Origin of the sequence: Kitasatospora sp. NPDC057904 (assembly GCF_042887925.1) — a bacterium.
Taxonomy (GTDB): domain Bacteria; phylum Actinomycetota; class Actinomycetes; order Streptomycetales; family Streptomycetaceae; genus Kitasatospora.
This window is the reverse complement of record NZ_JBHVOL010000003.1, coordinates 626,501-678,396: the sequence shown is the minus strand read 5'-3', so window position 1 is coordinate 678,396 and position 51,896 is coordinate 626,501. Positions and strand designations below refer to the sequence as shown.

The window sequence follows — 51,896 nt, the reverse complement described above, 5'->3', positions numbered from 1 at the left end:
ACTGATCCACCCCGAAGGGCTTCACCGTTCGACTTGCATGTGTTAAGCACGCCGCCAGCGTTCGTCCTGAGCCAGGATCAAACTCTCCGTGAATGTATACCGGCTATCCGGTGCACACTCGCGTTGAGCGGCACGGCAACCACCGGAATAGGGCGGTCCCGCGCACTGCGTCCTCGCTAGTGTTATTTCAAAAGGAATCTCCAACCCCGATCAAGTGACCGAGGCCGGGGATGTCAACATATCTGGCGTTGACTTTTGGCACGCTGTTGAGTTCTCAAGGAACGGACGCTTCCTTCGAGCCGCCTTCCAGCGGGCCCTCCGGGCGCTTCGTTCTTTCGTGTTTCCAGCTTATCAGATGTTTTCCGCTCCGTTTTCCGGAGTTTCATTCATCGGATTTGCTTTCCGCTTTCGTTGCCCCGGTCTCCCGCGGCGACTCCGGAACTGTACGGGGCCGGAGGCGCCCCGTGCAAATCGTCCCGCCCTGCTGTCGCAGGACGGGACGATCCGCTGGTGGAGCGCCGTCAGACGCGGCCCATCTCCTCGGCGATGGCCGCCGCGAAGGCGTCGATGTCGGCCTCGGTGGTGTCGAAGGCGCACATCCAGCGCACCTCGCCGGTGTGCTCGTTCCAGAAGTAGAAGCGGTACCGCTTCTGCAGCCGCTCGCTGACGTCCCGCGGGAGGATCGCGAAGACCGCGTTCGCCTGGACCGGGCGCACGATCTCGACGCCGTCGATCTTCCGGACGGCCGCCTCCAGGCGGCTGGCCATGGCGTTGGCGTGGCCGGCGTTGCGCAGGTAGAGGTCGCCGGAGAGCAGCGCCTCGAACTGCACGGAGACGAAGCGCATCTTCGACGCGAGCTGCATCGAGGTCTTGCGCAGGTACTTGATGTTGCGGACCCGCTCGGGGTTCAGCACCACGACGACCTCGCCCAACAGCAGGCCGTTCTTCGTGCCGCCGAACGACAGCACGTCGACGCCGACGTCCGTCGTGAAGGCGCGCAGCGGCAGGCCGAGCGATGCGGCGGCGTTGGCCAGGCGGGAGCCGTCGACGTGGACGAGCATGCCGAGCTGGTGGGCGTGCTCGGTGATCGCGCGGATCTCGTCGGCGGTGTAGAGGGTGCCGAGCTCGGTGCTCTGGGTGATGGAGACCGCGAGCGGCTGCGCGCGGTGCTCGTCGCCGAAGCCCCAGGCCTGCTGGTCGAGCAGTTCGGGGGTGAGCTTGCCGTCGGGGGTGGGGACGGTGAGCAGCTTGATGCCGCCCATCTTCTCCGGGGCGCCGCCCTCGTCCACGTTGATGTGGGCGGACTCGGCGCAGACGACCGCGCCCCAGCGCGGGAGCAGCGCCTGGAGGGCGACCACGTTGGCACCGGTGCCGTTGAAGACCGGGTAGGCCTCGGCCTTCTCGCCGAAGTGGCGGCGGAAGACGTCCTGCAGGTGCGCCGTGTAGTCGTCCTCGCCGTAGGCGACCTGGTGGCCACCGTTGGCGAGCGCTATCGCGGCGAGGACCTCGGGGTGCACGCCGGCGTAGTTGTCGCTGGCGAAGCCGCGGACGGCGGGGTCGTGCCGCCGTACCGCGTCCGTGCGGGTGGAGTCGTTCATCGGGCTGTCAGCCACAGGTGCTGTCCGTTCAGTTCTGCTGCGGGGCGGTCCCAGAGGCCCGCCAGGTGAGTGGCGAGGTCGGCCGTGTCGGTGAAGCCGGCGAACTTCGCGTCCGGCTTCTCGGCCCGCATCTCCGGGCTGACCAGCGCCTTGATCACCAGGATGGCAGCTGCGGCGGTGGGCTCGCCGTCGGCCGAGGTGGTCTCCTTCTTGAAGGAGTCGGCCATGGCGAGGGTCCACGCCTCGGTGGCGGCCTTGGCGGCCGCGTAGGCGGCGCCGCCGGCGGTGGGCTTGTGGGCCGCGGCGGCGGAGACCATCGCGTACCGGCCGGCGGGGCTGCGGACCAGCGCGGGCTGGAAGGCCAGCGAGGTGTGCTGGAGGGTCCGCACGACGGTGTCGTGCAGGAAGTCCCAGTCGTCGAGGCGGGTGTCGAAGAACGTCTTGCTGCCGCGCCAGCCGCCGACCAGGTGGAACAGGCCGTCGACGTGGCCGTGCTCCGCCTCCAGGTGGTCGGCCCAGTCGTGGACCTCCTGCGGGTCGAGCAGGTCGATCACCTGGCCGCTGACCTTCGCCCCGCGCACGGCGACGCGGGTGGCGTCGAGGGCGCTCTCCAGCCGGACCGGGTCGATGTCGGCACCGATCACGGTGGCACCGTCCGCGGTCAGGCGGCGCAGCACGGCCTGGCCGGCCGGGCCACTGGCTCCGGCGACGGCGATGACCTTGCCGGCCAGCGGGGCGTTGGGGGTGGTGGTCACGCGGCGACTCCCTTGGTTCCGTTGCCGGTGATGCCGGCGGTGGCGGCGATGACGCCGCCGAGCTTCTTGGACAGGGCCTCGTAGAACATGCTCAGCGGGAACTCGTCCGGGAGCACCGCGTCGCACAGCGCCTTGTTGAGCGCCTTGCCGTCGGTGATGTCGAGCGGCAGCGCGTCGGCCCCCTTCGCCCACGTGGAGGCCGGGTGCGGGGTGAGGTAGCGGGAGACGAGCTGGTAGGCGGCGATCCAGTGGGCCGGCTTGGGCCGGTCGATGCCGTCGCGGTACAGGGTCTCGATCTCGGCGCAGAGCTCGTTGGTGACCTGCGGGGCGCGGTCCCAGTCGATGGTGAGGCGGTTGTCCCGCCAGCGCAGCGCGTCGTTCTTGTGCAGGTAGGCGAAGAGCAGCTGGCCGCCCATGCCGTCGTAGTTGCGCACGCGGTCGCCGCTGACCGGGAAGCGGAACAGGCGGTCGAAGAGGATCGCGTACTGGACGTCGCGGGCGTGCTTGTTGCCCTCGGCCTCCAGCTGCACCGCCTCCTTGAAGGTGGTGAGGTCGCAGCGGAGCTCTTCGAGGCCGTACATCCAGAACGGGCTGCGCTGCTTGATCATGAAGGGGTCGAACGGCAGGTCACCGTGGCTGTGGGTGCGGTCGTGGACGAGGTCCCACAGGACGAAGGTCTCCTGCGCGCGCGCCTGGTCCTTGAGCAGGCCCTCGGCGTCGTCCGGGATCGCCAGGCCGAGCTGCTGGACGGCGCTGGTGGTGACGGCGCGGAAGCGGGCGGCCTCGCGGTCGCAGAAGATGCCGCCCCAGGTGAAACGTTCCGGCGCCTTGCGCACGGCGACCGTCTCGGGGAAGAGGACGGCGGAGTTGGTGTCGTACCCGGCCGTGAAGTCGGTGAAGGTAATCGGGACGAACATCGGGTTGTCGAAGCGCGTGCGCTCCAGCTCGGCCAGCCAGTCGGGCCACACGACGCGCAGCAGGACGGCTTCGAGGTTGCGGTCCGGGTTCCCGTTCTGCGTGTACATCGGGAAGACCACGAGGTGCTCGAGGCCGTCGACGCGCTGGTCGGCGGGCTGGAAGGCGAGCAGCGAGTCCAGGAAGTCGGGCTCCCGGTAGCCGGTGTCGGCCCACTTGGCCAGGTCCGCGTCGACGGCGGCCAGGTAGGCCTCGTCGTGCGGGAACAGCGGGGCCAGCTCGGCGACCGCGCTGCGGACCGTGGCGACCAGCGGATCGACCGTGTGCCGCTGGACGGCGGCCAGGTCGATCGAGCCGTCCTTGGACTGCAGCGGGCGAAGGGTCTCGACGGCCTCCTTCAGGCGCAGCCACGCCGGGTGGCCGGCGAGGGTCGAGACCGGGGCGTCGGCCGCCACAGCGAGCCTTGGCGAAAGATTCTGCATCGTGGACTCACTTCGACAGGAGGTTTTCGATGGAGACACCATAGATACGAAAGGTTCTCCTGTTCAAGGGGGCTCCGATCGGAGAACCTCCGGTGGTGGGGGGTTTCGGGGACGCCGCGACCGGATGTTCGGCATGTGGACGCCGCGGTGGATGTTCTGGACACGGGCGCCGTCGGGATGCGAACCTCCCGCCATGCTCCCGGCGGTGATCACGATGACCGAGCGGCACGACGGCCTGTTCCGGGTGCCCTCTCGTTGTCACGCCTGCCGTGGCACGCGCGGCTGTTGCTGTCGCCGCCGCTGCTGTCGTTGATCCGCCGATCCGCTCACTCGCCGATCCGCCGATCAGGCTCGGAGGGCGCCGCGGACGCGGGCCCGTACGCCGACCATGCCGCGTGTGTTCCGGCGCCGCCACCGGGGGAAGTGACCCGCCGGGTCCGCGGCCGCCTCCGGCCCCGGCCGCCGCATCTCCTGTCCTGCCCGGCCTTCCTTCCCTGGAGCCCTGCCATGACCGACCTCCGTCTCCGCCCCGGCTTCCGCAAGTCCGCCGCCCTCCCCGTCGCCGCGCTGCTGGCGGCCGCCGCCGCGCTGACCGCGTGCGCGCCGCAGGACGCCAAGACCGACGGGACCGCGGCCGCGGGCGCGGGCGCGTCGGGCACATCGGCCGGCTGCGCGCCGGGGGCGCTGGCGACCCGGACCGCCGGCACGCTGACGATCGGCACCGACAAGCCCGCGTACGACCCGTGGTTCTCCGAGGACAAGCCGGAGAACGGCAAGGGCTTCGAGTCCGCGGTCGCCTACGCGGTCGCCGACAAGCTCGGCTACCCCAAGGAGAAGGTGACCTGGGTGGTGGCCCCGTTCAACAAGGCCACCTCGCCCGGCCCGAAGGACTTCGACTTCGACGTCAACCAGGTGTCCATCAGCGCCGAGCGCAAGCAGGCGGTCGACTTCTCCTCCGGCTACTACGACGTCCGACAGGCCGTCATCGCGCTCAAGAACTCCAAGGCCGCGGGTGCGAAGAGCATCGCCGACCTCAAGGGCGCCAAGCTCGGCGCGCAGGTGGGCACGACCAGCCTCGACACCATCACCGACACCATCAAGCCGAGCACCCGGCCGGCCGTCTTCGACTCCAACGACCTGGCCAAGGCCGCGCTGAAGAACGGCCAGGTCGAGGCGCTCGTGGTCGACCTGCCGACGGCCTTCTACATCACCGGCGCCGAGGTGCCGGAGGCTCAGGTGGTGGGGCAGTTCGAGAGCGCGTCGCAGGGCGAGCAGTTCGGACTGGTGCTGGACAAGGGCTCCCGGCTCACCGGCTGCGTGTCGCAGGCCGTGGACGCGCTGCGGGCGGACGGGACGCTCGCGAAGCTGGAGAAGCAGTGGCTGTCCGACGCCGTCTCGGCACCGGTGCTGAAGTGAGCGGCGGCATCGAGGCCAGTGGCGGCGTCGAGGCCGGCGGCGGCGTCGGGGCCGACGGCGCGGCGGGCCGGGAGGCGGGCGCGCGGGACGACGGTGCGCCCGGCGGCGGGGAGGACGACGGCTACCGTCCGTCCGAGCGCCGGCTCGCCCGGGACGCCTACCGCCGCGGGCGGACCCGGCGTTCGGCCCTGATCGCGGGCTCGTCGACGCTGCTGACGGCCGTCGTGCTGTACCTGCTCATCGTCAACTCCCCCGGCTGGGAGGTGACTCGACGGACCTTCTTCAACCTCGACTACGCCCGGCAGGCGCTGCCCGAGGTCCTGACCGGGCTCCGGCTCAACCTGGAGCTGATGCTCGGCTGCGGCGTGCTGATCCTGGTGTTCGGCCTGCTGCTGGCGGTGCTCCGGACCCTGCGCGGTCCGGTGTTCCTGCCGGTCCGGCTGCTGGCCACCGCGTACGTGGACTTCTTCCTCGGGCTGCCGATGATCATCTGCCTGCTGGTGATGATCACCGGGGTACCGGCACTGCGCCTCACCGGGGTGACCACCGATCCGCTGCTGCTCGGCGGGGCGGCGCTGGTGCTGACGTACTCGGCGTACGTGTCCGAGGTGTTCCGCGCGGGGATCGAGTCGGTGCACCCGAGCCAGCGGGCCGCGGCGCGCTCGCTCGGGCTCACCAACGCGCAGGCGATGCGGTACGTCGTGCTGCCGCAGGCGGTGCGGCGGGTGGTGCCGCCGCTGATCAACAACCTGGTCAGCCTGCAGAAGGACACCGGGCTCGTCTCGATCGGCGGGGCGATCGACGCCGTCTACGCGGCGAAGATCATCGCGTCCCGGTCGTTCAACTACACGCCGTACCTGGTCGCGGGGCTGGTGTTCATCGTGCTGACCATTCCGCTCACGCGGTTCGCCGACTGGCTGACCGCGCGCATGAACCGTCGGCAGGTCCAGGGAGGTGCGGTGTGAGCGGGGCGAGCAGGGCGAGCAGGGCGAGCAGTACTAACAGTACGAGCAGGACGAGCGGTGTGGGCGGGGACCCGGTGGGCGCCGGAGCGGACGTGCTGCGGCTGGAGTCGGTGCGCAAGACCTTCGGCTCACAGGTGGTGCTGCGCGACGTCGACCTCGCCGTGCCCGAGCACTCGGTGACGGCGCTGATCGGGGCGTCCGGCTCGGGCAAGTCGACGCTGATGCGGTGCGTGAACCTGCTGGAGGGCGTCGACGACGGCGCGATCTTCCTGGACGGCGAGGACATCACCGACCCGCGGACGGACGAGGACGCCGTCCGGCGCCGGATCGGTGTCGTCTTCCAGGCCTACAACCTGTTCCCGCACATGACGGTGCTGGAGAACATCACGCTCGCGCCGCGCCGGGTGCACGGGCTCGGGCGGGCCGAGGCGGAGGCGAAGGCACTGGAGCTGCTGGACCGGCTCGGGCTGGCGGCCAAGGCGAAGGAGTACCCGGACCGGCTCTCCGGCGGGCAGCAGCAGCGCGTCGCCATCGTGCGGGCGCTGGCCACCGGGCCACGGCTGCTGCTGCTCGACGAGATCACGGCGGCGCTCGACCCGGTGCTCGTCGGGGAGGTGCTGTCGGTGGTGCGCGATCTGAAGGAACAGGGCATGACGATGGTCCTGTCGACGCACGAGATGGGGTTCGCGCGCGAGGTGGCCGACCAGGTCTGCTTCCTGGACGGCGGGGTGGTGCTCGAACAGGGGCCGCCGGAGCAGGTGTTCGGCGATCCGCGGGAGGAGCGGACCCGGCGGTTCCTCAGCCGGATCGTCGCCTCGGGGCGGCTTCAGGGCTGAGACGGGACGCGCGGGGGCGGGCTCCGGCAGGTGGATTCCGGCGGGGTGGCGGCGGCAGGGTGGCGGGGTCCGGCGAGATCTGGCGAGGTCTGGCTGGGGGGCTTGTTGAGGCAGGCATAGGGCGCTCGCAGGAACGCACTCCGCTGGTCACCACCGTGCGCCCCTGCACGCGCCCTGGCCTCCCGGGAGCGGCAGCGGTGATCGTGGACAGGACGAACGCCGCAGAGTACGGGTGGCGGCGAACAGCTGACAGGTTTCAGATGACAGATTTCGTTATCTGTTATCTGAAACCTGTCAGCTGTTCGCTGTTCGCCGTCCTCCCGTCACCCCAGGAGGCCGCCGTTGCACGGACCCACGCTGGTCAACTGGCTCCTCGCCCTCCTCACCGCCACCGCCGGGGCCTACTGCCTGACCCGCCTCCGGCATGCCCCGGGAGCCCCCGGCGCCCCGTACGCGCCGCACACCACCTGCGCACCGGCGCCCTCCACCACCCACCCGACGGGCGCCCGACGGCTTCTCGCCCGGGAAACCGACGCCGCCGAAGCGCTGATGGGGCTCGGCATGGCCGGAATGGCCGTCACCGGCGCCGCCGTCCCGGCGCCCGTCTGGGCCTGGCTGTTCGGCGTCCCCGCAGCCCTCTTCCTGCTCGCCGCCGCCGGCACCCCGGACCGCCGCGGACACCGGCTGCACCACGCGATCGGCGGCCTCGCCATGACCTACGCAGCCCTCGCCATGACCGCCTCCCCCGGCCATCACCACCACGCCCCGAGCACCGGCGCCCCGCTGCTCACCGGCGCGCTGCTGGTGTACTTCGGCGCCTACTCCCTCTGGGCCGGCACCCGGCTCCTGCACGCCCCCGGCGGAAGCGTCACCGTCGGAACGGCGGGCCTCCCGCAGGCCTGCCGGCTCACCATGGGCATCGGGATGTTCGCGATGCTCCTGACCATGTGACCTTGCCCGCCCCCGACGCCCACGCCCAACACCCACACCCAACGCCCGTCCCCGACACCCGTCCCCCACCCCACCCGCCACCCCAACCCCACCCCGCGCGCCCTGGCCGAGCCACACCCGGGACCAAGGTCCCCGGGCCCGCGTGGCGTTGGTCACTGGCCGCCCGAAAGCCGTTCCACCGGACGTCGCCAGCGCATAGGTTGGCGAGGAGCGCGTTGTCGCGCTCCGTGCGCACTCGGGGAGCCCATGCGATGACTGCCCTGATCGGCCTGCTGCTGCTCGGCCTGCTGCTCTCCACCGCCGTGCCCCGGCTGCTCGCCCGGGCACGCTGGGTGGAGCGCGAACCCGTGCTGGCGCTGCTGGCGTGGCAGTGCCTGGTCGTAGCCGTCCTGCTGTGCTGCGCGTTGAGCCTGGTCCTGGCCGCCTCGGCCGCGCTGCCCGAACTTCGCGCACTCGTGTTCGCCGGAGCGCCGCACGGGGTGGAGGCGGCGTACGGGCTCCAGGACGCCGAAGGCTGGGGCCGGCTCTGCGCGGCGGTGCTGGCCGCGGGCGGACTGCAGACGGTGCTGGCGGTCACCCGTGAGGTCCGTTCGGCGAAGGCTCTGCGCAACCACCGTCACGCTCAACTCTCCGACCGCGCTCCCGAGTTGCCGGAGGCCATCGCGGCCGCCCGCAGCCGCCGGGAGCGCCTGGTGGTGCTGGAGAACGTCCGGCCGGAGGCCTGGTCGCTGCCCGGCCCGAACTCCCGGCTGGTGGTCACCACGGGCGCCCTCCAACAGCTGACCGCACGGGAGTTGGCGGCCGTACTGAGCCACGAGCGCGGGCACGTCCGCGCCCGGCACGACTGGCTCGCGCAGGCCGCCCAGGCACTCGCGTCCGGGTTCCCGGGGGTCCGGGTGTTCAGCACCTTCCGGGACCAGGTCGGCGAGCTGGTCGAGCTGGCGGCCGACGACCGTGCGGCCCGTCGGCACGGACGGCACACCACCGCCCTCGCGCTGGCCGAACTCAACCTGGGCCGCGGGGTGTTCGGCTCCTGTCCGCCGGGCCTCGCGCAGTCCCCGAAGCGGGTGGACCGCCTGCTCGCGGGCCGCCCCCGGCTGTCCGTTCCGCACCGGCTCCAACTCACCGTCGCCGCGCTCGCCGCGCCCGTGGCCGTCGTGCTGCTGGCCGCCGCTCCGGGACTCGTCTCGCAGTTCTAGCCAGACGCCCCATCGCCCCGCCGGACCCTCAGGACCGCCGAAGAACCTGCCGAAGAACCTGCTGACGAACCTGCTGGGAAATCTGCTGACGAACCGTCAGCATCACGCCTCACACGGGCCAGTGACCTCATCGCCGAGCGTGCGCGCAAGCACGTCGCGGTGGAGCGGACGGGCCTGCCGGTAGCGCTCACGCCCCTCGTCCGTGAGGACGATCAGGATGCCGCGGCGGTCGTCCACGCACATCTCGCGCGTCACCAGTCCCGCCTTCTCTAGCCGGCCGATCAGACGGGACAGCGCGCTCTGGCTGAGGTGGACGACGTCGGCGAGCTCCTGGACCCGGAGCCGGTGGCTGCGGTCCACCGAGCAGCCCTCGACCAGGCGCTCCAGCACCTCGAACTCACTCATCCCGAGCCCGTGCTTCTCGCCCAGCTCGCGGTCGAGCGCACAGGAGGTCTCGGCGTGCCGGGCCAGCAGTTCGCGCCACTGCGCGACGAGACCGGCCTCCGCCGGGGAGTCGAGTTCAGCCACGGCGCCACCCTACCACCGCCACCGCAACTTATGCGTTTACATCTTATTCACTTGCATTGATTGCACGTGCATGTAGTCTCCTCCCCATGACCACCGCGACCGTCACGTCACCCGACGCACCGTCAACCGGCGGACAGGCCTGGACCCCCCGCCTCTGGGGCACCCTGTTCGTCCTCTGCGCCGCGATCTTCCTGGACGCCCTGGACGTCTCCATGGTGGGAGTGGCCCTCCCGTCCATCGGCTCCGAACTGCACCTCTCCACCTCGACCCTGCAATGGGTGGTCTCCGGCTACGTGCTCGGTTACGGCGGCCTGCTCCTGCTCGGCGGACGGGCGGCCGACCTGCTCGGCCGCCGCCGGGTGTTCCTCGTCGCCCTCGGCGTCTTCGGCGCCGCCTCCCTGCTCGGCGGACTGGTCGACGACGGCGGACTGCTGATCGCCGCCCGCTTCCTCAAGGGGACCGCCGCCGCGTTCACCGCCCCGGCCGGCCTGTCGATCATCACCACGACCTTCCCGGAGGGCCCCGCCCGCAACCGGGCGCTGTCCATCTACACCACCTGCGCCGCCAGCGGCTTCTCGCTCGGTCTCGTACTCAGCGGACTGCTCACCTCGGTCGGCTGGCGCTGGACGTTCCTGATGCCCGTCCCGGTCGCGCTGATCGCCCTGCTGCTCGCCGTCCGCCTGCTCCCCCGCCCGGTCGAGGAGCGCGCCAAGGGCGGGTACGACGTCCTCGGCGCGATCACCGGCACGCTCACCGTCCTGCTGCTCGTCTTCACCGTCACCGAGGCGCAGGGTGCCGGCTGGCTCAGCCTGCGCACACTCGGCTCGTTCGCCGTGGTCGCCGCCCTGGCGGCCGCCTTCCTGGTGACCGAGAGTCGCGCCGCCCACCCGCTGGTCCGGCTCGGCATCTTCCGCAACGGCGCGGTGGCCCGGGCCAACGTGATCGCCTTCACGATGACCGGCGCCTACGGCGGCTTCCAGTTCATCGTGACGCTCTACCTCCAGCACCTGCTCGGCTGGTCGGCGCTGGAGATGGCGCTCGGGCTGCTGCCGGCCGGCGCGTTCATCGCCCTGTCCGCGCCGTTCATGGGCCCGATCGTGGACCGCTTCGGCACCGGCCGGCTGCTGCCCATCGGCGTCCTGTCGCTGACCGCGGCGTTCGCACTGTTCCTGCGGCTGGACGAGCACAGCTCCTACCCCGCGCTGGTGCTGCCGTCGATGCTGCTGCTCGGCGTCGGCTTCGCGCTCGCCTTCCCCTCCGTGAACATCGCCGCCACCGACGGCGTCGCGGACGAGGAGCAGGGCCTGGCCTCGGGCCTGGTCAACACGGCGATCCAGGTCGGCACCGCCGTCGTGCTCGCCGGTGCGACCGCGATGATCACCGCCGGGAGCGCCGGCGGCGACAGCCCGCAGGCGCAGCTGGACGGCTACCGGCCGGCCCTGCTGTTCGTCACGGCGGTCGCGCTGCTCGGGTTCCTGATCGCCCTCGTGGGCGCGCTGCTGGAGCGCCGAAAGAAGTCAACTCCCGTGTCCGTCCCGGACTATGACTACACGTCACGGACCGTTGGGCCGACCGACCGGGCCGAGGTACTGGCCGAGCGCTGACCACTTCCGCCCGCGCCGCTTCCGCCCACGCCGAACCGCCCACGCGAGACCGCACCGGACCCGCACCAGACAACGGCGGACCGCACCACACCGCGCCGCGTCGAGCCGACGCGGACGTCCGCCCCCCAGGCACTGCCGCCGGCTCCACCAAACCCCCGTGTTGGTGGAGCCGGCCGTCTTCGTAACGGCCGCCCCCGCACCAGCCGTCCGTGCGCCGCTCGTCAACGCGGTTCCACGGATCGGCCGTCGACTCCCCCAGTATATTGGCCGGGAGCCAACGAACGTTCGGAGCTGTCACGATGGCACCCCGCGGGGATTCGGTCAATGAGGAAATGCGTCAGCGCTCGCGCCGGCGCATCATGCGGGCCACCGTCGAACTGGTCGACCAGCACGGATACGCCGGGACCACGCTGAGCGACATCGCCGAGCGCGCCGGACTCGCGCGCGGGCTGCTGTCGTACTACTTCGACGGCAAACGGCTGCTCATGCAGTCCGCCACGCACCGGATGATGCACCAGTCGCTCAGCAGCGCCCTGGCCGAACTCGCGCCGGACGCGACACCCGAGGCCCGGCTGGCCCGCGCCATCGACGCCGTCCTCGGCCTCGCCCTCGACCACCCGCGGGTGATGCGCTCCCACCTGGCGCTGATCCTCGACCCGGACACCGGCTCCTTCGTCCAGGACCCGGAGCAGCAGCAGCTCGGCGCGATCCTCCAGGGCCTGCTGCGGGAGTGGGGTGCGCCGGATCCGGCCGCCGAGCACGCGGTGCTGCGCAGCGCGCTCATGGGCGGGTGCATCGGCCTCCTGCTGCCGGGCGCGGAGGTGCCGCTGGCGCCGATCCGGGCCGACCTGTTCCGGCGCTACGACCTGCCGTGGGAGCTGGGCCGCCCGCCGCAGCCGCTGCCACAGCCGCTGCCGCTGCCGCTGCCGCTGCCGCTGCCGCCGGAACGCGAACGGCCGCCGGCCCGCGGCTGACGGCCGGTGGGCGGCGGCGGATGCTCCGGCGGCCGGTGCTCGCCGACGGCCGGTCCGGGCGGCGGGCAAGCACGGCTCGTGGTCCGGCCGTTCGGGCCCGGACGTCCAGGCCCCTCCGGGCGGAGGCTCAGCGTTCCTTCAGGATCGAGGCGAGCAGGTCTATGGTGCGCTCGGGCGTGAGGCTGTCCACGCAGAGGCGCTCCATGACCTGGATGTAGGCGTCCACGTCGTCCCGCTTGTCGAGGTAGAGCGCGCTGGTGAGCTGCTCCAGGTAGACGACGTCGGCGAGGTCCTGCTCCGGGAAGCGCAGGATCGTGAACGCGCCAGACTCGCCCGCGTGCGCGCCGAAGCGGAACGGCATGACCTGGATGACGACGTTGGCCTGCTCGGCGACGTCGATCAGGTACTGGACCTGGCCGCGCATCACCTTGGGCCCGCCGACCGGGCGGCGCAGCGCGGCCTCGTCGATGACGGCCCACAGGCGCGGGTTGTTGCCCTCGGTCAGCAGCTTCTGGCGGCGCAGGCGGAGGCTGACCCGCCGTTCGACCTCCTCCTCGCTGATGACCGGCCGACTCTGACCGAAAACCGCCCGCGCGTACTCCTCGGACTGCAGGAGTCCCGGGATGAACTGCACTTCGTACGTGCGGATCAGCTGCGCGGCCTCCTCCAGGCCGACGTAGGTCTGGAACCAGCCCGGCAGCACGTCGTTGAAGCTGTGCCACCAGCCGGACTTGTTGGCCTCGCGGACCAGGCCGAGCAGGGCCTCCCGCTCCAGGCCGTCGTCCACGCCGTAGAGGCTGAGCAGGTCGGCGACGTCGCGCTCCTTGAAGCTGACCCGGCCGAGCTCCATGCGGCTGATCTTGGACTCGGAGGCGCGGATCGCGTAGCCGGCGTCCTCGCGGGTGATGCCGCGCGCCTCACGCAGGCGTCGCAGCTGTGAGCCGAGGAGGATCCGGCGGACCATCGAGCCGCCGCCCGGCTGAACTGTGGTCATGCGGTCGAAACCTCCACCTAGGGCAAACAGCGCACAGTCTGCCATCAGTTGAGCGCTCACGGTGCCGATACTGACGGATGTTCCTATCAGTTCTGCACTCCACACACCAGGATGCACGTGCATCCGGCGCTTGCATATGCCAATAGTGCGACTGCACGTGAATCGACTCTTGCATCTGCAGTGAGCGCAGAGGACCATGGTGCACGTGCACCTGCACATCCCTGGCAATCCCGCGGGCTCCGCGTCGACCCCACGCGCGACTCCGTGCACCAGCCCGGCAGCGTCCCCCACGCCACCGGGCCTTCGTGTGCGCGCGCGCCTCGTCGAGGAGGGGGCCGTGCGGCCGAGCGAGTCGGAGGTGACCGGCATGACCCCGGCGGGTCCAGCCGTGTCCGCCCCCTTATGGGAGGAGCTCTTCATGGGCACCGGTACGGCTTTGGCGGTTGACCCCCACGTGGTCACCTGTACGCTCGCTCCTCGCTTCGAAGCCGTCAGAACCGCACGTGACTTCGCCCGGACCGCTCTGCAGCGCTGGGGGCTGATGGAGCTGTTCGACGACGTCGCGCTGGTCGCGTCGGAACTCGTGACCAACGCGCTGCGGCATGCGATCGGCGCACGGCCCGACCCGGTGGGCGGCGCCCTGGGCGAGTACGACTTTCCCACACAGCACGGTGGAGACGGCAGGCTGCCGATCCGAATAAGCCTCGTGCACCGCGCGCCGCAGATCGTCTGCGCGGTCAGCGACCCGAGCAGCACCGGCCCGATCGCCCGGGAGGCGGACTTCGTGGCCGAATCCGGCCGCGGGCTGCACCTGGTGGACTCGTTCAGCCACTCCTGGGGCTGGCACCCGCTGGGCGGGGGCAAGGTCGTCTGGGCGCTGTTCGAGGCCGACGCGCAGGCCGCGACCCCCGAACTCGGTGGCCGGCACCGGCGCTCCGCCTAGCGGCGGACGGGCACGCACCCCCGCAGCGCGGGCACGCGTCCCCGGATCGATGGACACCCCGGGAGGACCGAAACCCCGGGAAGAAGCGGTAGTTCGCCCTCGCCGGGCTCGCGCCGGAGACCTACCGGCCCCCCGCAGCGCACCCGCGACGACCAGTGCGCCCCCGACGGCCGACGGGCCGCCAGTGCGCGGGACAGCAGCGCACGGGACAGCGTTACGCGGGACAGCAGCGCACGGGACGGTGGAGAAGCCCGCGAAGAGGCACACCACCGAGCGCGTGACGAACCGCGCGGACGACCGCGGGGCCGAGCCTGCGGAGAAGACAAAGGCCGCCGTGGTGTCAGCACCCACGACGGCCCCCCGATGGCTCCTGGTGCGGAGCGGTGGCCGGACCGACGGACGTCCGGTGAAGCGGCCGGACGGCCCGGTGAACGGCCGGACGGACGTCCGGTCAGGCGGACAGGTGGTCGAACTCCCCGTCCTTGGCCCCCAACAGCATCGCGGCGATCTCGGCCCGCGTGTAGATGAGCGCCGGACCGTCCGGGAAGCGCGAGTTGCGCATCGCCACGTCGCCCCCCGGCAGCGCGGCGAACTCGACGCAGTTGCCCTGGGAGTTGCTGTGCAGGCTCTTCTGCCAGACCACTCCCTCCAGCTCGGTGGCGGCCATCCCGTTGTAGGGACCGTACGAGCCGCCCAGTTCCTGCGATTCGTGCGAGTCGTGCATAGAAGTCTCCCGAAGAGCCCCGGAGTTGCGGTCCAGCGCGGCGCCCCCGGCACCCGCCGAACGAACGGGCCGGCCCCGTACCAGCCCGGCACAACGCCTCACTTGACGCGATGATAGCCCTTGTGCACGTGCATCAGCACGAGACGGTGCAGGTGCACGAGGCCTTTCACCGGCCGACCTGAACTCTTCACGGACCCTTCTCCTGACGGTACGTAAACGGACATAGCCGACCGAACCGGCCCGCTTCCGATAACCGGCCGTGAGCGGCTCCCCGCTAAATGTTGATCTTCGAAAGCCGGGAGTCGCGCACTCGTGACCCTCCGTCAGACCGCCCGTCGACTGTGAGACATCTCACGCGCCACAGGTGCAACGTGACGCCCCACCGGACACGTCTCCAGGAGATACCGGCGGACGCGCGGGGGTTGGGCCAGGTATGTCCGGAATATGACCTAATGACCGCTCATCGACCCGCGCACGCGGGAGCTCCGCGCGCCGCGCACACCACGCTCGCGCGAAACCGGCACGGCAGCCGACTGCAGCCCTGACGGGCCGATGTCCTACGATCTCCGCCATGAGCACCGCAGCCATCCCGGGCGCGCCACTGCCCGTTCGCACTCCAGGCTCCCGTGCGCGGGGGCGCCACCGTCGCCCCGAGCGCCCCGAGATCCCGTCCGGCTCCCCGGCCCTGGTGCTCGCCGTGCCCGCGACCGCCGGGCCCGAGTCCCACTCGGTCGTCGAGGAGCTGCTCTCGATCGTCCGCAGCGAGCAGAACGGCGTCCAGACCGCGGTGGGCTACCTCCCCGGCGACGGCACCGAGGGCGCGGACGGCACCGAGCGCAGCATCGGCGAGCTGCTGGCGGCCGCCGCCGAGGCCGGCGTCCCGGCACCGATCCTGGTACCCCTGGTGCCCGGCCCGCACGACTTCCTGCCCGAACTCCACGCACTCGCCGCCGAGTACGGCGCGCACGTCACCGACGTGCTGGGCCCGCACCCGCTGCTGGCCGAGGCCGTCCACGTCCGCCTGTCCGAGGCCGGGCTGGCCCGCGCCGACCGCGCCCGCCTGTTCGCCATCGCGACCGCCGCGGACGGCGTCGTGCTGACCACCGTCGGCGGCGAGGACGCCGCGGCCGCCGCCGGCATCACCGGCGTGCTGCTGGCCGCCCGCCTGGCCGTCCCGGTCGTCCCCGCCGCGCTCGACGTGCCCGGCTCGGTCGCCGCCGCCGTCGCGCACCTCAAGGAGACCGGCTCGCAGCGCCCCGCGCTGGCCCCGCTGGTGATCGGCCCGGAGGCGGACTCCGAGCTGCTCGCCACGGCCGCCGAGGAGACCGGCTGCCCGTCCGCCGCGCCGCTCGGCGCCTACCAGACGGTCGGCCAGCTCATCGCCTCGCTGTACCTGGCCGCGCTGCCGGCGCCGTCCGCGGAGGCCCTGGCCGCCGCGCAGGCCCAGGCCGAGGCCGAGGCGGCGGAGGCCGCCTCCGAGGGCTCCCGCGCGGCCCACGCGGCCGGCGGGACGGCCTCCGGGGCGACCGGGGAGGCCGCCGGCGAGTAACCGCCGACAACGCGTACGGAAGGGCCCGGAGCGACCGCGCTCCGGGCCCTTTCGGCTTGCGGCGTAAGGGAATTAAGAGCCGAATGCGCGAGATGTCCGTTCTGTGATTGTTTGCGATCGGGTGACCGCCCGTCATGCGATTCCTGAGAGCCTGACAGTTGTGCACATCCGCAGGTTTATTGCGAGAAAACGATCATTTTCGATCTTGGAGAAGGAAATTCTTGGCGGCTTTCCATAATCCGTGATGCGCATCACAGGTATTTGCAGTTCGTACTTAAGTCTGCTTAACGTGCTCCCCGTTCGTGACCACACGGACCCAGCACATCCGCAACGCCGAGTCCTGCCGTCGGGTGCGCTGGAAGCGCGAAAACGCACCACGGCAGGAGCGGGGGACCCACAGGTAAGTCGCCCCGGACCGATCCACGGAACGGTCCTGGGCTAGGGGTGAAGCCGCGCCACAGCGCGGCCGGGCAACTCCGGCCCGAATCCGACAGCTCACCTCGCAGGCGTGGGAGAGGACCGCGTCTTCATGCTGCCCACCAACGGCACTCGCCTGTCCAGCCGCACCCGCCGCGTGATCGCCGCCCTCGGCGTCGCCGGCGTCGGCCTCACCATCCCCTGCCTCACCTCCGGCACCGCCTCCGCCGCCTCCGTCGCCACCTGGGACAAGGTCGCCCAGTGCGAGAGCAGCGGCGACTGGAGCATCAACACCGGCAACGGCTTCTACGGCGGCCTGCAGTTCACCTCCAGCACCTGGGCCGCCTTCGGCGGCACCTCGTACGCCCCGCAGGCCAACCAGGCCACCAAGGACCAGCAGATCGCCGTCGCCGAGAAGGTCCTCGCCTCGCAGGGCCCCGGCGCCTGGCCCGTGTGCTCCGTCCAGGCCGGCCTGACCGCGGGCGGCGCCCCGGCCGCCGTCGACACCTCCGCCGCCGCGAGCACCGCGAAGGCCGCCCCGGCCGCCCCGGCCGTCAAGCCGGCCCCGAAGCCCGCCGCCCCGGCGCAGGACCAGGCACAGGCCCCGGCCGCCGCCGACTCCGCCAAGGGCACCTGGACGCAGAAGCGCCAGGACTGGACCCAGGGCGGCACCACCCAGGCCGGTGCCTCGGACTACACCGTCGTGGCCGGCGACTGGCTGTCCACGATCGCCGACAAGCACAACGTCAAGGGCGGCTGGCAGCGCCTGTACGAGCTGAACCGCGGCACCCTGACCGACGGTCCGGACACCATCTACCCGGGCCAGCACCTGTCCTTCGGCGACTCCGCCCAGGCGCCGGCCGGCCAGTCCGGTGACTTCAACTGGTTCGACCGCTCGCAGAAGCCGGGCCAGTCCTCCGCCGGGAACGCCGTGACCGCCCAGCCGGCCGCCGAGGCCCAGACCCCGGCCGCCAAGCCGTCCTCGAAGCCCGCCGCCAAGCCCTCCGCCCAGGCGCAGACCCCGGCCCCGGCCGTCACCGGCTCGATGGCCGCCGCGGTCAGCTTCGCCAAGGCGCAGGTCGGCCAGGCGTACGTCTACGGCGGCACCGGCAACGGCGGCTGGGACTGCTCGGGCCTCACCCAGGCCGCGCTGCGCGCCGCGGGCATCTCCATCCCGCGCGTCGCCAACGACCAGGCCGCCGCGAGCACCCATGTCTCGCTGGACAGCCTGCAGCCGGGCGACCTGCTGTTCTGGTCCAACAACGGCCAGGACTCCGGCGTCTACCACGTCGCCATCTACATCGGCGGCGGCCAGTACGTCGAGGCCGCCAACCCGAGCTCGGGCGTCCGCCTGCAGACCATCGCCAACTGGGCGCCGGACTTCGCCGGCCGCGTCTGAGGATCCTTCCGGAACCGTCCCGCCGGGGACGGGTGACGGATCGCGGATGACAGCGAACAGATGACAGATAACAGATGACAGATTTCATCATCTGTTATCTGTCACCCGCCCACCGCCCCGGGGAGAGACTGGTCGCTCTCCCCGGGGCTTCGGCGTACCCGCCTCCGAAGTCCGTGCCGCCTCCCCCCGGCGCGCACCCGCGGCTCCGCGCATCGGAGCATTCGCGTGGTCAAACCCCGGCCCAGCGGGCATGCTGCTGCTCTGCACCCGAGGAGGAGTCACCCATGGCCCAGGTCACCGTCACGCTCGACGCGAACCTCGCGATCGACGCGATGATGCTCTCCGGCACCAAGAGTCCCCAGGACGCCGTCGAACTGATCCTGCGCGACTACCTGGCCCGCGGTCGCCGCACCGAGACCCGCACCGGCGACGCCGCCGACGGCCACCGCGTCACCGCCGACCGCCCGACCGTCCAGGAGGGCTGACCCCGGCCCGGCACGGCACTCGCGGCACAGCCCAGCACGGCGCAGCACAAGCCCAGCACAGCACAGCACAGCCCGGCACAGCACAGCACAAGCCCGGCACAGCCCGGCACGGCACGCCGAAGGGCCCCGGAGAGCAACCGCCCTCCGGGGCCCTTCACACGGCCGTCACCGGCCTCAGCGCGCGCAGGCCCCCGTGGAGCCGCGCATGACCAACTCCGGCTGGAACATGAACTCCCCGCGCTGGGCGGCGTTCCCGCCCACCTCCTCCAGCAGCGCGTCCACCGCCGCCGTCGCCATCGCCTCGACCGGCTGGCGGATCGTCGTCAGCGGCGGCTCGGTGAAGGCGATCAGCGGCGAGTCGTCGAAGCCGACCACCGACACGTCCTGCGGCACCGACAGCCCCCGCTGCCGCACCGCCCGGATCGCCCCGAGCGCCATCATGTCGCTGCCGCACACGATCGCCGTGCACCCCTTGTCCAGCAGCGCGCCCGCCGCCGCGTGCCCGCCCTCGACGCTGAACAGCGTGTGGTGGACCAGCTCCTCGGCCTCCTCCTGCGTCCGCCCGAGGACGGTGCGCATCGCGGCCGTGAAGCCCTCGATCTTGCGCAGCACCGGCACGTACCGCCTCTGGCCGACCGCCAGCCCGATCCGCTCGTGCCCCAGCTCGGCGAGGTGCTGGACGGCCATCCACATGGCGGCCCGGTCGTCCGGCGAGATGAACGGCGCGTCGATCCGCTCGCTGAAGCCGTTGATCAGGACGAACGGCACCCCGCGCCCGGCCAGCCGGGCGTAGCGGTCGTGGTCGGCGGTGGAGTCGGCGTGCAGACCGGAGACGAAGACGATGCCCGCCACCCCCCGGTCCACCAGCATCTCGACCAGTTCGTCCTCGGTGGACCCGCCGGGCGTCTGGGTGCACAGCACCGGCGTGAAGCCGTGCCGGCTGAGCACCTGCTCGATGACCTGCGCGAGCGCGGGGAAGATCGGGTTGCTGAGCTCCGGCGTGATCAGCCCGATCAGCCCGGCGCTGCGCTGGCGCAGGCGGGTCGGCCGCTCGTACCCGAGCACGTCGAGGGCCGCCAGCACGGTCTGCCGGGTGGCGGCGGAGACGTTCGCCTTGCCGTTGAGTACGCGGGAGACGGTGGCTTCGCTGACCCCCGCCTGCGCCGCGATGTCTGAAAGTCGCGCCGTAGTCACGGTCCCAGAGCCTATTGCAACCACGTCAGACCGCCCACCAGCCGGTGCTGTCCGGTGCGAGCACCGTCTCGCCGCCGTCCACGACCAGTTCCGCCGAGGCGAGCAGCAGCGTGCCCGGGGCGGGTATGCGCACCGGCTCGCCGCTCGCGTTGACCGTGCAGACGATGGAGCCGCGGCGGAAGGCGAGCGTGCCCTGCGGGGCGTCCAGCCACTCGACCCCGGTGCCCGCGCCCAGGTCGGGCTGCGCCCGGCGGACGGCGAGCGCGCTGCGGTAGAGCTCCAGGGTGGAGGTCGGGTCGCCGGTCTGCGCCTCGACGCTGAGTTCGGCCCACTGGGCCGGCTGCGGCAGCCAGGACGGCCCGCCAGCGACCGGTCCGAAGCCGTACGGCGCCTCGGTGCCGGACCACGGGATCGGCACGCGGCAGCCGTCGCGGTAGCCGTCCTGTCCGGCCTGGCGGAAGAAGGACGGGTCCTGGCGGACCTCGTCGGGCAGGTCGGTGACGTCCGGCAGGCCGAGCTCCTCGCCCTGGTAGACGTAGGCGGAGCCGGGCAGCGCGAGCATCAGCAGGGTGGCGGCGCGGGCCCGGCGCAGGCCGAGCGCGCGGTCGCCGGGGGTGCGGATCTGGGTGCCGAGGCCGGGCTCGTTGGCGAAGCGGGTCGCGTGCCGGGTGACGTCGTGGTTGGACAGCACCCACGTGGTGGGGGCGTCGACCGGGCGCATCGAGTCGAGCGAGACGTCGATCACCTCGCGCAGCGCGGCGGCGTCCCAGTCGGTGCCCAGGTACTGGAAGTTGAAGGCCTGGTGGAGCTCGTCGGGGCGGACGTAGTTGGCGGTGCGCTGGACGGTCGGGGTCCAAGCCTCGGCGACGCCGATCCGCTGACCGGGGTACTCGTCGAGGATCCCCCGCCAGCTGCGGTAGATCTCGTGCACGCCGTCCTGGTCGAAGAACGGCATGACGTCGTTGCCGAGCAGCTTGAGCTGGTCGGAGCCGCCGAGGTCGGGCAGGCCGGGGGCCTTGACCAGGCCGTGGGCGACGTCGATGCGGAAGCCGTCCACGCCCATGTCGAGCCAGAACCGCAGGATCGAGCGGAACTCGTCGGCGACGGCCGGGTTCTCCCAGTTGAAGTCGGGCTGCTCCGGGGCGAACAGGTGCAGGTACCAGTCGCCGGGGGTGCCGTCGGGGTTCTCGGTGCGGGTCCAGGCCGGGCCGCCGAAGATGGACTCCCAGTCGTTGGGCGGCAGTTCGCCCGTCTCGCCCTTGCCGGGACGGAAGTGGTAGCGCTCGCGCAGCGGGGACGCGGGGCCGTCCCGCAGGGCGCGCTGGAACCACTCGTGCTGGTCCGAGGAGTGGTTGGGGACGAGGTCGACGATGATCCGCAGGCCCAGGTCGTGGGCGTCGCGGATCAGCGCGTCGGCGTCCAGCAGGGTGCCGAACATCGGGTCCACCGCGCGGTAGTCGGCCACGTCGTAGCCGGCGTCGGCCTGCGGGGAGGCGTAGAACGGCGAGAGCCAGACGGCGTCCACGCCGAGGTCGCGCAGGTAGGGCAGGCGGCTGCGGATGCCCGGCAGGTCGCCCATGCCGTCGCCGTTGGAGTCGGCGAAGCTGCGCGGGTACACCTGGTAGATGACCGCGTCCCGCCACCAGCCTCTGGACGCGCTGCCAGTCACCGGAGCCAGGGCGGCCGCCTCGTGAGCGGTGTCGGCGGCGGGCCGGGAGGTGTCGGCCAGGTTCTGGGTCATGGACGGAATCCCTCGGAGAATAGAGGAGCGAGGAGCGCTGAGACGGGTGCTGTCGAGTGCCGGCGTGTGCCGGCGTTACGACTTGGAGGCGCCGGCGGTCAGGCCGGTGACCAGGTGTCGCTGCACCAGGTAGAAGAAGACGGAGGACGGGATCGCGATCAGCACCGCGGTCGCGGCCATGAAGTTCCACTGGGCGTCGTGCTCGCTGACGAAGGTCTGCAGGCCGACGGCCAGCGTGTACTTGTCGGAGCTGAGCATGAAGGTGGAGGCGAACGCGACCTCGGCCCAGGCGGTCAGGAAGGAGTAGAACGCGGCCACCGCCAGGCCCGGGCGGGCGAGCGGCAGGACCAGCCGCCAGAAGGTGCCGATCGGGCTGAGCCCGTCGACCCGGCCGGCCTCGTCGATCTCCACCGGGATGGTGTCGAAGTAGCCCTTCAGCAGCCAGGCGCAGTACGGCACGGTGGTGGTCGAGTAGACCAGGATCAGACCGGTGTAGCCGTCGAGCAGGCCGAGCTCGGACAGGATCGTGTACATCGGCACGATCAGCACCGCGATCGGGAACATCTGGGTGACCAGCAGCGACCACATGAGCGGCTTGTGGCCGGGGAACTTCATCCGGGAGACGGCGTAGCCGGTGGTGGCGGCGACCATGACGCCGAACACCGTGGTGATGCCGGAGACCAGGAAGGAGTTGCCGAACCAGGTGAAGAAGTCGGTGCCGAACAGCACGTGGTCGTAGTTCGACAGGGTCAGCTTGCCGAGGATCTTCCCGGGGTGGAGGTAGTCCGTCTTGTCCGGGCCGAGCGAGATGTAGAGGATCCACAGCACCGGGAACAGGGCGATCAGGCTGGCGAGGATCAGGGCGCCGTGGGACAGCGCGGTGACCAGCGGGCTGCTCTCGCCGCGGCGGCGGACCTTGGCGGGCCGGGTGGCCGGTGCGGGGCGCGCGGCCGGCGCGGCGGCTTCGGTGGTGGTGCTCATCGGGGGTACCTGCCTTCGTGGGTCAACTGGGTCCGGGGCCGCAGCCGTTGGCCTGTTGCTGTTGGCCTGTTGGCCGTTGGCCTGCTGGCTGTCGGCCTGCTAGCCGTTGGCCTGCTCGTTGCGGGCGAGCCAGCGCCGGTAGAAGGCGGTGAAGACGATGAGGATGGACAGCAGGATCACGCCGTACGCGGCGGACTGCGCGTAGTCCCGGGGCTGCTGGCCGAAGCCGAGGCGGTAGGCCCAGGTGACGAGCAGCTGGGCGTCGGAGCCGCCGCTGGTGCCGAACAGCAGGAAGATGACGGCGAACTGGTTGAAGGTCCAGATCACGCCGAGCAGGACGACGGTCGAGGAGACGGTGCGCAGTCCGGGCAGGGTGACGTGGCGGAAGCGCTGCCACGGGGTGGCGCCGTCCATCTCGGCGGCCTCGTACAGCTCGGCCGGGATGGACTGCAGGCCGCCGAGCAGCGAGATCATCATGAACGGCACGCCGACCCAGGTGTTGACCAGGACGGCGGCGGCCTTCTGCGCCAGCGGGTCGTCCAGCCAGCCGGGCTGGGGCAGGTGGAGGGCGGAGAGCAGGCCGTTGACGGCGCCGCCGTCGGCGAGCATCAGGCGCCAGGAGAAGACGGTGACGAAGGTCGGCACGGCCCACGGGAGGATGAGCAGCATCCGGTAGACGGCGCGTCCGCGCAGCTTCTTGTTCAGCAGCAGGGCGAGGCCCAGGCCGATGGTGTAGTGGAGGACGACGCACAGCACCGTCCAGGTGATGGTCCACACGAAGTGGGACCAGAAGCGGTCGTACGAGCCGGGGCCCCACAGGATGTCGGCGTAGTTGTGGAGGCCGACGAACTTGTAGCTGGCCGGGATGTGGTTGACGCCGATGGTGCGGGCCGAGTTGAGGCTGTTGGCGTCGGTGAGGGTGAGCCAGACGCCCTCGACGAGCGGGTAGAGCACGAGCACGCCGAGCACGAGCACGACCGGGGCGGTCATCGCGTAGGCGTACCAGTGCTTGGCGTAGGAGCGCTTGAGGCGCTCCAGCGGGCCCGGACGCTGCTCGCGCGGCCGGCTGCCCTTGCCGGTGGCGCCCTGCACGGCGACTGACATCGATTACACCTTCTCGGGGGAGGTCTCGGGGAGAGCGGGTCCGGCCGCCTCGGGAGGAGCGGGTCCGGCCGCCGGGCCCGCCGGGGTGAGGGACGTGGGGGTGTCCCTCACCCGCGGCGGGCCGGGCGGCTGACGGCTACTTGGCGAAGCCCGGGAGGAGCTTGGCGTAGTCGGTGGCGACGGTGTTCAGCGCGTCCTGGGTGCTGGTGCCCTGGACGGCCTTGCCGAGGTTGGTGCCGAGCGAGGCGAACAGCGAGCTGTACTCGGGCAGTTCGGGGCGCGGCTTGGCGCTGGCGAGGACGGCCTGGAAGCCGGCGATGCCCGGGTCGGCCTTGACGTCGGCGGTGAAGGCGTCGGAGCGGGTCGGCAGGGTGGAGTTCTTCTGCGCGATGAACGCCTGGCTCTCGGCCGAGGTCATGAAGGCGGCGAACTTCTCGGCGGCGGCCTTGTGGGCGGCGTCGGAGCCGGCGTAGACGGAGATGTTGTGGCCGCCGGTCGGGGCGCCGGCCTTGCCGCTGGAGCCGGCCGGGACGGCGGCGATGCCGAGGTTCTTCTTGTCGGCGAAGGCGGAGCCCTTGTAGATGTTGGTGATCTCCCAGGGGCCCTGGATGATCGCCGCGACCTTGCCGCTGTTGAAGGCGTCCATCATGTGGGCGTAGGCGTCGGTGGTGACGTCGGCCTTGGCGGTGCCGGGCGAGGTGAACATCGACTTGTAGGTCTCGATGCCCTTGACGGCCTCGGGCGAGGTGATGGTGATCTTCTTGCCGGCGGCGTCGACGGTGTCGGTGCCCTCGCCGAACAGGAACGGCATCGCGTAGTAGCCGTCGGCGGCCTTCAGCCAGAAGCCGTCGACGCCGTCCTTGTCCTTGATGGTGGCCGCGTCGGCCTTGAGCTCGTCCCAGGTCTTCGGGGCGTCGGTGATCCCGGCCTTGGCGAAGAGGTCCTTGTTGTAGAGCAGGCCCAGGGTGTCGGTGACCAGCGGGACGCCGTACAGCTTGCCGTCGTACTTGGCCTGCTGGACGAGGCTGGGCTGGAAGGCGGAGGTGTCGGCGGCGGCCGGGGTGCCGTCGAGCGGCTCCAGGTAGCCGGCCTTGGCGAAGGCGGCGGTCCAGCCGACCTCGGAGCGGAACACGTCGGGCGCGCCCTTGGCCCCCATGGCGGTCTGCAGCTTGTTCTGCGCCTGGTCGAACGGCACGTTGACGAAGTCGACCTTGACGGTCGGGTTGGCCGCCTCGAACTTCTTGACCAGTTCCTGGTAGTTCGGCGCCTCGTTGGTGGCGTTCGAGGTGTCCCAGTACGTGAGGGTGACCGGCCCGTCGGCCTTGCCGTCCGAGCTGGAGCCGCTGCTGCCACAGGCAGCCATCGAGACCGCGAGGGCCACAACGAGGGCAGAGGCCGCGATGCCACGCCGCATGAGAACTCCTTGGGAGGGTGGGGGTGCCCGAGATGTTCGGAGACAGGCGCATAATGGCTGCCTCGTGCCGACTGCACCTTCGCTGCCGTCGGGCTGGAAGGAAGTTAACAGCGGGCGAAACGTCACGGAAACCCCTTGCAGAAACTTTCTGCAAGAAACGGCGATCGTTACAGCCGCGTGTCCTGGATGTTGCCGCACGGTAGTGGACAGCGCCCGGCTATGTCCGGCTTTGACCGTTCCGCTCCATCGGCCTGTGGCCTGGAACACCACCCTGCGTGGCGGAAAGCCGCTTGCAGGACACTGGGTGGCATGCGCATCAGACCAGCCGTGAAGGACGAACTGCCCCTGCTGTGCGAGCTGGAACGGGCCGCCGGAGCCCCGTTCGCCGCCATCGGCATGCCGGAGATCGCCGAGGACGAACCCCCGGCCCCCGGGGAACTCGCCCGCTACCTGACGGACGGCACCGCCCTCGTCGCGGTCGACGACGGCGACCGCCCCATCGCCTACCTGCTCGCCGAACCGGTCGACGGCGCGTGCCACGTCGAGCAGGTCTCGGTGCACCCCGGCCACGCCCGCCGGGGCATCGGCCGCGCGCTGATCGAGTACCTCGCCGCCACCACCGACGCCCCCGCGCTCACCCTCACCACGTTCGCCGACGTCCCGTGGAACGCCCCCTACTACGCCCGCTGCGGCTTCCGCCCGCTCGCCGACGGCGAACTCACGCCGGGCCTGCGGGAGATCCGTCGCCAGGAGGCCGAGCACGGCCTCGACCGCTGGCCCCGGCTCTGCATGCGCCGGGACCTGCCGGCGCGCCAGGGGGTCATCGACTAGTTCGTCCCGAAGCGCAGGACGGTCGTCGAGCGGAACTCCTCCCCCGGGCGCAGCACCGTGCCGGGGAAGTCCGGGTGGTGCGGCGAGTCCGGGAAGTGCTGCGTCTCCAGCGCGACCCCGGCGAACGGCCCGTACGCCACCCCGCTCGCGCCCGTCACCGCGCCCTGGAACTTGTTGGCCGTGTAGACCTGGACGCCCGGCTCGGTGGTCAGCACCTCCAGGGTGCGCCCGCTGACCGGGTCCTCCAGCAGCGCCGCCCGGGCCGGGGTGCCGTCGGCCGGGCGCGGGCGCAGCACCCAGTTGTGGTCGTACCCGCCGGGCCCGGTCAGCTGCGGGTGCTCGTCGTGCACGGACTTGCCGATCGGCCGGGCCGTCGTGAAGTCGAACGGGGTACCGGCCACGGGTTCGATCCGCCCGGTGGGGATCTGCCGTTCGTCGGCCGGGGTGTAGGCGTCGGCGTCGAGGGTGAGCAGGTGGCCGAGGACGTCGCCGCTGCCTTCACCCGCGAGGTTGACGTAGGCGTGGTTGGTGAGGTTGACGACGGTCGGTTTCGTGGTGACGGCGCGGTAGGCGATGGTGAGCTCGCCGCCGGCGTCGAGGGTGTAGGCGACGGTGACGTCGAGGGCGCCGGGGAAGCCCTGGTCGCCGTCCGGGCTGTGCAGCCGCAGTTCGACGCCGCCCGGGATCCCGGTGGCGTCCCACATCCGGTTGGCGAAGCCGTCGGGGCCGCCGTGCAGGGTCATGCCGCCGCCGGTGGGGGCGAGCGGGTGGTCCTCGCCGTCGATGGTGATCCGCGAGCCGTCGATCCGGTTGGCGTAGCGGCCGACGACGGTGCCGTAGTGCCGGGCCGGGCCGAGGATCTGGGCCAGCTCGTCGGTGGCGAGCAGAAGTTGGGCGGGGCGGCCGGCGCGGTCGGGCGCGGTGAGGGTGTGCAGGGTGGCGCCGAGGGTGAGCACGCTCGCCTCGTACGGGCCGGCGGTGAGCGTCCAGCGCTGGATCGCGGCGCCCGCGCCCGAGGCGTCGAGGGGTTCGTGGCGCACGCCGGTGGCCTGAGTCGCCATGCCCTGCTGCTCCTCACTGGCGGCCGGGGCGGGTGCCGCGGTCGCGCCGAACGGGGGTCGGTCCGGGGGGTCGGCCGGGAACCGACCGGGGATGGGACGGGGTGGAACGGGGGTGGGCCGGGAATACCGTCAGGAAGCCGGCCGTGGCCGCCCCGGTCTGCGTCAGCCTAACGACGGGAACGGCCGCGGGGGCGCTCCCGAACCCCCGCGCGCCGCCCGAGCGCTTCCGTCCGCCGGGCGCGGACGCCCGGCCGCGACGGCGGCCCGAGCCGAAGGACACGCTCTACGCGTCGCCCGCCTCTTCCTGCTCCGCGTCCCCGGCCGGCCGGGTCGGCTGGGCCGGCGTGGTCGGCCACGTCGGCCGGGTGGCACGCGGCTGGCCCGGCAGCCCGAGCGCGGTGGCCAGGCCGTCCGGCCCGCTGCCCGCCTTGCGGTAGACCGCGGCCAGCCGCCGGTTGACCAGGCTCAGCTGCAGCCCGAGCTCGTCGGCGATCCGCTGCGGCGGCACGCCCCGCAGCGCCAGCTGGGCGACGTCCCACTCCGGCTGGCTGAGCGCCTCGCGGGAGGCGCGGAAGTCGCCCAGGCGGTTGGGCCGCAGGCCGTAGTTGGCGAGCTCCCGGCGCGCCTGCTCGACCAGGCCCTCGGCCGAGCAGTGCTGGGCCAGCTCGATGCCCTGGTACAGGTACTCCTGGGCGTCCTCCAGCCGCCCGACCCGGCGCAGCGCCGCCCCGAGCTCGACCAGCGCGACGGCGTGCTCGTAGCCGGCCGGGGACTGGCCGAGGTAGGCCACGGCCTGCTCCAGGAGCTCGACCGCCTGCTGGCCGTCCTCGATCTGGGCGTGCAGCCGCAGCGCGGTGCCGATCGCCGAGGCGGTGCCGAAGGTCCGGGCGTCCCGGACGGCCTTGTGGGCGTACTCGCGGGCGCGGTCGGGCTCGTCCTGGGCGATGGCGATGGCGAGGTGGCCGGCCCACGGCGCCCAGACGGTGTTGTGCCAGCCGCGGGCCTCCAGCTGGGCGCCGGCCTCGGTGAGCGCGGCGGCGGCGCCGGCGTAGCGCCGCTTGGCGACGAGCAGCTTGCCGTACAGGGAGGGCGCGTCGGGCAGGACCATCGCGGTGTCGTGGTACGGCGGCTGGAAGCCGAAGCCGGTGGCGAGGTCCCAGGCCTCCTCGACGCGTCCGCGGGCGAGCAGGGTGTCGACGAGCACGCCGACGGCGTCCCACGCGAGCGGCAGCTTGGGGGCGATCCGCTCGGAGAGGCGCAGGGCGCGGCGCAGGAAGTCCTCGGCCTCGGCGAGCAGGCCGCGGCGGAAGCGGGCGAGGCCCATCAGGAAGTAGGCGAAGCCCCGGTGGGCACCGCTCCACCCGGCGACCTCGAACTGGACGATGGCGTCGGCGAACAGCCGCTCGGCCTGGGCGATGCGGTCGTTGTACGTGTAGGTGAGGCCGAGCATCGCGGGCAGCTCGAAGCCCCAGGTGCTGTCGGTCCAGCCGAGTCCCTTGGGCAGCCGGCCGGCCTCCAGGACGTCGTCGGCGTGGGCGAGCGCGTCGACGGAGGGCTTGCCGCGCAGGGTGAGGTCCCAGGCGCGCATCGCGAGGACCGCGCGGTCGGCGGGCTCGCGGCCGGTGAGGCCCTCGCACATCTCGCCGAGCCGCCGGGAGCGGCCGGGGCCGTCCTCCTCGGACTTGCGGAAGGCGTGCCACATGAACGAGGCGGCCTGGAGCCGCAGCCGGCCCGCGGCGTCGTCGGTGGCGGCGACCTCCTCCTGGCACACCAGCGCGGCCTCGCGCAGTTCGCCGCTGTGCGCGAGCACTTCGGAGAGCCGGAACGTGGCGTCCACCCGCAGTTCGGGGCGCAGCGGCCCCTCCTCCGGGTCGAGGGCGAGCTTGAGCTGGTTGACGGTGGCGACGGGGTCGGTGAGCAGCGCGGAGCAGCCGAGTTCGTAGAGCACCTCGGCGCGGATGCCGTCGGCGGGCGGCTCGTTGAGGGCGCGGTGCAGGCAGCGCTGGGCGGCTTCGGGGGCGCCGATGAGCAGGTGTTCGGCGGCGGCCTTGCGCAGCTTGCGCACGGTGCGGTCGTCGCCCTCGCCCGCGAAGGTCTCGACGAGGTGGCGGGAGGCGGAGAGCAGGCCGAGCCCGGCGTTCTCGATCTCGGCCGCGGCGACGCCGTGCATGCCGGTGCGGGTGGCCTCCGGCATGGTGTTGTAGATCGAGCTGCCGATCAGCGGGTGGACGAACTCCAGGTTCCCGTTGGGGGTCTGGGTGAGGACGCGCTGCTTGCGGAGCTGCTTGATGGACTCGCGGGCGCCCTCGGCGCTCTGGGTGGAGATGCGGGTCGCGAGGTCGATCCGGATGTCGGTGCCGAGCATGGCGCAGGCCCAGGCGAAGCGCAGGGTGCTGGCGCCGAGCCGGTCGAGCCAGGTCTTGAGGGTCATCCCGTTGGCGTCGACGGCGAGTTCGCGCAGTTGGACGGAGTTCTCCTCGACCGGTTCGAGCTCCTGGTCGCGGACCTGGTCGAGCAGGGCGATGGCCTCGTAGGGGTTGCCGTTGACGACGTTCCAGAACTCGTAGCAGAAGGCGTCCTCGGCCTTCTCGCCGAGTTCCGCCCGGATGATGTCCGTGACCGAAGTGAGGGAGAGGCGGTTGAGCTCGTGCCGACGGGTGGCGAGCTTGAGGACGGTGGAGTGGTGGGGGTGGGCTTCGGGTTGCCAGTCGTGTTCGTCCTCGCGGAACGCGAAGACGAGCAGGACGGGCAGTTCGCGTGCGCGGACGGCGAACTGGGTGAGCCAGGACAGGGATTCCAGGTCGGCCCAGTGCAGGTCGTCGACGATCATCACCAGGGGCGCGCTGCGGGGCGCGAGCTGGGTGAGGACGTAGTCCAGTCCGTCGCGCACGCCCTGCGGGTCGAGCCGGCGGGCGCCGGCCTTGGGCTGCTTGAGGCCCATGGCCGGTCCGACGACCTCCTCCCAGGTGCCCATGACCTGCCGGAACTCGGCCGGCGGGAGACCGGTGAGCGCGGGCTGCAGGAGCTGGCGCAGCACGTGGTAGGGCTCCTTGACCTGCTGTTCGCCGCCGCGCGCGAACAGCACGGTGGCGCCGTCGCGGAGCTTGGCGGTGCGCCGCACCTCGTGGAGCAGGCTGGTCTTGCCGATGCCGGGGCGGCCGGAGATGGTGAGGAGTTCGCCGATCTCGGTGCCGCCGGCGGCGAATTCGCGGCACAGCTTTTCGACGGCGGTCTCGGCGGAGCGCAGTTCCGCGTCACGGTCGCGCAGCCTGACCCGGGGAGCGGCGCCGTCCCCGTCCCGGCCGGGGCCGGTTCCCGCCCGAAGTCCGTTGCCCTGCTCGGTCACGTCATGCCTCCGCCGCTCCTGCTGACTCCCTGGTCGTGTGCCGAGGTTAGCGCCGCGGGGGGCGTGCCGTGCGGCATTCGCGCAGGCTGAGACGGACGGTGAGGGTTCGGACGGCTTGCCAAGGGCAATTGCCCTATATCCCTAACGTCCGATCATTACATCAGATACCCTACGGCCCGCGAGGCGAAGATGATCTTGTCCTGCCACCCTCACGCACAGAGCCTCGCTGCGTCAACTCCCCCCACACGCCGTGTCCGAACCGTTAGCGCCCCCACCCTCCGCTGCACCGGGAGTCCGATGTCTGACGACACCTCACTTCAGATCCCGTTCCCGCACCGCCGCAGTTCCCACATCCCGCACGCCGCCGCACTGCACCGCGACTGGCTCCACCGGCACCCGCTGCTGGCCGACGCCGACCGCCCCGGGTACGCCCACTGGGAGATCGTCGAGCTCGCCGCCCTGGGCTACCCGGACGCCGGGCCGGACGAACTCGCCCTCGCGGCCGACCTGATGGGGTTCTACTTCCTCTTCGACGACCAGTTCGACGGCCCGCTCGGCCGCCGGCCCACCGAGGTCGCCCCGATCTGCGAGCGGCTCATCGCGGTCCTGCACGGCGCGCGCGCCGACCAGCGCTCCCCCGTCGAGACCGCGTTCGCGGATCTCTGGGACCGCAGCGCGCGCGGCATGCCCGCCCGCTGGCAGGCCCGCGCCGCCTACAACTGGGAGTGGTACCTGGCCAGTCACCCGGCCGAGGCCGCCGGCCGGATCTCCACCCGCCCGCCGGACCGGGCCGGCTACCTCGTGCTCCGGCGGGGCACCGCGGCCATGGAGACCATCTTCGACATGGTCGAACGGCTCGGCCAGTTCGAGGTGCCGCCCGCCGTCCTGCACCACCCGGTGCTCCGTCAGCTGCGCCAACTGGCCGCCGACATACCCTCGTTGAGCAACGACGTGCGGTCCTTCCCGCTGGAGGCCCCGCGCGGCGACGTCAACAACCTCGTGCTGATCGTCCAGCGCGAACGCCGCTGCTCGGCCGAGGAGGCCTGCGCGGTGGTCCTCGACGAGGCGCAGATCATGGTGGAGCGCTGCGGCGAGCTGCACGCCCAGCTCCCCGAGGTCTACCGGGAGCTGGGCCTGTCCCGGGTCGAGGCGAGCATCGCCCAGCGCTACGCCGACGGGCTGCTCACCTGGCTGGCCGGCTACCAGTACTGGGAGTCCCGCACGGGCCGCTACCACTCCGTCTGACGCCACTCCGTCAGACTGCGTCAGACACCGCGCTGTCCGACCGCTCCGCCTGGCGCCGGACACCCACCGGCACCGCACCAGGGCCGCCCGCCTCTCCCCCAGCGCCGCACCCGCCGACGGCGGGGCGCCGCAGGGCGGCCCCGGTCCGACGCGGCCCCGCCCCCGGGACGCCGCGCCCCGGGGCTCCGGACACCCCGGAGCCCGTGCACCCGACGCCCGACGCGACGCGCGCCCTGGTACCACGAGGCGCGCGGCCGGGCCCCGGCGATCTCCACAACGGCCGGAACGCGCACCCTCCGTACACGAGTTCCGTACGGACCGTAGCCGCGCCGCGCCGTCGCGACTATCGTGCTCGGCGGCGGGCGCCCCGGCGGGCCCCGCCGCGAGCGCGCGTTCACATCCCTCCCGCCGGACCGCTCCCGAACCGTGCGGTCCGGCCCGCTGCCCGGCCGCAGGACAGGACACGGGCAGCGCCCGACGTCGCGAGGAGACACCAGAGCATGACGGTCTACCAGCCGCCCGGCACCCCCGACAGCATCGTCGCCTACCGTCCGCGCTACGAGCACTGGATCGGCGGCGACTGGGTGCCGCCGGTGCGGGGCGAGTACTTCGGGAACCCGACCCCGGTCACCGGGGAGGTCTTCACCGAGGTCGCCCGCGGCACCGCCGAGGACATCGAGGCCGCCCTGGACGCCGCCCACGCCGCCGCGCCCGCCTGGGGGCGCACGTCCGCCGCCGAGCGCGCCCAGGTGCTCCTGCGCCTGGCCGACCGGATGGAGGCGAACCTGGAGCGGCTGGCCGTCGCGGAGAGCTGGGAGAACGGCAAGCCGGTGCGCGAGACCCTCGCCGCCGACCTCCCGCTCGCCGTCGACCACCTGCGCTACTTCGCCGGCGCGCTGCGCGCCCAGGAGGGCGGCATCTCCCAGCTGGACGAGGACACCGTCGCGTACCACTTCCACGAGCCGCTGGGCGTGGTCGGCCAGATCATCCCGTGGAACTTCCCGATCCTGATGGCGATATGGAAGCTCGCCCCGGCGATCGCGGCCGGCAACGCCGTCGTCCTCAAGCCCGCCGAGCAGACCCCGGCCTCCGTCCTGCTGCTCGCCGAGCTCACCGCGGACCTGCTGCCGCCCGGCGTCGTCAACATCGTGACGGGCTTCGGCGAGGAGGCCGGCGCCCCGCTCGCGGCCAGCCCCCGCATCCGCAAGATCGCCTTCACCGGCGAGACCAGCACCGGCCGGCTCATCTCCCGCGCCGCCAGCGACAACCTGATCCCGGTCTCGCTGGAGCTCGGCGGCAAGAGCCCCAACGTGTTCTTCGAGGACGTCGCCGACGCCACCGACGCCTTCTACGGCAAGGCCGTCGAGGGCTTCGCGATGTTCGCCCTCAACCAGGGCGAGGTGTGCACCTGCCCGAGCCGGGCGCTGATCCAGTCCTCGGTCTACGAGCGCCTGCTCGCCGACGGCCTGGAGCGGGTGCGCGCGATGCGCCAGGGCAACCCGCTCGACACCGAGACCCAGGTCGGCGCGCAGGCCAGCGCCGAGCAGCTCAAGAAGATCCTCTCCTACTTCGACATCGGCCGCGCCGAGGGCGCCAAGGTGCTCGCCGGCGGCGAGCAGGCCGACCTCGGCGGCGCCCTGGCCGGCGGGTACTACGTGACGCCGACGGTCTTCGAGGGCGACAACCGGATGCGGGTCTTCCAGGAGGAGATCTTCGGCCCGGTGGTCTCCGTCACCCGCTTCGACGACTTCGCCGAGGGCGTCGCGCTCGCCAACGACACCCAGTACGGCCTCGGCGCGGGCGTCTGGACGCGCGACCTCAACACCGCCCACCGCGCCGGCCGCGCCATCCAGGCCGGCCGCGTCTGGACCAACTGTTACCACGCCTACCCGGCCCACGCGGCCTTCGGCGGCTACAAGAACTCCGGCATCGGCCGGGAGACCCACAAGGCGCTGCTGGAGCACTACCAGCAGACCAAGAACCTGCTGGTCAGCTACTCGCCCGACGAGGTCGGCTTCTTCTAGGCCTCCCGACAGGCCTCCCGACCAGGGATCTCGGTCAGGAACCACGGCCAGGAACCACGGCCAAGGATCACGGCCAGGTCCTTCGGCGGCCGAAGTCGTCGCGGGTCGGGAGACCGCTGCCGGTCTCCCGATCCGCTGCCACTCCCCGTGACATCAGGGCAAATACCACCAAATCGCCCATTTGTTGATCCAAGCACATGAATGCGTGAATTTCGCCGACGCGCCGCCGACATGCCCGGACCCGCCCGGCGAACGTCGTACACAGGGGCTCCCGTCACTTCCAACCCGGGAGCCCCGATGACCATCTCCCCCGCCAAGCTCTCCGACCCCACCGTGCGCGCCTTCGTCGCCGCGATCAACGCGAACGACCGCGCCGCCTTCCTCGCCACCCTCACCCCGGACGCCACCATGTCCGACGACGGCTCCGACCGCGACCTGATGCAGTGGATCGACCGGGAGATCTTCGAGCCGAACGGACACATGGACGTGCGGACCGAGTCGAACGACGGCCACGCCCTCGTCGCCGACTTCACCAACGCGACCTGGGGCGAGATGCGCACGGCCTGGCGGTTCACCGTCCAGGGCGGGAAGATCAGCCGCTTCGAGACCGGCCAGGCCTGAGCGGCACCGGCCGGGCCCGGGCGCCGCCGGCCGGACCCGAGCGCCGGCCGGCCCGCTACCCGTCGAGCCCCAGGCACCCGCGCACGGCGCGGATGAGGTTGCGCGAGCGGATGTCCCCGGTCACGCCCGGCTGCATCCCGTTGGTGACGTAACCGAAACCGAGCCCGAGGTCCGGGTCGGCGAAGCCCAGCGAGCCGCCCCGGCCCGGGTGCCCGAAGCTCGCCCGGGACGCCATCGGCGCCGTCGGGCCGTGCCGCCAGAAGCCCAGGCCGAACGTGGAGTTGACGATCAGCACCCGGTCCGGGCCGCTCACCGCCGGGCCGACCGCCCGGGCCAGCACCTGCGGCCCGAGCAGCGGAGCGAGCGTGCCGCCCGAGCCGTCGTGCCGGTCCGCCGCCCCGACCAGGGCCGCGTAGAACCGGGCCAGCGAACGGGCCGTCCCGATACCGCCGGCCCCGGGGATCTCGGCGGCCTGCACCGCCGGGTCGTTGAGGTCCACTCCCGGACGCACCGAGGCGAACGAGCGGGCGGTCAGCGAGGACGGGTCCTGGTAGGCGTCCCGGACGGACTGCTTGGGCCGCAGCCGCAGCCCGCTCGGCCCGGTCCTGGCCGCCTCGGGGGCGGGCAGGTCCACCAGCCGGCCGACACGCGGCGCCGCGCCGGCCGGCAGCCCGATCCACAGGTCCAGGCCGAGCGGCCGGGCGATCTCCTCGGCGAAGTACCGGCCCACGGTGCGCCCGCTCGCCCGCCGCACCACCTCGCCGACCAGCCAGCCGAAGGTGTACGGGTGGTAGCCGTGCGCGGTGCCGGGCTCCCAGGCGGGCTCCTGCGCGGCCACCGCCGCGGCCGCCCGCTCCCAGGTCAGCACGTCCTCCAGGCGCAGCGGCACGTCCAGCGCGGGCACCCCGGCCTGGTGCGAGAGCAGCCAGCTCACCGGCACCCCGCCCTTGCCGGCCGCCGCGAACTCGGGCCAGTAGGAGGCCACCGGCGCGTCCAGGTCGAGCTCGCCCCGCTCGGCGAGCAGGAGGGCGGTGGTCGCGGTCAGGCCCTTGGTGACCGAGCGCAGCACCTGCGCGGTGTCCGCCGTCCAGGCGACGGCGGGCGCGGGCCGGCCGCCGACCTCGGGCCGGGCGTCGCCGCCCCACAGGTCGACCACCTTGCGGCCGCGCACGTACAGCGCGAAGGCGGCGCCGAGCTCGCCGTAGTCGCGGAAGTTCCGCGCGAAGGCCTCCCGCACCGGCTCGAAGCCCTCGGCCGTCTCGCCCCAGATCTCCGTCATCGCGCGCCGTCCTCAGCTCGTCCGGCCCGATCGGGCCCGACCGCACCTGTCCGTACATGTCTCTGCACGTGTCCGAATGTGTTCGCGCCCGCGTTCGAACCGGGCCCGGAAACCCTAACCTGTCCGTCATGACCAACCCTGCCGCAGTGAACCCCGCCGAAGAGCTGCTGGACGTCGTCGACGAGCACGACCGGGTGATCGGAACCGCGGTGCGCGGGGAGGTGTACCGGCGGGGCCTGACCCACCGGTGCGTCTTCATCCTGGTCCGCGACCCGGCCGGGCGGATCTTCGTCCACCGGCGCACCGACACCAAGCTCTTCGCCCCGGGCGCGTACGACATGTTCGTCGGCGGCGTCGTCGGCTCCGGCGAGACGTACGGCGAGGCGGCCGTCCGCGAGGCCGAGGAGGAACTGGGCGTGAGCGGCATCGCCCCGCGCCCGCTGTTCAAGTTCCTCTTCCGGCAGGACCACCTGTCCTGGTGGTGCGACATGTACGAGGCCGAGTGGGACGGCCCGGTCTCCCCGCAGGAGTCCGAGGTCGCCTGGCACGACTGGCTGACCCCCGCCGAACTCGACGCGCGCCTCGCCCGCGACGACTTCGTCCCCGACGGCCGCGAGGCCTACCGCCGCTACCTGGACTTCCGCGCCGCATAGGGCCCGTTGCCCCCGCCGGATAAGGTGGCGCGCATGGCCTCCCGTACGCCGTCGCCGACGGCCGCCCGCACCGGACGGACCGCCGGCCCGGACCGGACCCCGGCGCCCGCCGCGCCCGCCGCGGCGGGCGAGCGCCCGCGCCGCCGGCTGAGCGTCGACGAGCGGCGCGAGCAGCTGATCGCCGTCGCACTGGAGCTCTTCAGCGTGCGCCCGCCGGAGGAGGTGTCGATCGACGACATCGCCGCCGCCGCGGGCGCCTCCCGGCCGCTGGTCTACCACTACTTCCCCGGCAAGCAGGCGCTGTACGAGGAGTCGCTGCGCCGGGCCGGGCGCGAGCTCGCCGGACGCTTCGAGGAACCCCCCGAGGGGCCGCTGTCCGAACGCCTCTTTCGCGTGATGGGGCGCTACCTGGACTTCGTCCAGAGCCACGGACCCGGCTTCGCGGCGCTGCTGCGCGGCGGCTCGGTGGCCGCCAGCGCGGGCACCTCGGCGGTGATCGACGAGGTCCGGCGGGCCGCCCACGACCAGATCCTCGGCCACCTCGCCATCCCCGACCCGAGCCCGGGGCTGCGGCTGACCGTCCGCGCCTGGATCGCCAACGCGGAGATCACCTCGCTCGAATGGCTGGCCGAGCGCTCGGTGCCGCTGGAGGAGCTGCAGCTGCACCTGGTGCAGGAGTTCGTCGCCGCGCTGGTCCTCACCGCCGCCCGGGAACCGGCCCTCGGCGCCGAGCTCGCGTCGTTCCTCGCCGACGAACGGCCGGACGGGCCGACCGGGCGCCTCGTGCACGACCTCGCCGGACTGCTCGCCGTGCCCGGGATCACCGAGGCGCTCGGGGCGCTCGCCGCTCCGCCCGCTCAGCCCGTCGCCGACGGGCCGTCGGCGCAGGCCACGGAGTAGCCGGCCCCGGCTTGGCCGGTGGTCCGCAGGACGGCCGCCGGTTCTGCCCCGACGGTGGGCTCTGATAGGAATGACCACGGCCGGGAACAGCCGCGGACCCCGGCGGCATGCCACCGGGCGCGCGCCCGGACCACCCGGACACCGACCGCGGACGCACCAGAGCGGGGGGCTCAACAGTTGACCCAGGACGGCCAGTTCGACAGCCAGTTCGGCGGCCGGTTCGACGACCGGTCCACCGCGGAGGCCAACCCCTTCGCCGCCGCGGAGCAGGTCAGCGCGACCCTCTCCACCCTCACCGACGCCCTCCTCGACGGACGCGCCTCCCGTCACCCGGTGGCCTCGCTCGACCCGCGGCGCGGGTCGCGCGGGTCGTCGGAGCGGCACCCGGCCGCCGAGGAACTGTTCGGCCTGCCGCTGGCGCCCAACGGACCGGTGCACGCCGCCGTCGACCGGCTCGGCACCGTCGTGACCGCCGGAACGGCCCGCCCCGGCACCGGCGCGCCGGTCGCGGAACGGGCCGTCACCGCGCTCCTCGCCCGCTACGGCGGCGGCGCGGTGCGCGGCACGACCGCCGACCGCGGCACCGCCTCCGCCGCGCTCTTCCAGCTGCCCGTCACCGGCGAGATCGCCGACCCCAAGCTGCGCCCGCCGTTCGCGCCCGCTCTGGCGGCGCTGGCGGGCGGTCAGCAGACCCGACTGCCCGTCGAGCTGGCCACCGGCGCCGGCACCGAGGTCCGCCTGGTCGTGCCGCCCGGCTTCCACCCCCTGACCTCCCCCGACGGCCCCGCGGGCGTCTCGTCCCGCGCGGTGCCGCCGCTGGGCGCGACGCCGGACGGAACGCCGGACGGAGCGGCCGGCCACGGCGCCGACCGGGCCGTCGCCGCGGCCGTCGACGGGCTGACCGGACACCTGGCCGAGGTCGCCGAGGAACTGTTCAGCGCCACCGGCCCCGGCCCGCGCCGCGACTTCGCCGTTATCACGGCCGCCCTCGCCGACGTGGTCCACGCCGCGGGCGCCGTCTACGCGGGCGTCTGCGCCCTGGAGGCGGACGGCCGCACCACCGAGGCCACCCTGGTCGTCTCGCTCGCCCGGCACCCGCTGCCGATCACGGCGCTCGCCACCGAACTCGCCACCGTCCGCCGGCACGCCGAGGTGTGGACGGTCCTGCTGCCGGCCGGGCCGGCCGCCGTCCTGGTCGAGGGCCGGACGGTCCCCGTGCCCGGGGCGCTGGCCGCCGACGGGCAGCGACGCTGGGTGGTCACCTCGGTCGTCGAGGCGTTCGTCCCGCTGCCGGACGGTGCGTCGGTGCTCTGCGTCCAGCTCTCCACGGCGCAGCCGGAGGACTGGGACCTGTACACGGAGGCGTTCGCGGAGCTGCTGAAGAGCGTCCAGTTCGGGTGGGACGGCACGCCGGGCGTGCCCGCGCCCGTACCCCTGCCTCTGCCCGCCGAACGGGAGGCGGCCGTGCCTCTGGACCACAACCCGTTCGCAGCGCTCGCCGACGCGACGGCCGTGCCCGCGGCCGAGAACGACCCCGCACTGCGGGGCACCCCGGCGGCCGGGCCCCCGCCGGACTTCAACCCCTTCGCGGCGATCGCCGACGCGCCGGACCGGAACGAGCAGGGCGAGAACGAGCCTGACGAGGAGCGCGAGGCGGAACGCGAGGAGAACGAGCCGGACAGCGACCCGGCCCTCCGCGGCACGCCCGTCCGGGTGCCCCCGCCGGACTTCAACCCCTTCGCCCCGGAAACCCTCCCGCCCCTCCCGGGCGAGGCCCCAGACGGCGCGCCCGCCGTGGCCACCGACCCGTTCGGCACGGTGGTGGCCGACGAGCCGAGCGACCCCTTCGGCACCACGCTCGCGCCCCAGCGTCCGCCCGTCCCGCCGCCGCCGTCGGTCCCGCCGCGCATCCCCGCCCAGGTCGACGGCCCGGGGCACCCGCCGACGGACGACGAGGACGGGCCGGACGGCGACCCGGCCCTCCGGGGCACGCCCGTGCGGGTGCCCCCGCCGGACTTCAACCCCTTCGCCCCGGAAACCCTCCCGCCCCTCCCGGTCGAGGCCCCGGACGGCACCCCGGACGGCACCCGCTCCGGCGCCGACACCCCGGCCACGCCCCCGATGCCGGAGGCCCGGCCGTTCGGCTGAGCCGACGGCGGCGAGCAGACGGCGGCGAGCAGACGGATGACAGCTGACAACTAACAGATTTCAGATTTCGTTCGCTGAAATCTGTTAGTTGTCATCTGTTCGCTGTCACCTGTCCGCCGTCGCCCGTCAGCCCCCGCCCGACCGCCGGGCGATCACCGCGCCGATCCCGTCGAGCATGCGCGCCACCCCGAACGCGAACAGCGCGTCCAGGCTCATGTCGATCTCCGGCCCCCGGTTCAGCGCGTCGAACATCGGGAACCGCTCCGGGTCCGCCATCAGCTGGTCCCGCTCCTCGCCGTCCTGGCGGTCCATCCACTCGTCCGCGGACATCCCGCTGTCCTGGACGGCCTGCGCCTCCCGCTCGAAGTGCACCGCCAGCCCGCACACGAAGGCCGCCAGCGTGACCGACGCCTGGGCCATCTCCTCGACGCCCAGCCCCAGTCCGGCGAGCGCGGCCAACGTGCGCTCGGTGTGCACGGCCGCGTCCGGCGCCAGCACCGGCCGGGTGAACGACATCGTGCCCGCCAGCCACGGGTGCCGCCGGTAGATCCGCCACTGCAACCGGGCGACCGTCTCCAGCGCCTCCCGCCACCCCGCCGGCAGCGGATCGGGCAGCGGCTCCTCGCCGAAGACCCGGTCCGTCATGAGCCTCAACAGCTCGTCCTTGCCCGGCACATGGCGGTAGAGCGACATCGTCGCCACACCGAGGTCGGTCGCGATGCGCCGCATCGACAGCGCCGCGATCCCCTCCTCGTCCGCCACCCGCACGGCCGTCGTGACGATCCGCTCCCGGGACAGCTCCCGGTCTCCACCCCGGTCCCCACCCCGGTCCCCACCCCGCTCCGCGACCCGTTCCCCGCCCCGCGCCGCCCGCCGCGCAACAGCCGTCCCCGAAGGTCCGGTCGAGCCGCCCGGAGCCGCGGGGGCGGCCGACGGACCAGCAGAAACAGGAGCCCCCGCCACCACCGTCCCGACCCCGGGCACTGCCCGGACCAGCCCTTCCTCCCGCAGCCGGCTCAGCACCTTGGTGGCCGTGGCCATCGCGACCCCCCACTCCCGGGTGATCGCCCTGGTGGACGGCACGCGCTCCCCCGGCGCCAACTCCCCCGAGGCGATCCGCCGTCGGAGCTCCGCCAGGATCCGCCCCGACGGCGTCCCGTCCTCCGCCATGCCCAACTCCTCAGCCCCACAGCACCGAAACGAACGATCGGACCCCGACCGACCCGAGCCGGATCAGCCCGCGCGCCGCGCCAGGTGCACCACGTCCGGCACTCCCCGGGAGACGGGGACCTCGTGCGAAGCGACGTCGGAGAACCCCGCCGCCCGCAGCGCCTCGTCGAACGCCGCCGAGGGCTGGGCGCTCCAGACCGCCAGCACCCCGCCCGGCCGGAGCCGGTGCCACAGCACCGCGAGCCCGTCGGCCCCGTACAGGGGCGCGTTGCCGTCGGTGACGGTCCAGTCCGGCCCGTTGTCGATGTCGAGGCACAGCGCGTCGTACCGCTCGCCGTCGGCGGCGGCGAGGTACTCCAGCAGGTCGGTGTGGAGCACCTCGACCCGCTCGTCCTCCAGCGCGCCGCCGGAGAAGGCGCCGAGCGGCCCGGTCCGGTGCCAGTCGATGATCGCGGTCTCGCGCTCGACGATCGCGATCCGCCCCCAGCGCGGCTCGGCGACCGCGTAGGCGAGCGAGAAGCCGACGCCGAGCCCGCCGATCAGCACGGACGGCCGCCCGGCGGCTCCGCCCGCGCGGTCGAGCTCGTCGAGCGCGGCCTGGATCAGCAGCCGCTCCGAGCGGCCGTCGGCGGTGTCCATCAGGAAGCAGCCGTTGGCGATGATCTCGAAGTCCGGCCCGCGCCGGCGCAGCACCACCTCGCCGAACGGACCCTCGCGCCGGTCGAGCGTGACCACGGCGTCGCGGTCGTTCCGTTCGGGCAGTGCGGTCGGCATGCGCGTTCCTCGGCGGACTCGGGTGCGGGACGGTCCCGCAGGACCACTACCCGCCCGACAATACCCAAGGTCGTCACCGTGCCAGCAGCCGTTTTCCTCAGGTCGTGAGCAGCACTCCGGCGTACGAGACCCCCGCGACCATCACCCAGGAGCCGAGGCCGAGCAGGGCGATCCGCCCGCCGGTGCGGACCATGGTCGGCAGGTGGACGGCGCTGCCGAGACCGAACAACGCGGCGGCGAGCAGCAGCTCCTGGGCGTCCCCGGCCACGGTCAGCGCCCGCTCGGGCAGCACTCCGGTGGTCCGCAGGACGATCATCGCGAGGAAGCCCGCGACGAACAGCGGGACGATCGGCGGCCGGGTGTCGCTTTTGACCGACTCTTTAGCAGTTGGTCCAGCAATGTTCTCTTTGTTCCACCGCTGCCTGCGCCGCACCGCGACCGCGACCCCGGCGACCAGCGGCGCCAGCAGCACCACCCGCATCAGCTTGACCAGGACGGCCTCGCGCAGCGCTCCGGGCCCGCCGGTCTGCGCGGTGGCGACGACCTGCCCGACGTCGTGCACGCTCGCGCCGACCCAGCGCCCGAACTCCACCTCGCCGAGCCCGAGCGGGTGCTGGAGCAGCGGCAGCACGGCGATCGCGAGCGTGCCGCACAGCGTCACGAGCGCGACCGAGGCGGCGACGTCCTCCTCGTCACTGCCGGAGGCCTGGCTGACCGCGCCGATCGCCGAGGCGCCGCAGATCGAGTAGCCGGTGGCGATCAGCAGTGGCTGGTCCCCCGGCAGCCCGAGCCTGCGCCCGAGCCACAGCGTGCCGCCGAAGGTGGCCGCGACGACGGTGATCACCATGGCGACGGTGGCCCAGCCGAGGCCGAGCACGTCGCCGAGGCTGAGCTTGAGGCCGAGCAGCACGATCCCGAGCCGCATCAGCCGCTTGCCGGCCGTGGACAGGCCGGGCCGCGCCACGCCGCGCACGACCGGGCGCAGCCCGGGCAGGTGGGCCGCCGCCATGCCGAGCACGACGGCGGCGGTGAGCTTGGGCACGGCCGGCACGGCCGCGTGGACGGCGAGCGCGGCGCCGACGCCCACGGCCGCGAGGAGCAGGCCGGGGGCGTCGCCGCCGAGCGGGGGGAGGGAGCGGGTGCGGGTGCGGGTGGTCCGCTCCCGGGTGGTCCGCTCCCGGAGGGTCAGCGCCACGCCACGCTCACCGCTGCCCGTCGGCGGGCAGCCGGTAGACGCGCCGGATGCTGGTGCCGAGGCGCGAGACGTCGGCGCCGTACACGTGGATGGAGATGGCGGTGGTGCTGCACGCGTTGCGCACGAGGTGGATGTCACCGGGCGGGGCGAAGGCGGCGACGGTGCCGGCCGGTCCGGCCACGTGCTCGGTCTCGACGAGCCGGGCGGTGCGGCCGTCGGAGATGAGCCGGTAGCGGATCTCGCTCTCCTGCCCCTGGTGGACGCCGGCGACGCACCAGGAGACGTGGTCGTGGATCGGGGTCTGCTGGCCGGGCAGCCAGACGAGCGCGACGACGGAGAAACTGCCGTCCTCCTCGGCGTGCACGACGTGCTGCCGGTAGCGGGCGGGGTCGGCCTCGCACTGGGCGGGGGTGAGCAGGGCGCCGGGGCCGTCGGGGTCGGCCGACAGGTGGGGGGCGAGGCGTTCGCCGACCAGGTACGCCGTGAGCTCCGGCGGCAGGCCGCGGTCGACGACGGCGCGGATCTCGCCGATGAGGGCGTTCATCCGCTCGGTGAGACGGTCGCTGTCGACCGTGGCTGGGGCTGTCATGCCAGCAGGTTCGGCCAAGCGGACCTATCACGTCCAACGAGGGATCGTAAGCGGTATTCCAACATGCGCTTATAAGTCCGCAGGCGATCTTCCCCCCGATGGCGAACCCGGGAACCCGTCCCCACCAGCCGACGGCCGGCAGTGCACCGGGACCGGGCTCAGCACCCCACCCGGCTCGCGGCCGCCTGCCGCAGGTGGTCCAACACCAGCGCGGTGGCCGGGATCCGCCGGTGCTCGCGCAGCACGTACGCGCTCACGTGCCGCCGCAGGTGCGGCTCGACGGCCCGCCCGGTGACCTTGCGGTGGCACATGAAGGAGAGCACGAGGGCCGGCATCAGCGCGATCCCGACGCCGGCCGCGACGAGGCTCTGCACCGCGAGGTTGTCGTCCGTCGAGAAGACGATGTCCGGCGCGAAGCCCTCCTCCGCGCACACGTGCAGCAGGTTCGCGCGGCAGCGCGGGCACCCGGCGATCCACCGCTCGCGGTCGAGGTCGACGAGCCGCACGGCATGACGGCGCCCGAGCGGGTGGCCGACCGGCAGCAGCACCGTGAGCAGGTCCTCCATCAGCGGAATCTCGTCCAGCCCCTCCGGCACGTCGGCCGGGGCGCCGGGGTAGCGGAAGGCCAACGCGATGTCGCACTCCCCCCGCATCAGCCGCTGGACGGAGTCCGGCGGCTCGGCCTCCAGGAGCTCGACCCGCACGCCCGGGTGCTCGTCGAGCAGTCGCGCCATCGCCTGCGGTATCAGGGTCGCGTTGGCGCTCGGGAACGCGCAGACCCGCACGCGCCCGGTGCGCAGCCGGGCGAGCGCGGCGAGCTGCTGCTGGGCGGCGGAGAGGCTACCGAGGATCACCTCGGCGTGCCGGGAGAGCGCCTCGCCGGCCTCGGTGAGGCGCAGTCCGCGTCCGGCGCGGGTGAACAGGGGGACGCCGACGGTGCGTTCGAGCGCCTTCATCTGCTGGGTGATGGCGGGCTGGGTGTAGCCGAGTTCGCGGGCCGCCGCCGAGTAGGACCCGGCCCTGACCACCTCGTGGAACGTCCTGATGTGCCGCGAGTCGAACACCGGCTCCATGGCCCCTCCGCCCGGTCGTCTGCCTCCAGCCTCCGCAATCATAAGAGGAAATTGGAGGTTCCGGGTCTGACCCCGAGCACACCTATGGTTCAGTCGCGAACCAGCCGCCACACCGGCACGGCGGACCCACCCCGGCGCGACCGCTCCACCACCCCTGGCCGCCGCCCCGCGCCACCCGCGTCACCCGCGTCACCCGCGTCACCCGCGTCACCCGCCTCACTGCTGCGCCGACGGCGGCAGCCCCAGCGCCACCCCCGCCTTCGCCACCGGCGCCCCGCCCCGCACGCTCGGGCTGCGCCGGCTGCGCCGCTCGACCCACCGGGCGAGCCAGGAGAGCAGCAGGCACATCCCGATGTAGATCGGCGCGATCACGATCACCACGGGGATGAACGGGAGGTCGTAGTCGAGGTTGGTGGCGATCAGCTTGCCCGCGTGCAGGAACTCCTCGTAGGTGATGAGGAAGCCGAGCGAGGTGTCCTTGAGCGCGACCACCAGCTGGCTGATGATCGCCGGCAGCATCGCCCGGTTGGCCTGCGGCACCAGCACGTAGGTCATCACCTGGGTCTTGCGCAGCCCGAGCGCGTACGCCGCCTCCCGCTGCCCCTTCGGCACGGCGAGCACGCCGGCGCGGAACACCTCGGCCAGCACCGAGCCGTTGTACAGCACCAGCCCGGCCACCAGCGCCCAGAGCGGCTGCACCTTCAGCGCGACGAAGACGAAGAAGATCATCACCAGCAGCGGCATGGCCCGGAAGAACTCGACCACCAGCGTGGAGAACCAGCGCACCACCCGGTGGTCCGACAGCCGCCCGGCCGCGAACAGCGCCCCGAACGGCAGCGCGAACAGCACCGTCCAGCCGAACGCCTGCAGCGTGTTGCCGAGCCCGCGCAGTAGGAGGTCCTGGACGCCGCGGTACTCGAACGGCTCCCACTTCGCGTACGTGAACTGGTGGGTGTGGAACAGCATGTAGACGATCCACGCGATCAGCCCCGCGATCAGCACCAGCGCGACCACGCCGTACGTCCGGTGCCGGGCGAGCGCCTTCGGGCCGGGGATGTCGTACAGCGCCGAGGATTCAACGGTCATCGCGACACCGCCAGTCGTCGTTCGAGCAGGTTGAAGACGGCACTGATGGCCAGGGTGATGATCAGGTAGCCGACGGCGATCCAGACGAACGTCCAGACGATGCTGTAGCCCAGCTCGTTGATGGTCCGGTAGGTGCCCAGCAGCTCGGTGACGCTGAAGGAGCCGGCGATCGCCGTGTTCTTCGCCAGCGCGATCAGCACGCTGCCGATCGGCGCGACCACCGAGCGGTAGGCCTGCGGCAGCACCACGAGCCCTATCGTCTGCCCGAAGGTCATGCCCAGGCTGCGCGCCGCCTCGCCCTGACCGAGCGGCACGGTGTTGACGCCCGAGCGCATCGCCTCGCAGACGAACGCCGAGGTGTAGCAGCCGAGCGCGAGCACCGCGAACGTGTAGAAGGGCAGCGTGATGTCGAACCGCGGCAGGCCCAGCACCACGATGAAGAACAGCAGGGTCAGCGGGGTGTTGCGCAGGATCGTCACCCACGCCGTGCCGAAGATCCGCAGCGGCTTCACCGGCGAGACCCGGAAGCTCGCGATCAGCACGCCCAGCACCAGCGACAGCACGGCGCTCACCGCGAACAGCGAGAGCGTGCCGAGGAACCCGTCCCAGTAGGTCGACCAGTTGTCGGTCAGCGTTTTCACGGCGCGGCCCCTCTCAGTACCGGTCGATCTGCGGCGGGGTCGGCGCGGGCTCCCCGGAGAGGCCGAGGGTCGCGTCGAACGCCTTCTTCCAGTCGCCGTTCTGCTCGTGCTGGGCCAGGGCGTCGTCCAGCGCGTACCGCAGCACGGTGTCGTTCTTCGGCGTCCCGATCCCGTACGGCTCCGTCGAGAACAGCGGTCCGACGACCTTGAGCTCGTCCGGCACCTTCGCCGCGTAACCCAGCAGGATCGCGTTGTCCGTGGTGACGGTGTCGACCTGGCCGGTGATCAGGTTGTCCACGCAGGCCGAGTAGGTGTCGTAGCCGATCAGCTTCGCCTTCGGGTACTTCGACTGGATCCGCTGGTACGGGGTCGAGCCCGCCGCCGAGCACACCTTCTTGCCGTCCAGGTCCTGCGGGCCGTGGATGCTGTTGTCGTTCTTGCGCACCAGCAGCGACTGCCCGGCGACGAAGTACGGGCCGGCGAAGCCGACCAGCTTCTTGCGGTTGTCGTTGATGGTGTAGGTGCCGACGTAGTAGTCCACCTGGCCGTTCTGCAGCGCGGTCTCGCGGTTGGCCGAGGCGATGGTCTTGAACTGGATCCGGTCCGGCGCGAACCCGAGCGAGGCCCCGACCATCTTGGCGATCTCGATGTCGAAGCCGGAGTACACGCCGGTGGCCGGGTTCTTCTGCCCCAGGTACGGCTGGTCCTCCTTGGCACCGACCACCAGGTGGCCGCGGCCGCGGGCCGCGTTCAGGGTGGGCGAGCCGGTGATCGCGGCGGCGTCCTGCACCTGGTAGCTGGGCAGGGCGCTGGGCTGCGGGCCCTTGGGCGGCGGGGTGCCCGCCTTGCCGCAGCCCGCCACCAGCACGGCGAGCACCAACGCGGCGGCGGCCCCTCCCTTCCTAGCCCCAGCCCTCGTCGTCCCGGCCTTCCTCGTCCCAGCCTTCCTCGTCCCGGCCTTCTCCGCCGCCCTCGTCGTCACGGCCTTCCTCGCAACGGCCTTCCTCATCACCGGCGCCGCCTCAGTGCTTCAGGATCTTGGAGAGGAAGTCCCGGGCGCGCTCGCTCTCGGGAGCGCTGAAGAACGCCTCCGGGGCGCGGTCCTCGACGATCCGGCCGTCCGCCATGAAGACCACCCGGTTCGCCGAGGCCCGGGCGAAGCCCATCTCGTGCGTGACGACGACCATCGTCATGCCCTCGTGGGCGAGCTGGCGCATGACGTCCAGCACCTCGTTGATCATCTCGGGGTCGAGCGCCGAGGTGGGCTCGTCGAACAGCAGCGCCTTCGGGTCCATCGCCAGAGCGCGGGCGATCGCCACACGCTGCTGCTGGCCACCGGACAGCTGCGCCGGGTACTTGCCGGCCTGATCGGCCAGCCCGACCCGCTCCAGCAGCGTCCGGGACTTGGCGTCCGCCTCCGCCCTCGGCCGGCCGCGCACCTTGATCTGGGCGAGCGAGACGTTCTGCAGCACCGTCTTGTGCGCGAACAGGTTGAAGGACTGGAACACCATCCCGACCTCGGCCCGCAGCCGGGCCAGCCCCTTGCCCTCCTCGGGCAGCGGCTCGCCGTCGATCAGGATGGTGCCGCCCTCGATCGGCTCCAGCCGGTTGATGGCCCGGCAGAGTGTGGACTTGCCGGAACCGGAGGGTCCGATCACCACGACGACCTCGCCGCGGCCGACCGTCAGCTCGATGTCCTGCAGGACGTGCAGGTCGCCGAAGTGCTTGTTGACGCCGCGCATCTCGATCAGCGGCGCGAAACCGGACGCGCCGCCCTGCGCGGGCCCGGGGTCGGCGGTCACCGGGCGCGCCGCCCCTTCAGCAGCCAGCCCAGCGCGCCGCCCGCGAGCAGGGTGGCCAGCAGGGCGATCCACAGCGGCGCGGTGACGGTGAAGACCCAGAACTGGATCTTCACCTTGTCGAGGTTGGCGAACAGGAACCACACCGCGAGGATGACGATGACGCCGATCCCGATGTACCGGGTGGGGATCCCGCCGATCTCGCTGCGCTGGGGGCCGGACGAGCCGCCTGAAACTTTGGTCACCGGAGCAGTCTGCGGGCCCGGACCCCGGTTTGCCCGGTTACGCGCCCTTCCGTGCGGGTGGAGTAACCCGCACGGGGCAATCCGGCCCCGTGCGGGTTTGGGGCGTTCCGGGCCCTGCGCTCGCCGCGCGGGACCGGAGCGCTCCGGACCTGACGACCCCGGACCGGACGGCCCCGGACCTGACCGGCACTACCGCTCGTCCCGCCAGGAGCGCCACAGCGCCGCGTACGGACCGCCGGCCGCGACCAGCTCCGGGTGGCTGCCGTACTCGCTGATCCGCCCGCCCTCGACCACCGCGATCACGTCGGCGTCGTGCGCGGTGTGCAGCCGGTGCGCGATGGCGATGACCGTCCGCCCCTCCAGCACCCGGGAGAGCGAGCGCTCCAGGTGCCGGGCGGCGCGCGGGTCGAGCAGCGAGGTGGCCTCGTCCAGCACGAGGGTGTGCGGATCGGCCAGCACCAGCCGGGCCAGGGCCAGTTGCTGGGCCTGCGGCGGGGTCAGCACGGCGCCGCCGGAGCCGACCTCGGTGTCCAGGCCCTCCGGGAGGGCGTCCACCCAGGCACCGGCGTCCACCGCGTCGAGCGCGGCCCTCAGCTCGGTGTCGTCGGCCCCGGGCGCGGCCAGGCGCAGGTTGTCCCGCAGCGTGCCCACGAAGACGTGGTGCTCCTGGTTGACGAGCGCCACCTCGGCCCGGACCCGCTCGGCCGGCATCCGCGCGAGCGCCGCGCCGCCGAGCGTGACGCTGCCCCGGCCGGGCGCGTAGATCCCGGCCAGCAGCCGCCCGAGGGTGGACTTGCCCGCCCCGGACGGCCCGACCAGCGCCACCCGGCTGCCCGGGGCGACGTCCAGGCTGATCCCGTGCAGGACGTCCGCGCCCTCGCGGTAGCCGAACCGCACGTCCGTGGCCTCGACCCGGCGGCCGTCCGGGCGCGCGCCCTCGTCGCCCTCGTGCTCCGGCACCTCGCGGACGCCGACCAGCCGGGCCAGCGAGGCCTGCCCGATCTGCAGCTCGTCGTACCAGCGCAGGATCAGGTCGACCGGGCCGGTGAGCATCTGGGCGTACAGCACCCCGGTGGTCAGCTGGCCGACGGTGATCCAGCCGCGGAGGGTGAACAGTCCGCCGAGCACCAGCGTGGCCAGCACCGCCGAGGCGTAGACCGCGTCGACGGTCGGGAACCACACCGAGCGCAGCCACAGCGTGTACCGCTCCCAGGCCAGCCACTCGCGCAGCTTGCGGTCGGTCAGGCCGACCCGCTGGTCGCCCAGGCGCAGCGCCTCGACCGTCCGCCCGGCGTCCACCGTCTCGGCGAGCACGGTGTTCACCGCGGCGTACCCGGCCGACTCGTTGCGGTAGGACTGCGGCGCGCGCCGGAAGTACCAGCGCGAGCTGGCCAGCAGCAGCGGCAGCCCGACCAGGGAGGTGAGCGCGAGCAGCGGCGAGGTGAGCAGCAGCGCGCCGAGGACGAGCAGCAACGACACGACGGCGACCGCGAGTTCGGGTACCGCCTCGCGCACGGACTTGTCCAGCCGGTCGATGTCCGTGGTGCCCCGGGAGACGAGGTCGCCGGTGCCGGCCCGCTCCAGGACGCCGGTGGGCAGCGCGACCGAGCGGACCAGGAAGTCCTCGCGCAGGTCGGCGAGGACCCGCTCGCCGAGGATCGCGCCGCGCATCCGGGACCAGCCGGTGAAGGCGGCCTGCACCGCCAGCGCCAGCAGGTACCAGGCGACGGCCACCCCGAGGGAGGCCCGCGCGCCGTCCGGGGCCAGCGACTCGACCAGCCCGCCGAGCACCCACGGCCCGACCAGCCCGGCGAGCGTGGCCACCGAGTGCAGCGCCACCACCCCGGAGAAGGCCGTGCGGTGGCGCCGCGCGAGCAGCCGCAGGTACGCGCGCACGGCGGCCGGCGAGCCGACCGGCAGGGTGGCGGCCGGCCCCTGCTCCTGATGCAGAGGGGGCTTCATGACGTACTCCTCGCCGGCTTCGCAGGACAGTTGTTCGCAGCACGGTTGTTCGCAGGACGGTTGACGGACGTGCTCACGCGGCCCCCTCCCCGGCCCCCACGGAAGCCGCCTCCACCCCGGGCACGGTCTCCCCGCCCCGGGCGGCCGCCCCCGCAACGGTCTTCCCCGCAACGGCCTCGCCCCGGGCAGGAGCCCCGGGCGCGGCCTCCTCGTCACGGGTGACCACCGACCGGTACGCGGGCTCGGTCCGCATCAGCTCGCGGTGCCGCCCGGCCACGACCGCCCGGCCGTCGCGGACCAGCACCACCCGGTCCGCCTGGTCGAGCAGCAGCGGGCTGGTCGCGAACACCACGGTGGTGCGCCCGGCCCGGACGTCGCGCAGCCCGGTGGCGATCCGCGACTCGGTGTGGGCGTCGACCGCGCTGGTGGGCTCGTCCAGGACGAGCACCGGCGGGTCGGCCAGCAGCGCGCGGGCCAATGCGAGGCGCTGGCGCTGGCCGCCGGACAGCGACCGGCCGCGCTCGGTGATCCGAGCGCGCATCGGGTCTCCCCCGCACTCCGGCGAGCCCTCCACCAGGGCCTCCAGCACGTCGTCGGAGCGGGCGGCCGCGAGCGCCTCGGCGACCGGGACCCGGCCCGAGGACGGGATGTCGAACAGCCCGGCCAGTGTGCCGGAGAGCAGTACCGGCTCCTTGTCGTGGACCAGCACCGCGGCTCTCGCCTCGGCCAGCGGCACCGCGTCCAGCTCCGTCCCGCCGAGCCGGGCGGAGGGCTGCCGTTCCTCCTCGGCCGTCGGGACGTGCCCGCCGAGCCGCTCGGCGAGCGCCCCGGCGAAGTCCGGATCGCCGCAGACCACGGCGGTCAGCTCGCCGGCCCGCGCGGTCAGCCCCGTCACCGGATCGTGCAGGTCGCAGGTGCCCGGCCGGGTGAGCGCGGCCTCGGCCGCGCCGCTGGTCCGGCGCAGCGAGAGCACCCGGACGGCCCGGCCCGCGGAGACCCGGGCGACGCTCCAGGCGTGCGCGGCCTCGCCGAGGATCCGCAGCGGCGCCGCCAGGAAGGCGGTCGCGCCGTACACGGCGATCAGGGTGCCGACGGCGAGTTCCCCGGAGGCCGCCAGCCGGGCCCCGTACCAGGTGACCCCGACGACGAACAGGCCCGGCAGCAGCACCTGTTGGGCCTGCATCAGGGACCACAGCCGGGCCGAGCGGACGGCCGCGGCGCGGACCTTCTGGGAGGCCGCGCGGTAGCGCTCCAGGAACAGTTCTTCGCCGCCGATGCCGCGCAGCACCCGTAGCCCGGCGACGGTGTCGGCGGCCAGTTCGGTGGCCTTGCCGCCGAGCGCGCGCTGCTTCTCGTAGCGCCGCTCGAACGGCCCGATCAGCGGCCAGACGGAGGCCGCGAGCACCGGCACGCCGAGCAGCACGCCGAGGCCGAGCACCGGCTCGGTCACCAGCACGACCGCGCTGACCGCCAGCCAGACGATCACCGCGGCCCGGACGCGGGCGACGAGCTCGACGTACCAGCCGATCCGCTCGACGTCCCCGCTGCCGACCGCGACGACCTCGCCGGTGGCGATCCGCCGGGACAGCCCGGCGCCGAGGTGCGAGGCCTGCCGGGCGACCAACTGCCGTACGTGGGTGGCGGCGTGGATCCAGTTCCAGACCGCCTGGCGGTGCAGCAGGACGGTGCCGAGCGAGGCGACGGCGGCGAGCAGCACCACGAGGGCGCCGGCCCGCCAGATCCCGCCCGCGTCGCCGTCCACGGCGGCCTGGACGCCGTGTCCGAGCGGTACGGGCAGGGCGGCCTGACCGCCCATCTCCAGCAGCGCCCAGCAGGTGGAGAGCACCTGCCCGCGCCGCTGGGCGCGCTGGAGCCAGCGCAGGAAGGCGAGGGGTGAGGAGAGGTCGGGGCGGCCGGGATCGGCCAGGGGGAGGGGGGCGAGCGGCATGACACTCCGATGCCGGTGGTTCGGGGGACGGTCCTGGGGTGGCCCGGTCGGCGCGCGGAGCGGCGGCACGCGAAACGGCGGCACGCCGGTTCGGCGGCACGCGGCCTGCGGCGAGCAGTCCGCGGTGCGCACGGTCCG

Annotated in this window: 44 protein-coding genes, 1 rRNA gene and 1 riboswitch; of the genes, 18 read left to right on the top strand and 27 right to left on the bottom strand. The window is 72.8% G+C overall.

Annotation, left to right across the window (positions count from 1 at the left end):
- The 4 genes from ACFVSN_RS11710 to ACFVSN_RS11695 all read right to left on the bottom strand — a co-directional run.
- Positions 1-93: ribosomal RNA gene (locus tag ACFVSN_RS11710) — 16S ribosomal RNA — on the bottom strand; the annotation flags it as partial.
- A 428-nt stretch (positions 94-521) separates the two neighbouring features.
- The gene (locus tag ACFVSN_RS11705) at positions 522-1,598 is read right to left on the bottom strand and encodes a threonine aldolase family protein (protein ID WP_380448890.1); all 1,077 of its coding nucleotides are present in this window, start codon (positions 1,596-1,598) and stop codon (positions 522-524) included.
- Complete coding sequence (locus tag ACFVSN_RS11700) at positions 1,595-2,353, bottom strand: SDR family NAD(P)-dependent oxidoreductase (RefSeq protein WP_380448888.1); 759 nt, start codon at positions 2,351-2,353, stop codon at positions 1,595-1,597. The genes ACFVSN_RS11705 and ACFVSN_RS11700 overlap by 4 nt, the downstream gene beginning before the upstream one ends.
- Positions 2,350-3,750 (bottom strand): DUF6421 family protein, encoded by a 1,401-nt coding sequence (locus ACFVSN_RS11695; RefSeq protein WP_380448885.1) that lies wholly within the window; start codon positions 3,748-3,750, stop codon positions 2,350-2,352. The genes ACFVSN_RS11700 and ACFVSN_RS11695 overlap by 4 nt, the downstream gene beginning before the upstream one ends.
- 507 nt (positions 3,751-4,257) lie before the next feature.
- Between ACFVSN_RS11695 and ACFVSN_RS11690 the strand changes: the two genes are divergently transcribed.
- The 5 genes from ACFVSN_RS11690 to ACFVSN_RS11670 all read left to right on the top strand — a co-directional run bounded on the left by ACFVSN_RS11690 (position 4,258) and on the right by ACFVSN_RS11670 (position 9,117).
- Positions 4,258-5,166: an ABC transporter substrate-binding protein gene (locus tag ACFVSN_RS11690; RefSeq protein ID WP_387954671.1), complete on the top strand. Its 909-nt coding sequence runs from the start codon at positions 4,258-4,260 to the stop codon at positions 5,164-5,166.
- Entirely contained in the window at positions 5,127-6,131 is a 1,005-nt protein-coding gene (locus ACFVSN_RS11685) for an amino acid ABC transporter permease (RefSeq protein WP_380502974.1), read from the top strand. The genes ACFVSN_RS11690 and ACFVSN_RS11685 overlap by 40 nt, the downstream gene beginning before the upstream one ends.
- A 59-nt stretch (positions 6,132-6,190) precedes the next feature.
- Positions 6,191-6,967 (top strand): amino acid ABC transporter ATP-binding protein, encoded by a 777-nt coding sequence (locus ACFVSN_RS11680; RefSeq protein ID WP_387954668.1) that lies wholly within the window; start codon positions 6,191-6,193, stop codon positions 6,965-6,967.
- 342 nt (positions 6,968-7,309) lie between these two features.
- Entirely contained in the window at positions 7,310-7,918 is a 609-nt protein-coding gene (locus ACFVSN_RS11675) for a DUF5134 domain-containing protein (protein ID WP_387954666.1), read from the top strand.
- Positions 7,919-8,169: 251 nt separating this feature from the next.
- Positions 8,170-9,117, top strand: a complete 948-nt coding sequence (locus tag ACFVSN_RS11670) for a M56 family metallopeptidase (RefSeq protein WP_380502982.1) — start codon at positions 8,170-8,172, stop codon at positions 9,115-9,117.
- A 102-nt stretch (positions 9,118-9,219) separates the two neighbouring features.
- On the opposite strand, the gene ACFVSN_RS11665 is transcribed toward ACFVSN_RS11670, so the two are convergent.
- A complete protein-coding gene (locus ACFVSN_RS11665; protein ID WP_380502985.1) occupies positions 9,220-9,645 on the bottom strand; it encodes a MarR family winged helix-turn-helix transcriptional regulator in 426 nt (141 codons plus the stop codon).
- A gap of 86 nt (positions 9,646-9,731) precedes the next feature.
- Between ACFVSN_RS11665 and ACFVSN_RS11660 the strand changes: the two genes are divergently transcribed.
- Both ACFVSN_RS11660 and ACFVSN_RS11655 read left to right on the top strand, forming a co-directional pair.
- On the top strand, positions 9,732-11,249 hold the full coding sequence (locus ACFVSN_RS11660) for an MFS transporter (protein WP_387954664.1): 1,518 nt from the start codon (positions 9,732-9,734) through the stop codon (positions 11,247-11,249).
- Positions 11,250-11,581: 332 nt separating this feature from the next.
- On the top strand, positions 11,582-12,223 hold the full coding sequence (locus ACFVSN_RS11655; protein ID WP_387954662.1) for a TetR/AcrR family transcriptional regulator: 642 nt from the start codon (positions 11,582-11,584) through the stop codon (positions 12,221-12,223).
- A 127-nt stretch (positions 12,224-12,350) separates the two neighbouring features.
- Here ACFVSN_RS11655 and ACFVSN_RS11650 read toward each other — a convergent pair whose 3' ends face one another.
- The gene (locus ACFVSN_RS11650) at positions 12,351-13,217 is read right to left on the bottom strand and encodes a helix-turn-helix transcriptional regulator (protein WP_329930454.1); all 867 of its coding nucleotides are present in this window, start codon (positions 13,215-13,217) and stop codon (positions 12,351-12,353) included.
- A gap of 418 nt (positions 13,218-13,635) precedes the next feature.
- Between ACFVSN_RS11650 and ACFVSN_RS11645 the strand changes: the two genes are divergently transcribed.
- Complete coding sequence (locus tag ACFVSN_RS11645) at positions 13,636-14,160, top strand: ATP-binding protein (RefSeq protein WP_387954660.1); 525 nt, start codon at positions 13,636-13,638, stop codon at positions 14,158-14,160.
- Positions 14,161-14,611: 451 nt separating this feature from the next.
- Here ACFVSN_RS11645 and ACFVSN_RS11640 read toward each other — a convergent pair whose 3' ends face one another.
- Complete coding sequence (locus tag ACFVSN_RS11640; protein ID WP_380442137.1) at positions 14,612-14,884, bottom strand: DUF397 domain-containing protein; 273 nt, start codon at positions 14,882-14,884, stop codon at positions 14,612-14,614.
- A gap of 571 nt (positions 14,885-15,455) precedes the next feature.
- On the opposite strand from ACFVSN_RS11640, the gene ACFVSN_RS11635 reads away from it, so the two are divergent.
- The 3 genes from ACFVSN_RS11635 to ACFVSN_RS11625 all read left to right on the top strand — a co-directional run bounded on the left by ACFVSN_RS11635 (position 15,456) and on the right by ACFVSN_RS11625 (position 18,734).
- Entirely contained in the window at positions 15,456-16,433 is a 978-nt protein-coding gene (locus ACFVSN_RS11635; protein ID WP_387954658.1) for a hypothetical protein, read from the top strand.
- A 362-nt stretch (positions 16,434-16,795) separates the two neighbouring features.
- A riboswitch (cyclic di-AMP (ydaO/yuaA leader) is annotated at positions 16,796-16,955 on the top strand.
- Positions 16,942-18,249 (top strand): transglycosylase family protein, encoded by a 1,308-nt coding sequence (locus ACFVSN_RS11630; RefSeq protein WP_387954656.1) that lies wholly within the window; start codon positions 16,942-16,944, stop codon positions 18,247-18,249. It overlaps the preceding riboswitch by 14 nt.
- Before the next feature lie 284 nt (positions 18,250-18,533).
- On the top strand, positions 18,534-18,734 hold the full coding sequence (locus ACFVSN_RS11625; RefSeq protein ID WP_380442142.1) for a hypothetical protein: 201 nt from the start codon (positions 18,534-18,536) through the stop codon (positions 18,732-18,734).
- A gap of 174 nt (positions 18,735-18,908) precedes the next feature.
- Here the strand turns inward: ACFVSN_RS11625 and ACFVSN_RS11620 are convergent, their stop codons facing one another.
- From ACFVSN_RS11620 to ACFVSN_RS11600, 5 genes are all read right to left on the bottom strand, one after another.
- Positions 18,909-19,928 carry a LacI family DNA-binding transcriptional regulator gene (locus ACFVSN_RS11620; RefSeq protein ID WP_380442144.1) on the bottom strand — a complete coding sequence of 340 codons (1,020 nt, stop codon included), beginning with the start codon at positions 19,926-19,928 and terminating at the stop codon, positions 18,909-18,911.
- Positions 19,929-19,953: 25 nt separating this feature from the next.
- Positions 19,954-21,669 (bottom strand): glycoside hydrolase family 13 protein, encoded by a 1,716-nt coding sequence (locus tag ACFVSN_RS11615; protein ID WP_387954654.1) that lies wholly within the window; start codon positions 21,667-21,669, stop codon positions 19,954-19,956.
- A 75-nt stretch (positions 21,670-21,744) separates the two neighbouring features.
- Positions 21,745-22,650 carry a sugar ABC transporter permease gene (locus ACFVSN_RS11610; protein ID WP_387954652.1) on the bottom strand — a complete coding sequence of 302 codons (906 nt, stop codon included), beginning with the start codon at positions 22,648-22,650 and terminating at the stop codon, positions 21,745-21,747.
- A 99-nt stretch (positions 22,651-22,749) separates the two neighbouring features.
- On the bottom strand, positions 22,750-23,754 hold the full coding sequence (locus tag ACFVSN_RS11605; RefSeq protein WP_359972458.1) for a sugar ABC transporter permease: 1,005 nt from the start codon (positions 23,752-23,754) through the stop codon (positions 22,750-22,752).
- 136 nt (positions 23,755-23,890) lie between these two features.
- On the bottom strand, positions 23,891-25,168 hold the full coding sequence (locus ACFVSN_RS11600; protein ID WP_380442152.1) for an extracellular solute-binding protein: 1,278 nt from the start codon (positions 25,166-25,168) through the stop codon (positions 23,891-23,893).
- A gap of 309 nt (positions 25,169-25,477) precedes the next feature.
- On the opposite strand from ACFVSN_RS11600, the gene ACFVSN_RS11595 reads away from it, so the two are divergent.
- Entirely contained in the window at positions 25,478-25,999 is a 522-nt protein-coding gene (locus tag ACFVSN_RS11595; RefSeq protein ID WP_387954650.1) for a GNAT family N-acetyltransferase, read from the top strand.
- Here the strand turns inward: ACFVSN_RS11595 and ACFVSN_RS11590 are convergent.
- Both ACFVSN_RS11590 and ACFVSN_RS11585 read right to left on the bottom strand, forming a co-directional pair.
- A complete protein-coding gene (locus tag ACFVSN_RS11590) occupies positions 25,996-27,060 on the bottom strand; it encodes an aldose epimerase family protein (protein ID WP_387954648.1) in 1,065 nt (354 codons plus the stop codon). The genes ACFVSN_RS11595 and ACFVSN_RS11590 overlap by 4 nt on opposite strands.
- A 283-nt stretch (positions 27,061-27,343) precedes the next feature.
- On the bottom strand, positions 27,344-30,406 hold the full coding sequence (locus ACFVSN_RS11585) for an ATP-binding protein (RefSeq protein WP_380442158.1): 3,063 nt from the start codon (positions 30,404-30,406) through the stop codon (positions 27,344-27,346).
- A 297-nt stretch (positions 30,407-30,703) separates the two neighbouring features.
- Between ACFVSN_RS11585 and ACFVSN_RS11580 the strand changes: the two genes are divergently transcribed.
- The 3 genes from ACFVSN_RS11580 to ACFVSN_RS11570 all read left to right on the top strand — a co-directional run bounded on the left by ACFVSN_RS11580 (position 30,704) and on the right by ACFVSN_RS11570 (position 34,296).
- Entirely contained in the window at positions 30,704-31,651 is a 948-nt protein-coding gene (locus ACFVSN_RS11580) for a hypothetical protein (protein WP_380503005.1), read from the top strand.
- 500 nt (positions 31,652-32,151) lie between these two features.
- Positions 32,152-33,675 carry an aldehyde dehydrogenase family protein gene (locus ACFVSN_RS11575; RefSeq protein ID WP_387590667.1) on the top strand — a complete coding sequence of 508 codons (1,524 nt, stop codon included), beginning with the start codon at positions 32,152-32,154 and terminating at the stop codon, positions 33,673-33,675.
- A gap of 297 nt (positions 33,676-33,972) precedes the next feature.
- Positions 33,973-34,296 carry a nuclear transport factor 2 family protein gene (locus ACFVSN_RS11570; protein ID WP_380442165.1) on the top strand — a complete coding sequence of 108 codons (324 nt, stop codon included), beginning with the start codon at positions 33,973-33,975 and terminating at the stop codon, positions 34,294-34,296.
- A gap of 55 nt (positions 34,297-34,351) precedes the next feature.
- Here ACFVSN_RS11570 and ACFVSN_RS11565 read toward each other — a convergent pair whose 3' ends face one another.
- A complete protein-coding gene (locus tag ACFVSN_RS11565) occupies positions 34,352-35,575 on the bottom strand; it encodes a serine hydrolase domain-containing protein (RefSeq protein ID WP_380442167.1) in 1,224 nt (407 codons plus the stop codon).
- Positions 35,576-35,703: 128 nt separating this feature from the next.
- Between ACFVSN_RS11565 and ACFVSN_RS11560 the strand changes: the two genes are divergently transcribed.
- The 3 genes from ACFVSN_RS11560 (at position 35,704) to ACFVSN_RS11550 (ending at position 39,276) form a co-directional block, all read left to right on the top strand.
- Positions 35,704-36,228 (top strand): NUDIX hydrolase, encoded by a 525-nt coding sequence (locus ACFVSN_RS11560; RefSeq protein WP_380442169.1) that lies wholly within the window; start codon positions 35,704-35,706, stop codon positions 36,226-36,228.
- 33 nt (positions 36,229-36,261) lie between these two features.
- Positions 36,262-37,128 (top strand): TetR/AcrR family transcriptional regulator, encoded by an 867-nt coding sequence (locus ACFVSN_RS11555; protein ID WP_380442171.1) that lies wholly within the window; start codon positions 36,262-36,264, stop codon positions 37,126-37,128.
- A 177-nt stretch (positions 37,129-37,305) separates the two neighbouring features.
- Positions 37,306-39,276 (top strand): hypothetical protein, encoded by a 1,971-nt coding sequence (locus ACFVSN_RS11550; RefSeq protein ID WP_387954646.1) that lies wholly within the window; start codon positions 37,306-37,308, stop codon positions 39,274-39,276.
- Between the two features lie 126 nt (positions 39,277-39,402).
- Here the strand turns inward: ACFVSN_RS11550 and ACFVSN_RS11545 are convergent, their stop codons facing one another.
- The 12 genes from ACFVSN_RS11545 to ACFVSN_RS11490 form a co-directional block, all read right to left on the bottom strand.
- Complete coding sequence (locus ACFVSN_RS11545; RefSeq protein ID WP_387954644.1) at positions 39,403-40,446, bottom strand: TetR/AcrR family transcriptional regulator C-terminal domain-containing protein; 1,044 nt, start codon at positions 40,444-40,446, stop codon at positions 39,403-39,405.
- Between the two features lie 63 nt (positions 40,447-40,509).
- Positions 40,510-41,220 (bottom strand): spermidine synthase, encoded by a 711-nt coding sequence (locus tag ACFVSN_RS11540; protein WP_380442179.1) that lies wholly within the window; start codon positions 41,218-41,220, stop codon positions 40,510-40,512.
- A gap of 97 nt (positions 41,221-41,317) precedes the next feature.
- Complete coding sequence (locus ACFVSN_RS11535) at positions 41,318-42,415, bottom strand: YeiH family protein (protein ID WP_380442180.1); 1,098 nt, start codon at positions 42,413-42,415, stop codon at positions 41,318-41,320.
- Positions 42,416-42,422: 7 nt separating this feature from the next.
- A complete protein-coding gene (locus ACFVSN_RS11530; RefSeq protein WP_380442182.1) occupies positions 42,423-43,004 on the bottom strand; it encodes a cysteine dioxygenase in 582 nt (193 codons plus the stop codon).
- Positions 43,005-43,162: 158 nt separating this feature from the next.
- On the bottom strand, positions 43,163-44,068 hold the full coding sequence (locus ACFVSN_RS11525) for a LysR family transcriptional regulator (RefSeq protein WP_380490069.1): 906 nt from the start codon (positions 44,066-44,068) through the stop codon (positions 43,163-43,165).
- 225 nt (positions 44,069-44,293) lie between these two features.
- Positions 44,294-45,163: an amino acid ABC transporter permease gene (locus ACFVSN_RS11520; protein ID WP_387954642.1), complete on the bottom strand. Its 870-nt coding sequence runs from the start codon at positions 45,161-45,163 to the stop codon at positions 44,294-44,296.
- Entirely contained in the window at positions 45,160-45,804 is a 645-nt protein-coding gene (locus ACFVSN_RS11515) for an amino acid ABC transporter permease (RefSeq protein ID WP_387954640.1), read from the bottom strand. Before ACFVSN_RS11515 ends, ACFVSN_RS11520 begins: the two co-directional genes overlap by 4 nt.
- A gap of 13 nt (positions 45,805-45,817) precedes the next feature.
- Positions 45,818-46,684: a glutamate ABC transporter substrate-binding protein gene (locus ACFVSN_RS11510; protein ID WP_380442231.1), complete on the bottom strand. Its 867-nt coding sequence runs from the start codon at positions 46,682-46,684 to the stop codon at positions 45,818-45,820.
- Positions 46,685-46,826: 142 nt separating this feature from the next.
- Positions 46,827-47,546 carry an amino acid ABC transporter ATP-binding protein gene (locus ACFVSN_RS11505; protein WP_380490073.1) on the bottom strand — a complete coding sequence of 240 codons (720 nt, stop codon included), beginning with the start codon at positions 47,544-47,546 and terminating at the stop codon, positions 46,827-46,829.
- A gap of 56 nt (positions 47,547-47,602) precedes the next feature.
- The gene (locus ACFVSN_RS11500; RefSeq protein ID WP_380442188.1) at positions 47,603-47,848 is read right to left on the bottom strand and encodes a LapA family protein; all 246 of its coding nucleotides are present in this window, start codon (positions 47,846-47,848) and stop codon (positions 47,603-47,605) included.
- A 189-nt stretch (positions 47,849-48,037) separates the two neighbouring features.
- Positions 48,038-49,810, bottom strand: a complete 1,773-nt coding sequence (locus ACFVSN_RS11495) for an ABC transporter ATP-binding protein (RefSeq protein WP_387954638.1) — start codon at positions 49,808-49,810, stop codon at positions 48,038-48,040.
- Positions 49,811-49,883: 73 nt separating this feature from the next.
- Entirely contained in the window at positions 49,884-51,758 is a 1,875-nt protein-coding gene (locus ACFVSN_RS11490) for an ABC transporter transmembrane domain-containing protein (RefSeq protein ID WP_387954636.1), read from the bottom strand.
- Positions 51,759-51,896: the final 138 nt, after the last annotated feature.

Coding starts and splice junctions, on each gene's coding strand:
- ACFVSN_RS11705 (WP_380448890.1), bottom strand. CDS start 1,598: ATGAACGACTCCACCCGCACGGACGCGGTACGGCGGCACGACCCCGCC.
- ACFVSN_RS11695 (WP_380448885.1), bottom strand. CDS start 3,750: ATGCAGAATCTTTCGCCAAGGCTCGCTGTGGCGGCCGACGCCCCGGTC.
- ACFVSN_RS11690 (WP_387954671.1), top strand. CDS start 4,258: ATGACCGACCTCCGTCTCCGCCCCGGCTTCCGCAAGTCCGCCGCCCTC.
- ACFVSN_RS11670 (WP_380502982.1), top strand. CDS start 8,170: ATGACTGCCCTGATCGGCCTGCTGCTGCTCGGCCTGCTGCTCTCCACC.
- ACFVSN_RS11660 (WP_387954664.1), top strand. CDS start 9,732: ATGACCACCGCGACCGTCACGTCACCCGACGCACCGTCAACCGGCGGA.
- ACFVSN_RS11655 (WP_387954662.1), top strand. CDS start 11,582: ATGCGTCAGCGCTCGCGCCGGCGCATCATGCGGGCCACCGTCGAACTG.
- ACFVSN_RS11650 (WP_329930454.1), bottom strand. CDS start 13,217: ATGACCACAGTTCAGCCGGGCGGCGGCTCGATGGTCCGCCGGATCCTC.
- ACFVSN_RS11645 (WP_387954660.1), top strand. CDS start 13,636: ATGGGCACCGGTACGGCTTTGGCGGTTGACCCCCACGTGGTCACCTGT.
- ACFVSN_RS11640 (WP_380442137.1), bottom strand. CDS start 14,884: ATGCACGACTCGCACGAATCGCAGGAACTGGGCGGCTCGTACGGTCCC.
- ACFVSN_RS11635 (WP_387954658.1), top strand. CDS start 15,456: ATGAGCACCGCAGCCATCCCGGGCGCGCCACTGCCCGTTCGCACTCCA.
- ACFVSN_RS11625 (WP_380442142.1), top strand. CDS start 18,534: ATGGCCCAGGTCACCGTCACGCTCGACGCGAACCTCGCGATCGACGCG.
- ACFVSN_RS11615 (WP_387954654.1), bottom strand. CDS start 21,669: ATGACCCAGAACCTGGCCGACACCTCCCGGCCCGCCGCCGACACCGCT.
- ACFVSN_RS11610 (WP_387954652.1), bottom strand. CDS start 22,650: ATGAGCACCACCACCGAAGCCGCCGCGCCGGCCGCGCGCCCCGCACCG.
- ACFVSN_RS11605 (WP_359972458.1), bottom strand. CDS start 23,754: ATGTCAGTCGCCGTGCAGGGCGCCACCGGCAAGGGCAGCCGGCCGCGC.
- ACFVSN_RS11600 (WP_380442152.1), bottom strand. CDS start 25,168: ATGCGGCGTGGCATCGCGGCCTCTGCCCTCGTTGTGGCCCTCGCGGTC.
- ACFVSN_RS11595 (WP_387954650.1), top strand. CDS start 25,478: ATGCGCATCAGACCAGCCGTGAAGGACGAACTGCCCCTGCTGTGCGAG.
- ACFVSN_RS11590 (WP_387954648.1), bottom strand. CDS start 27,060: ATGGCGACTCAGGCCACCGGCGTGCGCCACGAACCCCTCGACGCCTCG.
- ACFVSN_RS11580 (WP_380503005.1), top strand. CDS start 30,704: ATGTCTGACGACACCTCACTTCAGATCCCGTTCCCGCACCGCCGCAGT.
- ACFVSN_RS11575 (WP_387590667.1), top strand. CDS start 32,152: ATGACGGTCTACCAGCCGCCCGGCACCCCCGACAGCATCGTCGCCTAC.
- ACFVSN_RS11570 (WP_380442165.1), top strand. CDS start 33,973: ATGACCATCTCCCCCGCCAAGCTCTCCGACCCCACCGTGCGCGCCTTC.
- ACFVSN_RS11565 (WP_380442167.1), bottom strand. CDS start 35,575: ATGACGGAGATCTGGGGCGAGACGGCCGAGGGCTTCGAGCCGGTGCGG.
- ACFVSN_RS11560 (WP_380442169.1), top strand. CDS start 35,704: ATGACCAACCCTGCCGCAGTGAACCCCGCCGAAGAGCTGCTGGACGTC.
- ACFVSN_RS11555 (WP_380442171.1), top strand. CDS start 36,262: ATGGCCTCCCGTACGCCGTCGCCGACGGCCGCCCGCACCGGACGGACC.
- ACFVSN_RS11545 (WP_387954644.1), bottom strand. CDS start 40,446: ATGGCGGAGGACGGGACGCCGTCGGGGCGGATCCTGGCGGAGCTCCGA.
- ACFVSN_RS11540 (WP_380442179.1), bottom strand. CDS start 41,220: ATGCCGACCGCACTGCCCGAACGGAACGACCGCGACGCCGTGGTCACG.
- ACFVSN_RS11530 (WP_380442182.1), bottom strand. CDS start 43,004: ATGACAGCCCCAGCCACGGTCGACAGCGACCGTCTCACCGAGCGGATG.
- ACFVSN_RS11520 (WP_387954642.1), bottom strand. CDS start 45,163: ATGACCGTTGAATCCTCGGCGCTGTACGACATCCCCGGCCCGAAGGCG.
- ACFVSN_RS11505 (WP_380490073.1), bottom strand. CDS start 47,546: ATGCGCGGCGTCAACAAGCACTTCGGCGACCTGCACGTCCTGCAGGAC.
- ACFVSN_RS11495 (WP_387954638.1), bottom strand. CDS start 49,810: ATGAAGCCCCCTCTGCATCAGGAGCAGGGGCCGGCCGCCACCCTGCCG.
- ACFVSN_RS11490 (WP_387954636.1), bottom strand. CDS start 51,758: ATGCCGCTCGCCCCCCTCCCCCTGGCCGATCCCGGCCGCCCCGACCTC.